The organism is Xanthomonas sp. SS, assembly GCF_014236835.1.
In the GTDB taxonomy this organism is placed as follows: domain Bacteria; phylum Pseudomonadota; class Gammaproteobacteria; order Xanthomonadales; family Xanthomonadaceae; genus Xanthomonas_A.
On the sequence record NZ_CP051190.1, the window covers coordinates 4,724,690 to 4,780,857 of the forward strand.

At 69.7% G+C, this 56,168-nt stretch carries 50 protein-coding genes, 1 tRNA gene and 1 pseudogene (1 of these 52 cut by a window edge); 25 read left to right on the forward strand and 27 right to left on the reverse strand.

Annotated features, from left to right (window positions below; genetic code table 11):
• Positions 1-420: 420 nt before the first annotated feature.
• From HEP74_RS20005 to HEP74_RS20030, 6 genes and pseudogenes are all read left to right on the forward strand, one after another.
• Positions 421-789 (forward strand): hypothetical protein, encoded by a 369-nt coding sequence (locus HEP74_RS20005; protein WP_185814347.1) that lies wholly within the window; start codon positions 421-423, stop codon positions 787-789.
• Positions 790-794: 5 nt separating this feature from the next.
• A complete protein-coding gene (locus tag HEP74_RS20010; protein WP_185814348.1) occupies positions 795-1,286 on the forward strand; it encodes a phage holin family protein in 492 nt (163 codons plus the stop codon).
• Positions 1,283-1,600: pseudogene (locus HEP74_RS20015) on the forward strand (hypothetical protein); the annotation flags it as partial. The gene HEP74_RS20010 and the pseudogene HEP74_RS20015, both read left to right, overlap by 4 nt.
• A gap of 305 nt (positions 1,601-1,905) precedes the next feature.
• Positions 1,906-3,027, forward strand: a complete 1,122-nt coding sequence (locus HEP74_RS20020) for an AI-2E family transporter (RefSeq protein WP_185814350.1) — start codon at positions 1,906-1,908, stop codon at positions 3,025-3,027.
• 109 nt (positions 3,028-3,136) lie between these two features.
• On the forward strand, positions 3,137-3,871 hold the full coding sequence (locus HEP74_RS20025; protein WP_185814351.1) for an HAD family hydrolase: 735 nt from the start codon (positions 3,137-3,139) through the stop codon (positions 3,869-3,871).
• Positions 3,872-3,944: 73 nt separating this feature from the next.
• On the forward strand, positions 3,945-5,315 hold the full coding sequence (locus tag HEP74_RS20030; protein ID WP_185814352.1) for a leucyl aminopeptidase family protein: 1,371 nt from the start codon (positions 3,945-3,947) through the stop codon (positions 5,313-5,315).
• Positions 5,316-5,811: 496 nt separating this feature from the next.
• Here HEP74_RS20030 and HEP74_RS20035 read toward each other — a convergent pair whose 3' ends face one another.
• Positions 5,812-6,558: an anti-sigma factor family protein gene (locus HEP74_RS20035; protein WP_185814353.1), complete on the reverse strand. Its 747-nt coding sequence runs from the start codon at positions 6,556-6,558 to the stop codon at positions 5,812-5,814.
• Complete coding sequence (locus tag HEP74_RS20040) at positions 6,555-7,067, reverse strand: RNA polymerase sigma factor (protein ID WP_185814354.1); 513 nt, start codon at positions 7,065-7,067, stop codon at positions 6,555-6,557. Before HEP74_RS20040 ends, HEP74_RS20035 begins: the two co-directional genes overlap by 4 nt.
• A gap of 252 nt (positions 7,068-7,319) precedes the next feature.
• Between HEP74_RS20040 and HEP74_RS20045 the strand changes: the two genes are divergently transcribed.
• Positions 7,320-8,420 carry a catalase family peroxidase gene (locus HEP74_RS20045; RefSeq protein ID WP_185814355.1) on the forward strand — a complete coding sequence of 367 codons (1,101 nt, stop codon included), beginning with the start codon at positions 7,320-7,322 and terminating at the stop codon, positions 8,418-8,420.
• Positions 8,417-9,001, forward strand: a complete 585-nt coding sequence (locus HEP74_RS20050; RefSeq protein WP_185814356.1) for a cytochrome b — start codon at positions 8,417-8,419, stop codon at positions 8,999-9,001. Before HEP74_RS20045 ends, HEP74_RS20050 begins: the two co-directional genes overlap by 4 nt.
• 235 nt (positions 9,002-9,236) lie before the next feature.
• Here HEP74_RS20050 and HEP74_RS20055 read toward each other — a convergent pair whose 3' ends face one another.
• Together HEP74_RS20055 and HEP74_RS20060 are read right to left on the reverse strand one after the other, a co-directional pair.
• A complete protein-coding gene (locus HEP74_RS20055) occupies positions 9,237-10,259 on the reverse strand; it encodes an IS5 family transposase (protein WP_185814357.1) in 1,023 nt (340 codons plus the stop codon).
• Between the two features lie 268 nt (positions 10,260-10,527).
• Positions 10,528-11,331: a ThuA domain-containing protein gene (locus HEP74_RS20060; RefSeq protein ID WP_185816731.1), complete on the reverse strand. Its 804-nt coding sequence runs from the start codon at positions 11,329-11,331 to the stop codon at positions 10,528-10,530.
• Between the two features lie 630 nt (positions 11,332-11,961).
• On the opposite strand from HEP74_RS20060, the gene fhuE reads away from it, so the two are divergent.
• A complete protein-coding gene (gene fhuE, locus HEP74_RS20065) occupies positions 11,962-14,112 on the forward strand; it encodes a ferric-rhodotorulic acid/ferric-coprogen receptor FhuE (RefSeq protein WP_185814358.1) in 2,151 nt (716 codons plus the stop codon).
• A gap of 94 nt (positions 14,113-14,206) precedes the next feature.
• Here the strand turns inward: fhuE and HEP74_RS20070 are convergent, their stop codons facing one another.
• The 4 genes from HEP74_RS20070 to HEP74_RS20085 form a co-directional block, all read right to left on the reverse strand.
• Positions 14,207-14,809, reverse strand: a complete 603-nt coding sequence (locus HEP74_RS20070; protein WP_185814359.1) for a response regulator transcription factor — start codon at positions 14,807-14,809, stop codon at positions 14,207-14,209.
• Positions 14,810-14,861: 52 nt separating this feature from the next.
• A complete protein-coding gene (locus HEP74_RS20075) occupies positions 14,862-16,055 on the reverse strand; it encodes a sensor histidine kinase (protein WP_255427812.1) in 1,194 nt (397 codons plus the stop codon).
• 124 nt (positions 16,056-16,179) lie between these two features.
• Complete coding sequence (locus tag HEP74_RS20080; protein WP_255427813.1) at positions 16,180-17,007, reverse strand: ABC transporter permease; 828 nt, start codon at positions 17,005-17,007, stop codon at positions 16,180-16,182.
• Positions 17,004-17,912: an ABC transporter ATP-binding protein gene (locus HEP74_RS20085; RefSeq protein WP_185814361.1), complete on the reverse strand. Its 909-nt coding sequence runs from the start codon at positions 17,910-17,912 to the stop codon at positions 17,004-17,006. Before HEP74_RS20085 ends, HEP74_RS20080 begins: the two co-directional genes overlap by 4 nt.
• A 244-nt stretch (positions 17,913-18,156) precedes the next feature.
• On the opposite strand from HEP74_RS20085, the gene HEP74_RS20090 reads away from it, so the two are divergent.
• The 5 genes from HEP74_RS20090 (at position 18,157) to HEP74_RS20110 (ending at position 25,280) form a co-directional block, all read left to right on the forward strand.
• Positions 18,157-19,401 carry an efflux RND transporter periplasmic adaptor subunit gene (locus tag HEP74_RS20090; protein WP_185814362.1) on the forward strand — a complete coding sequence of 415 codons (1,245 nt, stop codon included), beginning with the start codon at positions 18,157-18,159 and terminating at the stop codon, positions 19,399-19,401.
• A 1,075-nt stretch (positions 19,402-20,476) separates the two neighbouring features.
• Positions 20,477-21,169: an ABC transporter ATP-binding protein gene (locus HEP74_RS20095; protein ID WP_179569547.1), complete on the forward strand. Its 693-nt coding sequence runs from the start codon at positions 20,477-20,479 to the stop codon at positions 21,167-21,169.
• A gap of 61 nt (positions 21,170-21,230) precedes the next feature.
• Positions 21,231-22,388 (forward strand): ABC transporter permease, encoded by a 1,158-nt coding sequence (locus HEP74_RS20100; protein WP_185814363.1) that lies wholly within the window; start codon positions 21,231-21,233, stop codon positions 22,386-22,388.
• A gap of 46 nt (positions 22,389-22,434) precedes the next feature.
• Positions 22,435-23,748 (forward strand): ABC transporter permease, encoded by a 1,314-nt coding sequence (locus tag HEP74_RS20105; protein WP_185814364.1) that lies wholly within the window; start codon positions 22,435-22,437, stop codon positions 23,746-23,748.
• 371 nt (positions 23,749-24,119) lie between these two features.
• The gene (locus tag HEP74_RS20110) at positions 24,120-25,280 is read left to right on the forward strand and encodes an alpha/beta hydrolase family protein (protein WP_185814365.1); all 1,161 of its coding nucleotides are present in this window, start codon (positions 24,120-24,122) and stop codon (positions 25,278-25,280) included.
• An 87-nt stretch (positions 25,281-25,367) separates the two neighbouring features.
• Here the strand turns inward: HEP74_RS20110 and rarD are convergent, their stop codons facing one another.
• The 5 genes from rarD to HEP74_RS20135 form a co-directional block, all read right to left on the reverse strand.
• Positions 25,368-26,288 carry an EamA family transporter RarD gene (gene rarD, locus HEP74_RS20115; RefSeq protein WP_185814366.1) on the reverse strand — a complete coding sequence of 307 codons (921 nt, stop codon included), beginning with the start codon at positions 26,286-26,288 and terminating at the stop codon, positions 25,368-25,370.
• Positions 26,285-27,187: a drug/metabolite exporter YedA gene (gene yedA / locus HEP74_RS20120; protein ID WP_185814367.1), complete on the reverse strand. Its 903-nt coding sequence runs from the start codon at positions 27,185-27,187 to the stop codon at positions 26,285-26,287. The genes rarD and yedA overlap by 4 nt, the downstream gene beginning before the upstream one ends.
• A gap of 787 nt (positions 27,188-27,974) precedes the next feature.
• Positions 27,975-29,630, reverse strand: a complete 1,656-nt coding sequence (locus tag HEP74_RS20125; RefSeq protein WP_185816733.1) for a M28 family metallopeptidase — start codon at positions 29,628-29,630, stop codon at positions 27,975-27,977.
• A gap of 147 nt (positions 29,631-29,777) precedes the next feature.
• Positions 29,778-30,701, reverse strand: coding sequence for an MBL fold metallo-hydrolase (locus tag HEP74_RS20130; RefSeq protein ID WP_185814368.1), 924 nt, complete (start codon positions 30,699-30,701; stop codon positions 29,778-29,780).
• Between the two features lie 277 nt (positions 30,702-30,978).
• Positions 30,979-32,271, reverse strand: coding sequence for a tryptophan--tRNA ligase (locus HEP74_RS20135; RefSeq protein ID WP_185814369.1), 1,293 nt, complete (start codon positions 32,269-32,271; stop codon positions 30,979-30,981).
• Positions 32,272-32,381: 110 nt separating this feature from the next.
• Between HEP74_RS20135 and HEP74_RS20140 the strand changes: the two genes are divergently transcribed.
• Complete coding sequence (locus tag HEP74_RS20140; protein ID WP_185814370.1) at positions 32,382-33,221, forward strand: hypothetical protein; 840 nt, start codon at positions 32,382-32,384, stop codon at positions 33,219-33,221.
• A 72-nt stretch (positions 33,222-33,293) separates the two neighbouring features.
• Here HEP74_RS20140 and HEP74_RS20145 read toward each other — a convergent pair whose 3' ends face one another.
• The 8 genes from HEP74_RS20145 to birA form a co-directional block, all read right to left on the reverse strand.
• Complete coding sequence (locus tag HEP74_RS20145) at positions 33,294-33,509, reverse strand: CsbD family protein (protein ID WP_145703764.1); 216 nt, start codon at positions 33,507-33,509, stop codon at positions 33,294-33,296.
• 200 nt (positions 33,510-33,709) lie between these two features.
• Positions 33,710-33,844: an entericidin A/B family lipoprotein gene (locus HEP74_RS20150; protein ID WP_003469322.1), complete on the reverse strand. Its 135-nt coding sequence runs from the start codon at positions 33,842-33,844 to the stop codon at positions 33,710-33,712.
• 98 nt (positions 33,845-33,942) lie between these two features.
• Positions 33,943-34,095 carry an entericidin A/B family lipoprotein gene (locus tag HEP74_RS20155; RefSeq protein ID WP_185814371.1) on the reverse strand — a complete coding sequence of 51 codons (153 nt, stop codon included), beginning with the start codon at positions 34,093-34,095 and terminating at the stop codon, positions 33,943-33,945.
• A 143-nt stretch (positions 34,096-34,238) separates the two neighbouring features.
• Positions 34,239-35,162, reverse strand: coding sequence for an arginase (gene rocF, locus HEP74_RS20160; protein WP_185814372.1), 924 nt, complete (start codon positions 35,160-35,162; stop codon positions 34,239-34,241).
• A 202-nt stretch (positions 35,163-35,364) separates the two neighbouring features.
• Positions 35,365-35,440: transfer RNA gene (locus HEP74_RS20165), tRNA-Thr, on the reverse strand.
• Positions 35,441-35,575: 135 nt separating this feature from the next.
• A complete protein-coding gene (locus HEP74_RS20170) occupies positions 35,576-36,424 on the reverse strand; it encodes an SPOR domain-containing protein (RefSeq protein ID WP_185814373.1) in 849 nt (282 codons plus the stop codon).
• A 9-nt stretch (positions 36,425-36,433) separates the two neighbouring features.
• A complete protein-coding gene (locus tag HEP74_RS20175) occupies positions 36,434-37,174 on the reverse strand; it encodes a type III pantothenate kinase (protein ID WP_185814374.1) in 741 nt (246 codons plus the stop codon).
• Positions 37,171-38,142, reverse strand: coding sequence for a bifunctional biotin--[acetyl-CoA-carboxylase] ligase/biotin operon repressor BirA (birA, locus tag HEP74_RS20180; RefSeq protein ID WP_255423926.1), 972 nt, complete (start codon positions 38,140-38,142; stop codon positions 37,171-37,173). The genes HEP74_RS20175 and birA overlap by 4 nt, the downstream gene beginning before the upstream one ends.
• Positions 38,143-38,303: 161 nt before the next feature.
• On the opposite strand from birA, the gene HEP74_RS20185 reads away from it, so the two are divergent.
• Both HEP74_RS20185 and HEP74_RS20190 read left to right on the forward strand, forming a co-directional pair.
• Positions 38,304-38,576, forward strand: coding sequence for a hypothetical protein (locus tag HEP74_RS20185; RefSeq protein ID WP_185814376.1), 273 nt, complete (start codon positions 38,304-38,306; stop codon positions 38,574-38,576).
• Complete coding sequence (locus HEP74_RS20190) at positions 38,543-39,331, forward strand: M90 family metallopeptidase (RefSeq protein ID WP_185814377.1); 789 nt, start codon at positions 38,543-38,545, stop codon at positions 39,329-39,331. Before HEP74_RS20185 ends, HEP74_RS20190 begins: the two co-directional genes overlap by 34 nt.
• 645 nt (positions 39,332-39,976) lie before the next feature.
• Here the strand turns inward: HEP74_RS20190 and HEP74_RS20195 are convergent.
• The 6 genes from HEP74_RS20195 to dusA all read right to left on the reverse strand — a co-directional run bounded on the left by HEP74_RS20195 (position 39,977) and on the right by dusA (position 46,973).
• Entirely contained in the window at positions 39,977-41,167 is a 1,191-nt protein-coding gene (locus HEP74_RS20195) for a DUF1501 domain-containing protein (RefSeq protein WP_185814378.1), read from the reverse strand.
• A gap of 61 nt (positions 41,168-41,228) precedes the next feature.
• Positions 41,229-42,809, reverse strand: a complete 1,581-nt coding sequence (locus HEP74_RS20200; RefSeq protein ID WP_185814379.1) for a DUF1800 domain-containing protein — start codon at positions 42,807-42,809, stop codon at positions 41,229-41,231.
• A gap of 151 nt (positions 42,810-42,960) precedes the next feature.
• On the reverse strand, positions 42,961-44,331 hold the full coding sequence (locus HEP74_RS20205) for an ATP-binding protein (protein ID WP_185816734.1): 1,371 nt from the start codon (positions 44,329-44,331) through the stop codon (positions 42,961-42,963).
• A gap of 85 nt (positions 44,332-44,416) precedes the next feature.
• Entirely contained in the window at positions 44,417-45,100 is a 684-nt protein-coding gene (locus HEP74_RS20210) for a response regulator transcription factor (RefSeq protein ID WP_003469280.1), read from the reverse strand.
• A 76-nt stretch (positions 45,101-45,176) separates the two neighbouring features.
• On the reverse strand, positions 45,177-45,509 hold the full coding sequence (locus HEP74_RS20215; RefSeq protein WP_524540807.1) for a hypothetical protein: 333 nt from the start codon (positions 45,507-45,509) through the stop codon (positions 45,177-45,179).
• A gap of 435 nt (positions 45,510-45,944) precedes the next feature.
• Complete coding sequence (gene dusA / locus HEP74_RS20220) at positions 45,945-46,973, reverse strand: tRNA dihydrouridine(20/20a) synthase DusA (protein ID WP_185814380.1); 1,029 nt, start codon at positions 46,971-46,973, stop codon at positions 45,945-45,947.
• Positions 46,974-47,276: 303 nt separating this feature from the next.
• Here dusA and HEP74_RS20225 point away from each other — a divergent pair, with 303 nt between their 5' ends.
• From HEP74_RS20225 to HEP74_RS20260, 8 genes are all read left to right on the forward strand, one after another.
• Positions 47,277-48,338: a sigma 54-interacting transcriptional regulator gene (locus tag HEP74_RS20225; RefSeq protein WP_255423927.1), complete on the forward strand. Its 1,062-nt coding sequence runs from the start codon at positions 47,277-47,279 to the stop codon at positions 48,336-48,338.
• Between the two features lie 275 nt (positions 48,339-48,613).
• The gene (locus HEP74_RS20230) at positions 48,614-48,889 is read left to right on the forward strand and encodes a hypothetical protein (protein ID WP_185814381.1); all 276 of its coding nucleotides are present in this window, start codon (positions 48,614-48,616) and stop codon (positions 48,887-48,889) included.
• A gap of 30 nt (positions 48,890-48,919) precedes the next feature.
• Positions 48,920-50,644: a phage tail sheath family protein gene (locus HEP74_RS20235; protein WP_185814382.1), complete on the forward strand. Its 1,725-nt coding sequence runs from the start codon at positions 48,920-48,922 to the stop codon at positions 50,642-50,644.
• Between the two features lie 30 nt (positions 50,645-50,674).
• Positions 50,675-51,199 carry a phage tail protein gene (locus HEP74_RS20240; RefSeq protein WP_185814383.1) on the forward strand — a complete coding sequence of 175 codons (525 nt, stop codon included), beginning with the start codon at positions 50,675-50,677 and terminating at the stop codon, positions 51,197-51,199.
• An 8-nt stretch (positions 51,200-51,207) separates the two neighbouring features.
• A complete protein-coding gene (locus tag HEP74_RS20245) occupies positions 51,208-51,978 on the forward strand; it encodes a T4 family baseplate hub assembly chaperone (protein ID WP_185814384.1) in 771 nt (256 codons plus the stop codon).
• Positions 51,975-52,802: a hypothetical protein gene (locus HEP74_RS20250; protein ID WP_185814385.1), complete on the forward strand. Its 828-nt coding sequence runs from the start codon at positions 51,975-51,977 to the stop codon at positions 52,800-52,802. Before HEP74_RS20245 ends, HEP74_RS20250 begins: the two co-directional genes overlap by 4 nt.
• Entirely contained in the window at positions 52,799-54,082 is a 1,284-nt protein-coding gene (locus HEP74_RS20255) for a Pvc16 family protein (RefSeq protein WP_185814386.1), read from the forward strand. Before HEP74_RS20250 ends, HEP74_RS20255 begins: the two co-directional genes overlap by 4 nt.
• A gap of 15 nt (positions 54,083-54,097) precedes the next feature.
• Positions 54,098-56,168 carry the 5' portion of an ATP-binding protein gene (locus HEP74_RS20260; protein ID WP_185814387.1) on the forward strand. 38 nt of this gene lie beyond the right edge of the window, so 2,071 of the gene's 2,109 nt are visible here — the first part of the coding sequence; the start codon lies at positions 54,098-54,100; its stop codon lies beyond the right edge, outside the window.

Below are 56,168 nucleotides of genomic sequence, written 5' to 3' on the forward strand. Positions count from 1 at the left end.
TGAAGCCGCTCCTACAAAAAGCCGTCGGCCATCCGGCCGGGTGCACTGTAGGAGGGGCTTCAGCCCCGACAGGATCCGAGACGGGCTACGTCTTCCGCTTCCGCTCGTCGCGACTGAAGTCGCTCCCACAAAAAGCGTGCGGCCGTCTGGCTGGGTGCACTGTGGGAGGGGCTTCAGCCCCGACGCGGTCCGGTTGCCGGCGAGGTCTGCCACTCCGTTCGTCGCGGCTGAAGCCGCTCCTACAGAAAGCCTGGGTGCGCGGGGCGCGCTGTACTTGGACATAATGCGAGCCACCAAGATGTACGCGTGCCGCCCGGGCCTAACAAGCTCTACACCGCGTCGATGCTATTTGTCTCGATCGCGATCCGCGAACCGCCTGCCGCGCGCAGGTATGCCCCTACCACCGTCAGGAGACACGCGATGAATGCCAACCCCACCAATACCGAAAACCTCAAGGACAACCTCAGCGAAGCCGGTTCGCACCTGAAGTCGGCCGCCAGCTACGCCGGCGACGCGATCAAGGGCGCCGCCGGTGCCGCGGGCGACGAGCTGAAGCTGGGCAAGGCCAACGTCAAGGCCGAGCTGTCCGACAGCGCGCTGTCCGGGCTGGCCGCTGCCGAGTTCGGCGGTGCCGCGGCGAAGGAGCAGGTCGATGTGCTGCTGGACAAGGGCCGCGATCTGATCGACAGCGCCGCCGAGCTGATCCGCGAGCGCCCGCTGGCTTCGTTCGGCGTGGCCTTCGCCACCGGCTGGATCATCGCCAAGCTGGCGCGCAGCAGCGACAAGTAAGCCACGTGAGCGACGAGCAGGCCCGCGACGGCGCCGCCGCGCCCGATCCAGCGGAGGCCGAACAGCCCTCGCTGGAGCAATCGTTCCGCGAGTTCGGCCAGGCCGGCCGCGAGGGCCTGAACGCCACGCTGGAAGCCAGCCGCGCGCTGCGCAAGCTGGTGGTGGCGGATCTGGCCCTGGCGCGTGCGGCCCTGGCGCGGGCGCTGGTGTGGCTGACCATCGCGGTGTCGTTCGGCGCGTCGGCATGGATGCTGCTGATGGGCGCGTTGATCGCGGTGCTGCAGCGGCTGGGTTGGTCGTGGCTGGCGTCGATCTCGGCGACCGCTGCGTTCAGTCTGGTGGTCACCGCCCTGGGCGCCTGGCAGGCGCTGCGCTATTTCGAGATGAGCAAGCTCGACGCCACCCGCCGCCAGCTGGCGAAGCTGGGGATCGGTGGCGACGACGACGAGGATCATGCCGGCGGCAACGCAGCCGCGGCCAGCGAGACGCGCCGATGAAATTCGATCAACTGCAGCACCGCATCGCCCGCGCCGAGACGGTGCTGGAAGGCCGCCAGCAGCAGATGCAGACGCAGTGGACCACGCTGCAGCGGGTCTGGCGCGAAGGCTGGACGCCGCTGCGCATCGTCGCGGTGGGGTTGGGCGCCGGTTTTCTGGCCGGACGCGCCGAGCCGGCGGCGGCGATCGGCAAGCTTGGCGGCGCGCGCTGGCTGCAGATGCTCAGCGCGGTCTCCAGCCTGCTGACCGCGACCAAGGTCAAGGAAGCCTCCGACCAGGCCGAACGCGCGGCGGACACCGCGCAGGATGCGGCCGAGGCGGTCGAGACGCCCGCGGCCGCAGGCGTGCCGCGGCCGCCGTTTGCGCCCGTTGCGCCCGTCGTGGCCACCGCGCCGGTCGATGCGCCGTTCGCCGCATCGCCGCAGGCGCCGCCGCGCGCGGCCGAAGCGGCCACCGACGTCTCCGAACGCTGAGCGTCGCGTCGCGACCCGCTGCGGTCGCCACGCCGCCTTCATACCGCGCAGGCCAGGATCGGCCTACACTCCGCTTCCCCTTTTTGTGCCGAACGGCGCGTGTCCAGCGGACGCGTGCCGGGGCCACCGTACGCAGCGCAGGTCCGATGAGCACTCTCTCCGAATCCGTGGCCGACGCCGGCGACGTGGCACCGCCCCCCGAGGACGCCTTCCCGCCACCGCCCGCACCGCGCCCGCGCGGACCGATGTCGTTGGTGGTGCTGGCGACGCTGGCGGTGGGCTACACCTTGTGGGCGGCGCAGGAGGTGATCCTGCCGGTGCTGCTGGCCGCGTTCTTCGCCCTGGTCGGCAATCCGATCCTGCGCGGGCTGCGGCGGCTGTACGTGCCGCGCTTCCTTGGCGCGCTGCTGGTGCTGCTGTCGGGCATGGCGGTGGCCACGGCGCTGACCATGCAGTTGGCCGGGCCGGCCGCCGAGTGGGTGCAACAGGCGCCCGGGCAGATGCGCCACATCGCCACCCAGGTGCGCGACCTGACCAAGCCGATGCAGCAGGCCAACCAGGCGGCGGAGAATTTCGCGCGCGCCGCCGGCGGCGACAACGGCCGCCGCGTGCAGGTGATCCGCACCCAGCTGGACGATCCGTACAAGGCGCTGGTGCGCACCCCGCGGCTGGCCGCCTCGGCGCTGGCGGTGGTATTGCTGACGTTCTTCTTCATGGTGTTCGGCGAGAACCTGCAGCGGCATGCGATCGCGCTGCTGCCGAACCGCCAGCAGCAGAAATTCACCACCGACATCCTGCGTTCGATCGAGCGCGAGGTGTCGCGCTACGTGCTGACCATCAGCGTCATCAACACCCTGGTCGGGCTGATCTTCGCCGGCATCCTGGTGCTGCTGAAGATTCCGCTGCAGGAAGCGCTGCTGTGGGGCACGGTGGTGGCGCTGCTGAACTTCGCCCCGTACGTGGGCCCGCTGATCGGCGCGATCCTGATGCTGCTGATGGGCTTCGTGGAGTTCCGCGATCCGCTGAGCGCGGCGCTACCGGCGATCCTGTACCTGGCGCTGCACATGCTCGAAGGCCAGGTGGTGACGCCGATCGTGCTCGGCCGGCGCATGGCGATCTCGCCGCTGATGCTGATCCTGGCGCTGATGCTGTTCGGCTGGCTGTGGGGCATGATCGGGCTGCTGCTGGCGGTGCCGCTGCTGGTGTGCATCAAGATGGTGCTGGCGCGGGTGGAAGGCATGCAGCGCTGGGCCAGGTTGCTGGAATGAGTGGCGGGACTGGGGACTCGGGACTTCGGACTCGGAAAAGCGGTCGGCGCGGCGCTGGCGGCGCGCGTGTCTACCTAGGGCGACGGTCGCTGCGGCGGGTTCGCGTAAAATGTTGCGAGTGACTTCCTTGCCTTCCTTCCCCGTTCGCGCGATCACGCTGGACCTGGACGACACGCTGTGGCCGTTCGCGCCGATCGGCGCGCGCATCGAGCAGGTGTTGCACGACTGGCTGCTGCAGCACAGTCCGCGCACCGCCGAGCGGTTCCCGATCGCGGCGATGCGGCAGCTGCGCGATGAGGTGTTCGCCGCGCATCCGCACCTGGTCCACGACCTGAGCGAGATGCGCCGGCTGACCCTGCGCCGCGCGCTGCGCGACAGCGGCGCCGACGAGGCGCTGGTGGAGCCGGCGTTCGCGGTGTTCTATGCCGCGCGCAACCAGGTGGAGTGCTATCCGGACAGCATCGCCGCGCTGCAGCGGATCGCCGCGCGGATGCCGGTGGTGGCGCTGAGCAACGGCAACGCCGACCTGGCCACGATCGGCCTGGCCTCGCATTTCGCGTTCCAGCTCAGCGCGCGCGAACACGGTGCGGCCAAGCCGGACCCGAGCATCTTCCACGCCGCCTGCGCGCGCCTGGGCGTGCCCTGTGCGGAGGTACTGCACGTCGGCGACCACATCGAGATGGACGTGGTCGGCGCGATGCAGGCCGGGCTGCGCGGTTGCTGGATCAACCGCGACGCGCAGGCCTGGCATCCGCCCACGCCGCCGGACCTGCACTTCGATACCCTCACCGGCCTGGCCGACTGGCTGGACGCCACGCAGCCGGCCCTCGGCGCGCGCGCATGAGCGCCGCCCGCTGCCGCCTCTTCGCCCTGGCCGCGCGCCGCGCCGGCCGCGCCCGCCCCACAAGGACCCGCTGATGTCCCTGCCTTCCGGCTTCACCGATGCCTCCCCCCACGCGCTGCCGCTGCATGTGCTGGACCGCGAACGCCTGGCCGAATGGCGCGCCGCGCAGGCGCCGGCCTGGGTGGCGTGGCTGGACGCGCAGCAGTTCGTGGCCGCCCCCGGCACGGTGCTGTTGCTGCCCGGCGCGGATGGCGTGGCCGCGGCGGTGCTGGGTGTGGGCGACCGCGGCGATGCCTATGCCTACGCGCACGCGCCGCACGCGCTGCCGGCCGGCAGCAGCTGGCGGCTGGCCAGCGCGCTGAGCGAGGAGGAGCAGGCCGCGCTGCACCTGGGCTGGGGCCTGGGCAGCTACCGCTTCGCCCGCTACAAGCAGCCGACGCGGGTGCCGGCGCAGCTGCTGGCCACGCCGAGCGCGGAGGTGTGCGACCAGCTGGAGGCGTGCGTGCGCGTGCGCGACTGGGTCAACACGCCGGCCGAGGACATGGGGCCGGACCAGCTGGAAGCGGCCGCGCGCGCGATCGCCGACGCGCACGGCGCGCAGTGCGAAAGCATCGTTGGCGAAGAGTTGCTGCTGCGCAACTTCCCGGCGATCCACGCGGTCGGCCGCGCCTCGCACCGCGCGCCGCGGCTGATCGTGCTGCGCTGGGGCGAAGACGCGCACCCGCACGTGGCGCTGGTCGGCAAGGGCGTGTGCTTCGACACCGGCGGCCTGGATCTGAAACCGGCCGACGGCATGCGCCACATGAAGAAGGACATGGGCGGCGCGGCGCATGCGCTGGCGCTGGCCGGGCTGGTGATGGCGCAGCGGCTGCCGCTGCGGCTGACCGTGCTGCTCGCGGCGGTGGAGAACGCGGTCGGCCCGGACGCGTTCCGCCCCGGCGACGTGATCGCCACCCGCCAGGGCATCAGTGTGGAGATCGACAACACCGATGCCGAAGGCCGATTGGTGCTGTGCGACGCGCTGACCTACGCCAGCGAACAGGCGCCGGACGCGATCCTGGATTTCGCCACGCTGACCGGCGCGGCGCGGGTCGCGCTGGGGCCGGATCTGCCGGCGCTGTTTTCCAACGACGACGCGCTGGCGCAGGCCTGGATCGCCGCCGGCGAACGCAGCCGCGACCCGGTGTGGCGCATGCCGCTGTGGCGCCCGTACCTGCGCTACCTGACCAGCTCGATCGCCGACCTGGCCAACGCCGGCTCGCGCATGGCCGGCGCGGTGACCGCGGCGCTGTACCTGGAGCGCTTCGTGCCGGCGCGGCAGGCCTGGGCGCACCTGGACGTGTACGCCTGGAACGACAGCGACCGCCCCGGCCGCCCCGCCGGCGGCGAAGCGCTGGCACTGCGCTCGGCCTACGCGATGCTGAAGGCGCGCTACGCCGGGTAGGGTTTGGCGGGGTGTCGGGGTCTACCGACACTGTCCGGCCACGGCACCTCCATCGCTTCGCTCGTCGCGGCTGAAGCCGCTCCCACAAGGGGCTTGCGGCTTGCTCGCAGCGTGCATTGTAGGAGCGGCTTCAGCCGCGACAGACAAGCAAAATAGCCGGGTTACTGACTTCGTTGGTCGCGGCTGAAGCCGCTCCTACAGGAACAGGAACTTGCAGCCTGTTCGCTGGGTGCCCTGTGGGAGGGACTTCAGTCCCGACGCGGTCCGGTCGCGGCATCTTCACCCCTTCGCTCGTCGCGACTGAAGTCGCTCCCACAAGGAATTTGCGGCTCTCTTGCAGGGTGCACTGTAGGAGCGGCTTCAGCCGCGACAGAAAAGCAAAATCGCCGGGTTACTGACTTCGTTGGTCGCGGCTGAAGCCGCTCCTACAGGAGCTCGCGGACGCCCGCTGGGGTGCACTGTGGAAGGGACTTCAGTCCCGACGCCTTCTGCTGGCTCAGCCCTGCCCGCGCAGCAGCGGGGCGATCTGGCGCATGCGGGTCTGCGTGGCCGGGCCGACCAGGGCGAAGGCGGTGTTTCCTTCGGACCAGTACTGCGCCAGCAGGCGGCCGTCGCGGCGCTCGCCGTTGCCGAGGCGGGCGCTGCGCGGACGCAGGTACAGGCCGATGCGCGCGCCGTCGGCGTCCTGGTAGACCAGCATCGCCGCGGCGCCTTCGGGGGTAGACAACAAGCGCCCGCCGCGCAGCGCGAAGCCCTGCGCCTGCAGGTCCGGCACCGCGCCGGCGGCGCCGAAATGGGTGCGCAGCCAGCCCTGCAAGGCCACCCGTCGCGCCGGGTCGAATTCCAGCGGCTGCTCGCCGTCGGCGAACAGGCGGTACGCGGCCACCGCGTCGGCCATCGGCAGGCGCTCGCCGCCGAGGCGACTGTCGCGCAGCTGCCAGCCAAGCGTGATGCCCAGGCCAAGCGTCAGCACGCAGCTGGCCGCCATGGCGGCCAGCGTGCGGCGCCGCTGGCGCACGCGGCGGCGCAGCGCGGGCACGGTCAATACCGGGTTGGCCGGCATCGCCTCCGCACCGGCCCAGGCCGCGCGCAGCGCGTCGGCGTCCTGTTTCCAGCCGGCCACGCGCGCGGCGTGCTCAGGATTGGCCTGCAGCCATGCGGCGACCTGCGCGCGCCGCGCAGGGTCCAGGCGGCCATCGACATAGGCGTGCAGGGTTTCGTCGTCGGGGCGCAGCACGGTCATTTGAGCACTCGCAAGGCAGGGTTGCCGCTGCGGCCTTCGCCGAGCTGGCGCAGTTTCTCGCGGGCGCGCGACAACCGCGACATCACCGTGCCGATCGGCAGGTCCAGCGCGGTGGCCGCGTCGCGGTAGCTGAAGCCTTCGACGCTGACCAGCAACAGCAACGCGCGCTGCTCGGCCGGCAGTTGCGCGAACGCCGCCAGCATCGCGCGGCCGTCGTGCACCTGTTCGGCGGATGGCGCCTGGGTCGGCTGCTGCGGCGCGAACAGGGCCAGCACCCGCTGCCAGCGCTGCGCGCGCCGGCGCGCGTCGACGAACTGCCGGTACACGATCGCGAACAGCCACGGCTGCAGCGCATCGGCGTCGCGGCGCGTGGACCAGCGCCGCAACGCGCGTTCCAGCGCCGCCTGCACCAGGTCGTCGGCACTGGCCGCATCGCCGCTCAGCGACTGGGCGAAGCGCCGCAATCGGGGCATCAGCGCACGCAGGGAATCGTCGTCGAGTTCGTCCATGGGCAGGGTGGCGTGCAGCGCTCGGGAAGGGGCAATCACAGGTAGGACGCACGGCGAGGCGGATTATTCCCTGGCCGGGGCGAGCCGCCCGTCTGGGCGGCGACATCCACGCGATTGTGCAGCCTGGCGGGCCGCAAGGAGCCGCCGGCGGCGAAAAAGCGCAACGCAAACGCCGAACAGGCGTCGCCTCGGGAATAGAACGCGGCGCCGGACGTCTCACTCCCAATCGCCAACGCCAAAGGAGTCGCCCCCATGTCCCATCCCGCTCCCACCCCGCCGCCGCGCCCGCGGCCCTGGCTGCCGCTGGCCGGCATTGCCGCCATCGCCGCCGCGCTCGCCGCCGCCTTCGCCTGGAGCGCGGGCTGGCTGGGCGGGCCGCAGCGGCTGACCGCGCAGCGCATGACCGACGCCATCGAGGCCGGCGGCCCGCCGCATCCGGGGTTTCGCCGCGCGCACAGCAAGGGCATGTGCGTGAGCGGGCATTTCGAGGGCAACGGCCAGGCCAGTGCGCTGTCCTCGGCGCGGGTGTTCGCCCAGGCCTCGGTGCCGGTGCTGGGGCGGCTGTCGATCGGCGGCGGCGATCCGCATGGCGCCGATGCCACGGCGCGGGTGCGCAGCATGGCGCTGCTGCTGCGCAGCGACGACGGCCAGCAGTGGCGCACGGCGATGAACAGCTTCCCGTTCTTCGTGGTGGCCACGCCGGAAGGCTTCATGGCGCAGACCCTGGCCGCGCAGCCGGACCCGGCCACCGGCAAGCCGGACCCGGCGAAGCTGGCCGCGTTCGTGCAACGCTATCCGGAAGCGAAGAAATTCCAGCAGTGGGCCAAGACCGCGCCGTGGTCGGACAGTTGGGCCAACACCCAGTACAACGGGGTCAACAGCTTCCGCTTCATCGCCGCCGACGGCAGCAGCCGCTTCGTGCGCTGGTCGATGCGGCCGCAGACCGCGTTCAAGGAACTGTCCGCGGCGCAGCGCGCGCAGGCCGATGCCGATTTCCTCGGCGAGGACCTGCAGGCGCGGCTGGCGCAAGGACCGCTGCGCTGGGACCTGGTGCTGACCGTGGCCGCGCCCGGCGACCCCGTAAACGATCCATCGCAGCCGTGGCCGCAGGGCCGGCAACAGGTGGTAGCCGGCACCCTGGTGCTCGACCACGCCGAGCCGCAGGCCACCGGCCCGTGCCGCGATCTGAACTATGACCCGTTGATCCTGCCGCGCGGCATCGCCGGTTCCGACGACCCGATCCTGGCCGCGCGCTCGGCGGTGTATTCGCACTCGTTCAACCGCCGCGAACGCGAGATCGGCCGCGGCCAGGCGCCGGATGCGACCGGCCAGGCGCATGGGGGTGCGCAATGAGCCGCGCCAACGCCTCCGGGCATTTCAACCTGACCGCGCGCCTGCTGCACTGGCTGATGGCGGCGATGATCCTGACCATGCTGTTCGTCGGCGTGGGCATGGTCGCCTCGGTGTCGCAGCGGCCGTGGCTGCTCGACCTGCACCGCCCGTTGGGCATCGCGATCTTGCTGCTGGCGATCGTGCGCCTGGGCAACCGCCTGCGCCATCGGCCGCCGCCGCTGCCGGCGGACCTGCCGTGGTGGCAGAAAACGGCGGCGCTGGCCTCGCACTGGTTGTTGTATGCGTTGATGCTGGCGATGCCGTTGTTGGGCTGGTCGATGCTGTCGGCCGGCGGCTATCCGATCGTGCTGTGGCCGGGCGCGCAGTTGCCGCCGATCGCGTCGCACAGCCCGGCGCTGTATGCCTTGCTGCGCAGCGCGCATGGGTGGCTGGCGTATCTGCTGTTCGCCACGGTGCTGGGGCATCTGTGCGCGGCGCTGTTCCATGCCTGGGTGCGCCGCGATGGGGTGTTTTCGAGCATGGCGCGGGGTGGTGCGGCGCCGGCGGTGGTGGACCAGGCAGCGTCGCGAGAACAGGGCTGAGGGTTTGCGATGTGCTGGTTGCGGGCTAGCGGGACGACTTCGGGTGGATCTGGACTATCGGCCGCGATGGGCGTGATCGGTAACGCGCATCGCGACTGAAGGGCACCTCGAACAACCCGTCATTTCACTGAAGTGAGCTGCAAAGGCGCTGCCGTTACGGCTGTTCGAGGAAGCCAACGTGCTTCGCAGGGGTCCTGGATGTAGGAAGAGCGGCCGGATTGGCCGCCTCACCCGCTCACGCGGGCGCCATGGCCCGCTGCTGCAGCCGCGCCAGCCGCATCAGGTTGTGACTGGCGACCTTCAACCCGATCACCACCGTGGCCCGTGCCAACCCGATGGTGCGCAGGTATTTACCGCCCTGCTGCGCCAGCCGCGCGAACGGGTGTTCGCCGAACACCCGGTCCTTGGCAAGCCGCCGGTTGCGGCGCTGTTCGGCCGCGCTTAGCGGCTTGCGCGCCTGGCCCTGGTGCTGAATGGCCGACCGATAGCCGCGTTGCGTCAGATCGGCCTCCCGCGATGCGTCGGCATAGCCACTGTCGGCCCACACCGTGCGTCCGCGATTGCTGGGGTCCAGCACCTCCTCGAAGTGTCGGCTGTCATGCACGTTGGCTGCGCTCACCGCATGGCGGCGGATGAAGCCCCAACGCCGATCGGTGCTGGCGTGCAGCTTGTAGCCGTAATGCGCCTTGCCGTGCTTGCGGGTCCAGCGGGCTTGCACATCCTTCTGCGCCCGCTTGGCGTCGCTCCAGTCTTGGCCTACCTCGCCACCCTGCTTGATCTGTGCGTTCTCCTCGCGCGTGTTGCGTTGGATCGGGGCGCTGACGATGCTCGCATCGATGATCTGGCCGCCACGCGCAATGAATCCCGCCCGCTGCAATTGCACGCCGACCGCTGCGCTGATGTCGCCCATCAGATCCTGCGCCTTGAGCCGCTCGCGCCACACCCAGATCGTCTTGGCGTCAGGCACCTTGCCGCTGTGTTCCAGTCCAAGGAACTGCTGGAAACTGCGCCGATCCAGCACCTGGTACTCCAGCGCATCGTCAGAGAGGTTGTACAGCTGCTGCAGCAGCAACAGTTTGATCATGACCACCGTCGGCCAAGCCGGACGGCCCCCTCGCGTACCGGTGCCCAAGGACAGCTTCGCATCGACGGCTTGGGCAATCGCTGCGAAATCGATATGACGCGAAAGCAGGGTCAGCGGGTCGCCTATCTGCTGGCGCTTGGCTTCGCGTTCGTGTCCGGCAAACAAGCTGATCATCGCGCGACCTCGGCTGTTGGCTAAGACCCTATGATGCCAAAGCAGGCAGGTTTTTAGAGGTGCCCTGAAGTCGCTCCCACAAAAAGGCGTGCGGCTTGCTAGCCCGGTGCACTGTAGGAGGGGCTTCAGCCCCGACAGATTGCCCGGCGGCGTTCGGCTCCTGTCGCAGCTGAAGCCGCTCCTACAAAAAGCGGATGGTTTGCTGGCCGGGTGCTTCTGTAGGAGGGGCTTCGGATTGCCCCGCAGCGATAGTGCGGCGCGGGCGGATTCAGTGCGGGCGCGGCGCGGGCGGGGCCGTCTCGCCGGCGATGCCGTGGCCGGTGGCGGCCCAGTAGATGCCGCCGTACAGGTGTTCGAGGTAGCGCGGATCGTTGTAGGCCTCGGCCTGGTGGCCGAGTGCGGTGACGAACACGCGCGCGCCTTCGAAGCGGTGGTACCAGGCCACTGGATGCGGCTTGCCCATGCCCTTGGCGGCCTGGCCGGGCCAGATCAGGGTGGGGTCGTAGCTGGTTTCGTCCACCGTCAGCAGCGTGACCAGGTCGTCGCTGTACGGCGGATCGTATTCGTACCACTCGTCCGACCACAGCCAGCGCTGCGGCAAGCCGGCAGTGGCCGGGAAGTTGCGATCGACCACATCCACCATCGCGGTCTGCAGATAAGGATGGGTGCGGAACGCGCGGCCGATCAGACGGTCGTACCAGTCCCACTGCCCGCGCGCGATCGCGAACGCCTTGTGCACCGCGACCACGCCGCCACCGCCGCGCACGAATTTCTGGAAATTGGCGCGCTGCGCCGGATTGAGATCGGTAGCCGGCGTATTGAGCAGCACGATGGCCGCGTACTGCGACAGGTCGCCATCGAAGGCCTCGGCGTTCCAGGCCCACACCAGCTCGAAGTAGTGCTGCCGCGCCAGCGCCTCGAACTGCGGTTTGGCCACCGGGATGTAGTCGTGGTGGTACTTGTTGGGAATCGCCGCGACCAGCACCTTGAACTGGCCGTCGGCCGCCATCGCAGCGGCGGCGGGCAGCGACCAGGCCAACAGCAGCGCCCCTGCCAACAGCATTGCGCGCATCCACTTCATCCACGTTCTCCTGTCCGTCGATCCGGGCGCATCAATCGGGATTGGCGATGATGGCGGTAGCGGAATCGAACCGCCGTCCGAAGACGCTTCCTCCCGGGCACTCCCTGCTTGGCGCGTCGCTGGATCCGATCCGGACAGCATAGTCACTGGCGGCAGCGCCACCACGCGGGCACGCACAATTTCATAGGCGCCTGCACTTCCGGCATACCGATCGCCGCCGGCGCGGCGCGGCAGTGGACTTGCGCCGCAGCGCCGGCAGGACGTCCCCACTGGCGGCCACTGCGCCGCGCATCGCCCCCGCCAGAACGACCACAGGACGGCGCGCGATGTGGCAGCGCCGGCATGGCCGCAGTGACCCGACACCGTTACACTTGCCACCGTGGGCGCGCCCCGATCGACAGGTCACCACGCCCGTTTCCCCGAACCATCCGTCATGCGCCGGCCGCCCTTCCGAGGCAACCGGCCGCATCGACAGCGCCAGCCAGGTGTCGACGTCCCGCGCACAGGCCTCGCCTGCGCACGGCGCATGTCCCGCTCCAAGCCAGCCTCCAAATCCGACCATCCCGCGGCGCTGCGTGCAGCGCCGTCGATGGCCATGCCTGCTTGCCACGGAGCCTTGCGATGACCCGTTTCCTCCCTCCCCGCCGTTTCCCGCGCCGCTCGGCCCTGGCCATGGCCTGCCTGCTCGCCAGCGTGCCGGCCTTCGCCGCCGACGCGGCCGCCGACACCGCACCCGATTCCGATGTGACCACGCTCGACAAGGTCAGCGTCAAGGGCGAGCGCGCCGAAGGCTACAGCGTGCGCAAGACCACCGCCGGCACCCGCTTTGAACTGGCGCCGCGCGAGATCCCGCAGTCGGTGAGCATCATCAGCCACCAGCGCATCGAGGATCAGGGCCTGGACGACATCATCGACGTGCTGGAGAACACCACCGGCGTGTCCAACACCCGCTCGGACAGCGAGCGCTTCGAGTTCTACGCGCGCGGCTTCTACATCGACAACTACCAGTTCGACGGCATCCCGACCACGATGGTGCAGAACTGGAGCTACGGCGATTCGGCACTGGACCTGGCGCTGTACGACCGCGTGGAAGTGGTGCGCGGCGCCACCGGGCTGATGACCGGCGCGGGCAACCCGTCCGCCTCGGTCAACCTGATCCGTAAGCACGCCGACAGCGCCGAACTGGCCGGCAGCGTGCAGGTCACCGCCGGCAGTTGGGGCCGGACCCGCACCACGGTGGACGTCAGCACTCCGCTCAACGCCAGCGGCACGGTGCGCGCGCGGGTGATCGGCAGCTACCTGGATACCGATTCGTACGTGGACCGCTACAGCCAGAACAAGACCCTGGGCTATGCGGTGATCGATGCCGACCTGACCCCGGACACCCAGCTGAGCGTGGGCTACGACTACCAGAAGAAGCAGTCCGACGACGTCACCTGGGGCGGGTTCCCGCTGTGGTATTCCGACGGCAGCCGCACCAACTATTCGCGCGTGTTCAACCCGGCTGCCGACTGGACGTTCTGGGACACCACCACCAAGCGCGCCTTCGCCACGCTGCAGCACGATTTCGCCAGCGGCTGGAAGATCAAGGCCAACGCCACCCACGACCAGACCAACGTCACCGACAAGCTGTTCTACCCGTTCTATACGATCTACGGCTTCGACAAGAACACCGGCGCCGGCGTGGTGCCCTACTCCGGCTACTACGTCACCGAGCGCAAGGTCGATGGCCTGGACGGCTATGCCGAAGGCCCGTTCCAGCTGTTCGGGCGCGAACACGAACTGATGGCCGGAGTCAGCTACAACCGCCGCCGCTACGTCAACGACGGCGCGTTCGATTTCCCGGCGCCGATGGCCAGCTATCTGAACTGGACCGGCAACTATCCGGAACCGACCTGGTCGGCGCTGACCGAATTCAGCCGCGGCACCGTCACCCAGAAGGCCGGCTATGCGGCTGCGCGTTTCTCGCTGGCCGATCCGCTGAAGCTGATCGTCGGCGCGCGCTACACCGACTGGAAGGTGGATGGCGCCGAAAGCGGCGTGGCGTACACCAGCCGGCAGAAGGAGACCACGCCGTATGCCGGCCTGGTCTATACGATCGACGATGTGTGGTCGACCTACGTCAGCTACACCGACATCTTCCAGCCGCAGACCTCGCGCACCCGCACCGGCGCGTACCTGGATCCGGTGATCGGCAAGAGCTACGAGGCCGGGGTCAAGGCGGCGTGGTTCGACGATCGCCTCAACGCGTCGCTGTCGGTGTTCCGCATCGAACAGGACAACGTCGCCCAGGCCACCACCGAGTTCGTGCCGGGCACCACCGAAACCGCGTACGTCGCGGCGCAGGGCACGGTCAGCCGCGGCTTCGAGTTCGAGCTGAACGGCGAACTGGCGCCCGGCTGGAACGGCACCTTCGGCGCCTCGCGCTACGTCGCCAAGGATGCGGGCGGCGCGGACATCAACGCGCAGCTGCCGCAGACCACGCTCAAGCTCTACACCAGCTACACCCCGCGCAGCCTCACCGAGCTGACCTTCGGCGGCGGCGTCAACTGGCAGAACCGCATCTACTACGTCGATGCGACCTACGGCCGCTTCGAGCAGGACGCCTATGCGCTGGTCAGCGCGTTTGCGCGCTACCGCCTGTCCGACGAATTCGCGGTGCAGGCCAACCTCAACAACCTGCTGGACAAGAAGTACTACGCGCAGATCTACGGCTACGGCGCCTGGGGCGAACCGCGCAGCGGCTCGCTGAGCTTCACCTGGTCGTTCTGATCCGTCGTCCCGTCCGGCGCGATGCGCTGAACGGGCCTGGATGCACCCGAATGCCGGTGGCCCATGTCCACCGGCATTCGCGTTTCCGGCAGCGCTACAGCCAGCCCTTCTGCCGCGCCAATCGCGCCGCCTCGATGCGGTTGCCGACGCCGAGCTTGCCGATCGCTTCGGACAGATAATTGCGCACGGTGCCGTGCGAGAGCCCCAGTTGCACGGCGATGTCGCCGGCCGAGGCACCCTCGCCGGCCAGGCGCAGCACCTGGCGCTCGCGGTCGTTGAGCGGGTCGGCTTCGGACCAGGCTTCCAGCGCCAGTTCCGGATCGATCGCGCGGCCGCCGCGGTGCACCTGGCGGATCGCATCGACCAGGCGCTCGGGCGGTGCGTCCTTCAACAGATAACCGCCGACGCCAGCGTCCAGCGCGCGGCGCAGGAAGCCGGGACGGGCGAAGGTGGTGACGATGACCACGCGGATCGGCAACTGCTGGCGCTGCACCCGCTGCGCCAGTTCCAGGCCGCTGAGGCCGGGCATCTCGATGTCGGTGACCAGCAGGTCCGGCGTATGTGCCTGCAGCGCGCGCCACGCGGCCTCGCCGTCGGCGGCGCTGGCGACCACGGCGATATCCGCTTCCAGGCCCAGCAGCGCGCTGAGCGCACCGCGCACCATCGCCTGGTCTTCCGCCAGCACTACTCGAATCACGCTTGCCCCCGGTGCTTGTGGGCGCATTGTAGGGCGCCGGCCGCAGTCACGTTCAGCGCAACGCGGGATCCTGGCAGCCGCGCGGTTCCGGCGCGGTCTCCGCTGCGGGCGGTGTCGCAGGCGGGCTCCGCGGCAACGGCGCCGACGCCAGCAGACGGGTGCCCTGGCCGCGTTCGGACTCGATCCGCAACGCGCCGCCCACCGCCTCCAACCGTTCGCGCATGCTGGCCAGGCCGGTGCCCGGCTGCATCGCGCTGCCGCGGCCATCGTCGCGGATCTCCAGCCAGGCCTGGTCACGCTCGCACCACAGCCGCAGCTGCGCATTGCGGGCTTCGGCATGGCGCTGGATGTTGGTTGCGGCCTCGCGCAGCACCATCGCGAACACGGTCTCCAGCTGCGCGCACTGCGGCAATGCATCGACCTGGTAGCGGAAGGTGACCCCGGAGGATTCCAGCAGCAGCTTGGCCGAGGCCATCTCCGCCGCCAGCTGCGCGGCGCGGATGCCGCTGACCGCGCGCCGCACCTGGCCCAGCGCCTCGCGCGCGACCCGGCCGACGTCCTCCATCTCCTGCCGCGCCGCGGCCGGATCGCGCGCGAGCAGGCGCGCCGCCAGGTCCGACTTCAGCGCCACCAGCGACAGCGTGTGGCCGAGCAGATCGTGCAGGTCGCGGCCGATGCGCTCGCGCTCGGCGACCCCGGCCAGGCGCCGCACTTCCTCGTGGCTCAGGCGCAGCTGCGCGTCTGCGCGCGCGCGGCGTTCGAAGCTGATGTTCATCAGCCCCACCGACAGGCCGATCACCACCGCGCTGGTCATGTACAGCGGCGACCAGCCGCGCAGCCACCAGGCCAGCGCGAAGGCGGCCAGCAACAGCAGCATCGCCGCCAGCGCGCGCGCCATCGGGAAGCAGAACGCCAGGAACGCGCAGGCATAGATGATGTAGCACTGGGCGCCGGGGTTGTACGGCAGCAGCACGAAGCCCAGCGCGGCCATGCCGGCCACGCACCAGCGCAGATGGCGGCGATCGCGGTAGTAGGCGCAATAGTAAAGCGCCAGGAACACGGCGTAGCTGGCCATGGTCGGCCAGAACCAACTGGTGAAGTACTGCGGCTCGTACAGCGGCGTCACGAACAGCCAGATCGACCAGACCAGCGACAGCCACACGAACCACTGCGTGCTGCGCCGGGCATTGCTCCAGCCCAGGCGCCGGGCGATCAGCGATTCGGGCGAGGCGTCCAAGGCGATCACGGCAGGCTCCAGGGGCGGACGCGCTGCCGCGGTGCATAGCATAGCGAGCGCATGGGGATGTCGCGCGACGCGGCGGGAAACGGCGATGCCGGCAGCACGGCGCCGGCGCGGCGGAGGCCGGCCATCAGCCGCGGCGCAGGCGACGGTGCGCCAGCGCAAAGAACGCCACGGTCACCGCCAGCAGCGCGGCGACGTGGCCGACGCTGCTACCGCCGCCATCCTGGCCGACCACGCGCAACGCGAGCTGGCCCAGGTGGTAGGACGGCCACAACGGCGCCAGCGTGGTCAGCAGCGACGGCAGCATCTGCAGCGGGATCCACAGGCCGGACAGGAACGCCATCGGCAGGTAGATCAGGTTGACCACCGCCGGCGCGCCGCTGCCGCCGACGCGGGCGCCGATGTACAGGCCGATCGCGCAGAACGGCAGCGTGCCCAGTACATCGACCAGCAGCAGCAAGCCGCGCTGCGGCAACGCCAGGTGTACCCCGCCCAGCACGCTGCCAAGCAGTTGCAACAACACCCCGATCGCCAGCGCGAACAACATCGCCAGCACCGTGCGCGCCAGCAGCATCGCCGCTGGCGGCACCGGCATCGCACGCTTGAGCGTAAGCAGGCCGCGCTCGCGGTCCAGCGCCAGGCCCACGCCGAAGCCGAACAGCGCCGGCGCCATCACCCCGAACACACCGTAGCTGGCCATCAGGTACACCGCGGCCGCAGGGTTGCCGCTGTTGAGCACGATGCCGAACAGCAGGTAGAACATCGGCGGGAACAGCAAGGTCGGCAACGCGAAGGACGGGGTGCGCAGCCAGCGCATGAGTTCGTAGCGGATTTCGCGCAGGAGCAGCGCGATGTACTCGCGCAACGGCAACACTGACGCGTCGTACGGCAGCGCGGCGGCGCCGTGCGTTGGCGCCGCAGCAAGTTCGATACGGCGTGGCTCGGAAGCGTTCATGCGGCCTCCGCACGGGTGATGGCGAGGAACGCGTCGGCCAGGCCGGCGCGCCTGACTTCCAATTCGTCCAGCCCCGGATCGGCGGCGAGCAATTGCGCCACCACCGGCTCGGCCGGTTCGGCGACGATCTCCAGCACGCCGTCACGGCCGTCCACGCGCCGCACCTGCGGCCAGCTCGCCACCTGCGCCGCGTCCAGCACGCTGCGGCAGCGAATCGTGCGCTGCTCGAAGCGCGCGCGCAGCTCTTCCACGCTGCCCTCGGCGATCAACGTGCCGCGTTGCAGCACCGCGACCCGGTCGGCCAGCGCCTCGGCCTCTTCCAGGTAATGCGTGGTCAGCAGCACCGCGCAGCCGTCCGCGACCAGCTCCTGGATCGCCCGCCACAGGCCCTGCCGCGCCTCGATGTCCAGACCGGTGCTGGGTTCGTCCAGGAACAGCACCTGCGGCCGCCCGCAGATCGCCATCGCGAACTGCACGCGCCGCTGCTGGCCGCCGGACAAGCCGCCGTAGCGGCGTGCCATCAACCCGTCCAACCCGGCCAATGCCACGCAATCGGCGACGCTGCGCGGGCGCCGGTAGTAGCCGCGCGTCTGGTCCAGCAGTTCGCCCACCCGCAGCGTGTCCGGCAACCCGGCGGACTGCAGCATCACCCCGGCCTGGCGCCGCGCGCCGAGCGCACGCGGGTCCTGCCCGCACAGCTGCGCGCTGCCGGCGTCGGCCACCTGCAGGCCGAGCAGCAGCGCCACAGCCGTGCTCTTGCCCGCGCCGTTGGCGCCGAGCAGCGCCAGCAATTGGCCGCGCTGCAGCTGCAGGTCCACGCCATCCAGCGCGACCACCGCGCCGTAGCGTTTGTGCACGCCGCGCAGCTGCGCCAGCGGGAGAGTGTCGGGAGCGTGCATCGGCATGGACCGGTCGTGGCAGGAGTGGCCATGCTGCGCTGCGCCGTCGGCGCATCCCAGTGCGGCCCGTCAGCCACGGCAGGTGACAGCTGTCACTGGCGATGGCCGCGCGATTGCCGCATGCTGCGCTCCACGCCATGGGGAATGGCGCCGCACCTGCCGCAGCGCAACGCAGAAAGTGACTTCCGGCAACTTGGAAGCGCGCGCCTCGCCGATCCACACTGCGCCTACCGATTCATCCAGGGACACGATGAGTACCTCCGCCGAACTGCTCAAAGAACTCCGTATCGACCGCAAGGCACCGCCGAGCGAACCGCCGTCGCGGCGCGGGCTGTGGATCGCCGTGGTTTTGGTGCTGCTGCTCGCGCTCGGCGTCGGCGGCTGGCTGCTGTTCGGGCGCGGCAAGGCCATCGAGGTGACCACCGCGCCGGTGGTGGCGATCGCCGCCGGCAGCAGCAGCGCCTCGGTGCTGGACGCAAGCGGCTACGTGGTGGCGCGGCGCATGGCCACGGTGTCGGCAAAGATCACCGGCAAGGTGCGCGAAGTGCTGATCGAGGAAGGCATGCGCGTGGAGCAGGGCCAGGTGATGGCGACGCTGGACCCGATCGACGCCGGCGCGCAGCGGCAGTTATCGGCCTCGCAGCTGGACGCGGCGCGCAGCCAGGTGACCAACATGCAGGCGCAGCTGCGCCAGGCCGAGGCCGATGCGCAGCGGCTGCAGACGCTGTCCACGCAGCAGCTGGTGTCGCGCTCGCAATACGAGCAGGCGCTGTCGCAGCGCGACGCCCTGCGCGCGCAGCTGCAGAGCGCGCAGCGCAACGTGGTGGTGGCCGGCAACCAGCTGTCGATCTCCGACCTCAACGTGGACAACACCATCGTGCGCGCACCGTTCGCCGGCGTGGTCACCGCCAAGGCGGCGCAGCCGGGCGAAATCGTGTCGCCGCTGTCGGCCGGCGGCGGCTTCACCCGCACCGGCATCGGCACGGTGGTGGACATGGACTCGCTGGAGATCGAGGTGGAAGTGGGCGAGGCCTTCATCGGCCGGGTCAAGCCGGGCATGCCGGTGGAAGCCGTGCTCAACGCCTATCCGGAGTGGAAGATCCCGGCCGAAGTGATCGCAATCATCCCCTCGGCCGACCGCGGCAAGGCCACGGTGAAGGTGCGCGTGGCGCTGAAGCAGAAGGACCCGCGGATCGTGCCGGAAATGGGCGTGCGCGTGAGCTTCCTGGAAGCGCCTCAGGCGCAGGCACAGGACAAGCCGCAGGGCGTGCGCGCGCCGGGCGCGGCGATCGTCAAGCGCGGCGGGCAGGACGTGGCGTTCGCACTGAAGGAGGACAACACGGTCGAGCAGCGCGCGCTGAAGACCGGCATCGCGCTGGGCGACGACCGCCAGGTGCTATCGGGCCTGACGGCGGGCGACACGGTGGTGCTGGATCCGCCGGAGACGTTGCGCGACGGGGTCAAGGTGAAGATGGCGGAGGCGACCGAGCAATAACGGCGACCGCATGTGAGGTACCGCGCGTTGGCGCGAACCACTGCATGCTGCCCGTGTCGCTACTGCCTTGCTGGATCGGCATGAAGACGACGGCGCATTTACTTTGTTTACCGTCCAATTTTTGCCGTAGCGAGTGTCGCTCCGACCAATCGTTTCCTCGTATCGCTTGGTTCTTGCTCGTACTGGATCAAGCCTGCAATTGGCTGCACAAGCTCCAACCGCCACACCGCTCTTGATATTGCTGTAGCTGTAGCTGTAGCTGTTATTGCTCTGCTTTCGCTCAGCGCTGTTGTCGCTCTGTTGCCCTGCTGTTGCTGTTGCTGTTGCTGTTGCTGTTGCTCTGCTATGGCTTTTGCTCTGCTATGGCTTTTGACTTTCCGGGTTCCCTTCCGCAGCGGCGGATGGACCGGGGAAAAACCCGTAGGGCGGCGCACAGGGATGTGCGCCGTTCGCGGCAGGGGCAGGATGCCCCTTCCGCGAATCCCCGGTGCATCCGCGGACCCGGAGCGCGCAGCGCGGAGGGCGCAAGGCAGGGCGCGCTTTCTTTTGGTTACTTTTCTTTGCGCGAGCAAAGAAAAGTGACCCGCCAAGGGCGGAAGCCTTTGCTGTTGCTTTTTTGCTTGGGCGTTTGCTTTTGTAGGAGCGGCTTCAGCCGCGACACCTTCCTGACAGAATCAGTCGCGGCTGAAGCCGCTCCTACAGGGGGCTCCAACACTGCAAGAGCAAAAGCTTTCGCCTGTGGCGAGTTACTTTTCTTTGCTTGTGCAAAGAAAAGTAACCAAAAGAAAGCACACCCTACTCCGCGCCCTCCGCGCTGCGCGCTCCGGGTCCGCGAATAGGACGGGATTCGCGGAAGGGGCATCCTGCCCCTGCCGCGAACGGCGCCCATCCCTGTGCGCCGCCCCTTCGGGGTTTTTCCCGCCCTATTCGCCGCTGCGTAAGGGACCCGGCAGAGCAAAAAGCAAAAGCACAGCAACCGCAACCGCAACCGCAACATCATCGCAACTCAGGCATCCGCGAACCGCCTCACCGCAATCGGCACATCCACTACCCGTCCACTGCCAGGAACACCACCATGTCCACCCTCGTCAAACTGCGCAACGTCACCAAGACCTACCAGCGCGGACCCGAGAAAGTACAAGTCCTGCACGGCATCGACCTGGACATCGCACGCGGCGACTTCGTCGCGTTGATGGGTCCCTCCGGCTCCGGCAAGACCACCCTGCTGAACCTGATCGGCGGCCTGGATACCCCCAGCGGCGGCGAGATCGAGATCGAAGGCGAACGCATCGACCGCATGAGCGGCGGCCAGCTCTCCACCTGGCGCAGCCAGCACGTCGGCTTCGTGTTCCAGTTCTACAACCTCATGCCCATGCTCACCGCGCAGAAGAACGTGGAACTGCCGCTGCTGCTGACCAACCTCAACGCCGCCCAGCGCAAGCGCAACGCCGAGATCGCCCTGACCCTGGTCAACCTCGCCGACCGCCGCAGCCACCGCCCCAACGAATTGTCCGGCGGCCAGCAGCAGCGCGTGGCGATCGCCCGCGCCATCGTCTCCGACCCCACCTTCCTGATCTGCGACGAACCCACCGGCGACCTGGACCGCACCGCCGCCGAGGAAATCCTGCACCTGCTGCAGCAACTCAACCGCGAACACGGCAAGACCATCATCATGGTCACCCACGACCCCAAGGCCGCCGAGTACGCCAGCCACACCGTGCACCTGGACAAGGGCGAGCTGGCCGACGCGCCGCTCGTGGCGCATTGAACCGGCCGCTGCCGCCGCGCGCATTCCGCGCCCCGGCATCCCGTCCCCTGGAGGATCGAACATGAAATATTTTTCGTTGGTCTGGGCCCAGCTGTTCCGCAGCAAGACCCGCACCCTGCTGACCCTGCTGTCGGTGGTCGCCGCGTTCCTGCTGTTCGGCATGCTCGACTCGGTGCGCGTGGCATTCAACTCCGGCGGCAGCGTCGAAGGCGCCAACCGGCTGATCGTGTCCTCGCGGCTGTCGATCACCCAGTCGTTGCCGGTCAGCCTGCAGTCGCAGATCGAATCGGTGCCCGGAGTGAAAAAGGTCACCTATGCGATGTGGTTCGGCGGCATCTACCGCGACCCGAAGAACTTCTTCCCCAACTTCTCGGTGGCACCGAACTTCTTCGACGTGTACAGCGAGTACGACGTGCCGCCGGCACAGCTCAAGGCGTTCCGCGAAACCCGCACCGCGGCGGCCGTAGGCGCGTCGTTGGCCAAGAAGAACGGCTGGAAGATCGGCGACACCATTCCGCTGCAGGCCACTATCTTCCCGCGCGGCGGCAGCAACGACTGGCCGTTGACCCTGACCACCATCTTCAAGGTCAAGGACGCCAAGAACGCGCAGGCCGAGAACCAGTTGATGATGAACTGGAAGTACTTCGACGAATCCAACGACTACATCAAGAACAAGGTCAGCTGGTACACCGTGCAGCTGGGCAGCGCCGACCAGGCCTCCCGGGTGGCGCAGGCGATCGACGCACTGTCGCTGAACTCCGACCACGAGACCAAGAGCCAGACCGAGGCCGCGTTCTCGCAGGCCTTCGCCAAGCAGTTCGCCGATGTCGGCCTGATCGTCACCGCGATCATGGCTGCGGTGTTCTTCACCCTGCTGCTGCTCACCGGCAACACCATGGCGCAGGCGGTGCGCGAGCGCATCCCGGAACTGGCGGTGCTGAAGACGCTCGGCTTCCGCGACGGCACCGTGCTGACCCTGGTGATGGTGGAGTCGGTGCTGCTGATCGTGCTCGGCGGCCTGATCGGCATGGGCCTGGCGGCGCTGGTCATCCCCGGCGTGGCCGCGGCCAGCGGCGGCATGATGCCGATGCGCGGCGTGCCGGCGCAGACCTGGTTGGTGGCGTTGGGGCTGATGGTCGCCATCGGCATCGTGGTCGGGCTGCTGCCGGCGTTGCGCGCGCAGCGCCTGAAGATCGTGGACGCGCTGGCCGGGCGCTGAGCCCGCCGCCGCACCGTTCCCTGTCGCATTCTCGGAAGACGCACTGATGAAACTCAAACTCTGGTTGGGAAACCTGCTCTCGCTGCTGCTGCTCGGCATCGGGCTGGCGCTGTGGATCGCCTTGCCCTGGTACGGCGTGCTGGCGCTGGCGGTCGGCGTGGCGCTGTGGCTGCTGCTGACCCGCGGCGGCCGCCTGGCGCTGGCCGCCACCCGCATCGGCGTGGCCAGCCTGCCGCAGCGCTGGGGCGCCTCGTCGGTGATCGTGGTCGGCATCGCCGGCGTGGTCGGCGTGCTGGTGGCGATGCTGGCGATGGGCGAAGGCTTCCAGGCCACGCTCAACAGCACCGGCGACGACAGCACCGCGATCGTGCTGCGCGGCGGCTCCGGCGCCGAGACCAACTCGGTGATCACCCGCGACCAGGTGCCGCTGATCGCCAGCCTGGCCGGCGTGGCCAAGGGCGCCGACGGCAAGCCGCTGGTGTCCCCGGAGCTGTCGCAGGTGATCAACCTGCCGAGCAAGGCCGACGGCACCGACACCAACGTGCAGTTCCGCGGCGTCGGCGACGCCGGCTGGGCGGTGCACGACAAGCTCAGGATCGTCGAAGGCCGCCGCTTCGGCGCCGGCCTGCGCGAGATCGTGGTCGGCCAGGGCGCCAAGGCGCAGTTCCGCGGCCTGGACGTGGGCAAGACCCTGAGCCTGGGCCGCGAGCAGTGGACCGTGGTCGGCGTGTTCGCCTCCGGCGACGCGCACGACTCGGAGCTGTGGGCCGACGCGCAGACCCTGGCGTCCACCTACAACCGCAGCGCCTACCAGTCGATCAACGTGCGCACCGCCGGCAAGGACGGCTACGCCCAGTTCAAGGCGGCGATGGCCGCCGACCCGCGGCTCAAGCTCGACGTGGAGACCACCCGCGCCTACTACGCCAAGCAGGGCGGCAACCTCAGCAAGCTGATCAGCATCCTCGGCACCGTGATCGGCGCGATCATGGCGGTCGGCGCGGTGTTCGGCGCGCTCAACACCATGTACGCGGCGGTGGCCACCCGCGCGCGCGAGATCGCCACGATGCGCGCGATCGGCTTTCGCGGCACGCCGGTGGTGACCGCGGTGATGCTGGAGACGATGCTGCTGGCGCTGCTCGGCGGGCTGCTCGGCGGGCTGATCGCCTGGGCCGTGTTCAACGGCTACAGCGTGTCCACCCTGGGCAGCAACTTCAGCCAGGTGGTGTTCCAGTTCAAGGTCTCGCCGGCGCTGCTGTGGAGCGGGCTGAAGTGGGCGCTGGGCATCGGCTTGGTGGGCGGGCTGTTCCCGGCGTTGCGCGCGGCGCGGCTGCCGATCACCACCGCCCTGCGCGCGCTGTAGCGACTGGCCTGCGTGCCCGGGCAGGCGCCATGCCTGCCCGGCTCGGCGCCACGCGGTCGGGCAGAGCCGCTGACTTGCGCAAGCACCGCCCTGCGGGTCCAGTCCGGCGTGCCGCAAGCCGCCAGCGTCGCGCCGACCTGAACGCCAGGCTGCGCCACGCAGCATCGACCGAGCGCCGAACAGGCCCGGCATGGCGCACACGGGCGCGGCGCATGCGCCCGCAGCGCAAGGCGCCGCCGGGAAAACCGGGACGGCGACCGCGCCTCGGCGCCCCTTACCCGCGCCGCGTCATCGTTTCGTCATCCAATTGCGGTAGAGCCGCGCCGGCGAAGGCGCTAGCCTGCGCGGCCGTTCACCCACCGCCTATCGCCATGCCGTCGCGCCTCCGCCTGCTGCTCGTCCTCTGCACCAGCCTGTGCCTGGCCGCCGGCTGCCTGGCTGCGCGCACCTCCACCTCGCTCAGCGACCGCTTGGTCGCGCCGGGCGGCGTGTCGCCACTGATGGACGAGGAACGTATCCAGGGCCTGCTGGCGACGCTGCCCAACCGCAGCGGGCACGTGCTCACCCCGGCCGGCATCCCGATCTTCTGGCGTGCGATCGATCCGGGCGACTACCGCATGCGCTACCGCTACGAGCATGCCGGCCGCGACGCCAACGGTCACGAGCGCGCCGATTTCGCGATGGACGTGGCCGCGCCGCAGCCCGGCACCCACGCCGCCCCGCGCGGCACCGTGGTGCTGCTGCATGGCTGGATGATGGACGGCGATTCGCTGCTGCCGTGGTCGCTGGATCTGGCCCAGGCCGGCTACCGCAGCATCAGCATCGACCTGCGCAACCACGGCCGCTCCGGCGGCGGCCCGGCCGGCTACGGCACCCGCGAGTCCGACGACGTGGTCGCGGTGATCCGCGCGCTGCGCGCCCGCGGCGAGATCCAGGGCCCGCTGTACCTGTTCGGCGTGTCCTACGGCGCCGCCACCGCGCTGTTCACCGCGCAGAAGCTGGGCGGCGACGTCGACGGCGTGGTCGCGATGGAATCCTTCGCCAACGCCGGCCGCGGCATCCGCGACATGATCCCGCACATGCTCGCCAGCCGCCCGCAGGGCCTGATGGCCAGCGCGGCGATGGACCTGGCGCGCTGGCGCTACGGCGGGCAGAACCTGGACGCGGTCATCGCCAACGCCAACCAGCGCCTGGCGCTGAACCTGGACCAGGTCGACGTCACCGCCGCCGCGCGCACCGCGCCGGCCTGCCTGCTGTTGCTGCATGGCAGCGCCGACCAGCACATCCCGGTCGCGCACGGCCGCCTGCTGGCGCTGGACGCGCCGCGCGCGCACTACCTGGAGATGCCCGGCGAGAACCACATCAGCCTGCCGATGCGGCTGGACCTGCTGGCGCCGACCGTGGAGGACTGGTTCGCCGAACTGCCGGCACAGCGCCACGACGGCCACTGCCCGTCGCCGCTGGCACCACGCGTGGATGCCGAGCAGCAGCAGCTGACCGGCACCCCGGTTGCGAGCGTCAGCCGCGGTTGAGCGGGGATTGGGGATTCGGGAGTGGGGATTCGTAACAGCGGACTGCGCAGGCGACCGGTGCGACTTCTGGGAGCAGGCTCTTGCGAATCACGAATCACGAATCCCGGCCCCTCGCCGCCCCCAACCCGAGCGCCACAGGCTCTCGCCCGCGAACAGCAGCAGCCCGACCCAGATCGCGGCGAAGCCGATCGCCTTGCCGCTGTCGAACGGCTCGCGGAAGAACCACACCCCAAGCAGCAGCTGCAGGCTCGGCGCGATGTACTGCAGCAAGCCGACCAGCGACAGCGGGATGCGCCGCACGCCGTAGGCGAACCCGATCAGCGGCACCGCGGTGACCACGCCGCCGAACACCAGCAGCAGATCGTTGCGCCAGCCCCAGCCGCCGGCGAAGCCGCCGCCGTGCCCGCTCTCGCTCCACAGCACGAAGCCCAGCGCCGGCAGGAACAGGTACAGGCTCTCCACGCCCAGCCCGGCCACCGCATCCACCTGCACCAGCTTGCGCAGCAGGCCGTATAGCCCGAACGAGGCGGCCAGGCTCAGCGCGATCCACGGCAGCGCACCGGCATCGACGGTGAGCCACGCCACGCCGAGCGCCGCGCAGGCCACCGCCAGCCACTGCAACGCGCGCAGCCGCTCCTTCAGCACCAGTACGCCGAGCAGCACGTTGACCAACGGATTGATGAAGTAGCCCAGGCTGGCCTCGATCACATGGCCGGCGTTGATCGCCCAGATGTACAGGCCCCAGTTGAACGCGATCGCCAGGCTGCTCAGCGCCAGGATCGCCAGCGCGCGCGGCTGCGCGGCAATGCTGTGCCACCACTGCAGGCGCGCGCTGTACAGCAGCCAGCCCACCACCAGCACCGCGCTCCAGACGATGCGGTGGGCGATGATCTGAAACGACGGCACCGCCTTGAGCAGATGCCAGTACACCGGCACCACACCCCACAGCGCGAAGGTCAGCGCGGTGATCAGCAGGCCGCGGCGCGTCTCCTGCTCGGTGACGCTCATCGCCGCGTCCGCGCCACGGTGATGACCACCACGCCGGCCAGGATCACCGCCATCGCACCCAGGTCGCTGGCGCTGAAGCGTTCGCCGCCGAGCCAGCTGCCCAGCGCCACCGCGATCACCGGGTTGACGTAGGCATAGCTGCCGGCCAGCACCGGCCGCACGTTCTGCAGCAACCACACGTAGGCGGTGAATGCCACGATCGAACCGAACACGCACAGGTAGGCGACTGCCATCAACGCATGCGGCGTCGGCCACGCGTGCGGGCGTTCGCCGCTCAGCACACCCGCGGTGACCAGCAGCACGCCGCCGCACAGCATCTGCCCAGCCGCGGCCATGAACGGCATCGGCAGATCGCGACCGCGCGACCACACCGAGCCGAACGCCCAGCCGATCGGCGCGATCAGCAGCAGCACCAGGCCCTTGGGACTGGCGCTGAGGCTGCTGCCGGCATTGAGCCACAGCACGCCGGCAAACCCGACCACGATGCCCAGCCATTCGCCGCGGCTGGCGTGCTGCCCGCGCAGCGCACCGAACAGCGCCATCCACAGCGGCACCGAGGCCACTGCGACCGCGGCCAGACCCGAGGACACCTGGCGCTCGGCCAGCACCACCATGCCGTTGCCGCACAACAGCAGCAACGCGCCGAGCACGGTCAGCGACCCCCATTGCGCGCGCGTCGGCGCGGCCACGCCGCGCCAGCGCAGCACCGCATACAGCAGCGAACCGGCGACCACGAAGCGCAGCCCCGAGACCATGCTCAGCGGCGGCGTGCCGCCCTCCAGCGCGAAGCGGATCGCCAGATAGGTCGAGCCCCAGACCACGTAGACCAGCAGCAGCGCAAGGACGACGAAACCGCCACGCGCGGGAACGGCGGTGACAGGAGAAGGCGGGGACGACATGCGCAGAAGGACCGGGCGGTGTGGAAATGGATTCTAGGCCAGCGGCGGCGGCCAGCGACAGCAGCGCGGCGCGACGCGCGTGGCACGCTGTTTTGCACGTGTCGTACGCGGTGCGGCGCACGCGCCCTATTCGCGAAGCATCGACGCTGCATGCCCTATCTCCGATCGTGATAGCGCACGCGCTTTCCGCGCAGGAGCAGCGCTGTCGAAGTTGGCGCATCGATGCGCCGCGCCGGCAGGCTCGCCTGCGTCGGGACTGAAGTCCCTCCCACAGTGCACCCAGCACGCTCGCCGCAAACCCCTGTAGGAGCGGCTTCAGCCGCGACGAACGAAGCCGGGAACTGCACCGGCTGCGGACCCTGTCTGCCGGGGCTGAAGCCCCTCCTACAGTGCACCCAGCCGGCGTGCCGCAAGCTCCTTGTAGGAGCGGCTTCAGCCGCGACAAACGAAGCCGGGAACTGCACCGGCTGCGGACACTATCTGTCGGGGCTGAAGCCCCTCCTACAGTGCACCCACCCAACGCGCCGCAAGCCCCTGTAGGAGCGACGTCAGTCGCGACGAAGCCGGGAACCGCACCGGCTACGGACACTGCCTGTCGGGGCTGAAGCCCCTCCTACAGTGCACCCAGCCAGCATGCCGCAAGCTCCATTGTGGGAGCGACTTCAGTCGCGACGCGCGGTGTCGGAACCACACGGGCTAAGAGGCACTGCCGGGGCCGAAGCCCCTCCTGAAAGTGCCCAACCGGCAACCCCACTCCTGCACCACAACCGCCCTACCTCACCACCACTCAGCGCCGCGCGGCCTCGCTCGCATCGCGCGCCGGCTTGAACTCCGAGCCATCGTCCCAGCGCGGCCACTCGCGGCTGTCGGCCAGGCGCTGGCCCAGGTCGTACAGCAGCAGCGTGTCGGCGGCATGCCCGGCCGGATCCCAGGACGCGCTCCAGCGATCGCAAGGCTGGTGGTAGCAGTCGGCGAAATAGCGGTCGCGGATCGCCTTGCCTGCCGCCACGCCGCCCTCGCGCTTGTCCAGCCCCGGCCCCACGGTGATCGCCGGCACCCCGGCGCGGGCGAAGGCGAAGTGGTCGGCGCGGTAGAAAAAGCCCGCCTCCAGGTTCGGATCCGGCGAATAGGCGCGGCCGCGCGCCTGCGCCGCGGCGGCCAGGTCGCGCTCCAGCGACACCCGCCCGCGGCCCCACGAGGCGATGTCGCGGGTGGCGCCGTCGGGGCTGAACATCTCGCTGTTGATCACCGCCACGGTGGTCGCCAGCGGCGCCAGCGGATGCGCAGCGTAGTAGGTCGCGCCGAGCAGGCCCTTCTCCTCGGCGGTGAGCGCGATGAAATACAGCGTGCGCTGCGGCCGCGGCCCCGCGGCGAACACCCGCGCCAACTCCAGCACGCTGGCCACGCCGGTGGCGTTGTCGATCGCGCCGCGGCGGATGCGATCGCCGCTGGCGTCGGCCGCACCGATGCCGAACGCATCCCAATGCGCCGAGTAGATGATGGTCTCCTCCGGGTGCGTGGCGCCTTCCAGCTTGGCCACCACGTTGTGGGTGACCACCCGCTCGCGCTTGAGCGCGAAGCGCACCGACAGCGCCGCATCGCCCAGCGCCTGCGGGCGGAAGTCGGCGCGCTGCGCACGTTGCTTCTCCGCCTCGAAATCCAGCCCGGCGCGCTGGAACAGCGACACCGCCAGCGCGCGCTGCATCCAGCCGCGCACCGGCACGTGCTGCGCCCGCGCCTGCGCGTCGCTGCGCTCGATGTCGAACAGCGGCGATAGCCCGGAACTCTTCACCGTGGCCCAACCGTATGCGGCCGGCGCGGTCTCGTGCACGATCAGCACGCCGGCCGCGCCCTGCCGCGCGGCTTCCTCGTACTTGTAGGTCCAGCGCCCGTAGTAGGTGACCGCACGGCCGTCGAAGGCGCCCGGCTGCGGCGTCTCGAAGTCGGCGTCGTTGATCAGCATCACCGCGATCTTGCCCTTCAGGTCCACGCCCTTGTAGTCGTCCCAGCCGCGCTCGGGCGCATGGATGCCGTAGCCGACGAACACCAGCGGCGCGTCCTTCAACGTCACCTTGCTGCCGGGGCGCAGGCTCTGCAGCACCACGTCCTCGCCGTTGACCAGCGCCTGCGCCGCGCCGGCCACGCGCAACGTCGCCGTCACCGGCCCGTCCACCTGCGCACGCACCAGCGGCACCGCCTGGGTCCAACCGCCGTCGTCGCCCGCCGGTTGCACGCCGGCCAGACGGAATTGCTCGCTGAGATAGGCGATGGTCTTGTCCTCGCCCGGCGTGGCCGGCGCGCGGCCTTCGAATTCATCGGATGCCAGCGTGCGCACATGCCGCTCCAGCGCCTCGGCATCGATGCCGCCACCGGGCAGCACCTCGTTGGCCGCCTGCGCGGCGCCTCCCATGAACAGGCAGGCGGACAGCAGCAACATGCGCATCGGATTCACGGCAACGACCTGAAAAAACCTGGCTGCACAGTGTAAGCGTGGCGCCGCCACGAAACAGCAATGAGATGGATCGAGACACGAGAAGCGCAGACACACGCTTTTCCCAATCCCGAATCCCGAATCACGAATCCCGGCCTTTCAGCGATCCAACCAGCAGGCCAAGCCCTGCGCATTGAGCTCGATATCCATCTGCAGCACCCGCTCCACGCCGGCATCGTCGAGCGGGCAACCATGCAGCCGCGCGCGCTCCAGATACAGCGCGCTCAGCGCGGCGACCAGGCAGCGATGCCGATCGGAACGCCCGTCGCAGCCGCGCGCGATCGCCACCATCGCGTCGAGTTGCTCGAACAGATCCGCCGCCAGCGTGTCCGCCGCGCCGACCGGGCCGTAGTGGGTCAGATACAGCGTCTCCGGCGCATGGCCGAGCATGCGCTGGATCGAGGCGCGCATCGCCTCCGGATCGAACTGCACCGGCGAGGACGTCGGGATCACGAACGCGCCTTGCGCGCTGTCCAGTTCGCGATAGGACAGGCCGAAAGTGTCGCCGCTGAACCAGCTGCGGCTGCGCGCGTCCCACACGCACAGATGATGGCGCGCGTGGCCGGGCGTATCGATGCACAACAGTTCGCGCTCGCCCAGCCACAGCCGATGGCCGTCCTCGGCGGCGACGACGCGCTCGGCCGGCACCGGCACGATCGTGCCGTAGCTGCGCGCGATCTCGGCTTCGCCGTACACCGCGGTGGCGCCGGCGATCAGCCGCGCCGGATCGATCATGTGCGGCGCGCCGCGCGGATGCACCAGCAGGCGCGCGTTCGGCAGGTGCTGCAGCAGCGCGCCGGCGCCGCCGGCGTGGTCCAGGTGCACGTGGGTCAGGATCAGCCAGTCCACGTCGCCCGGCGCCAGGCCGGCGCCGTCGAGCGCGGCGAGCATGGCCGGCAGCGAGTGGCTGGTGCCGCAATCGACGAACGCGCCGCGCCCGTTCTCCACGATCAGGTAGGCCGCATCGAACTGCGCGCGCTGGAAGCCGGTGTCGATGAGATGGATGCTGGGGTCGCGTGGCATGGCGCAGGGCGGTGGCTGGGCGAAGCTCCATTCTAGGCCGTATGGAGGTTGTTGCCAGCCCCGCTTGGCTACGCCTCGGCCTCCAGGCAATCCATGCCCAGGCCTTGTCATCGCGACATGCATTCCTGGGGAGCGCGGCGCGGGTAACTCGCCGTTACAGCCAGCTGCGATCCTGGTTTTTTTGTGGAAGGGACTTCAGTCCCGACGCATTACCGCCAAAGCCTCGTCGGGACTGAAGTCCCTTCCACACCATTCATGGCCGGGCCCGCTTGCTGCCTCAGCCCGCGTCGCGCAGCCGCTGCAGCGCGGCCAGCACGACCTCGGCCGGCACCGCCAGGGTGAGGTCTGACGTCTGCAGCGCATCGGCCTGCACGGCCTGCTTGAGCGCGCCGATCACGCGCCCGGCGTCGCGCGGCGACTCGAAGCCGCCGCTCTGCAGCAGCAGCGCGCCCTCGCCGTCGAGCAGCTTGAAGTAGAAGCGGCCGTCGCCTTCGCGGTACTGCTTGAAGCTCGGCAATGCCTTCCTGGCCTCTGCCGCATCGGCCTGCCCGGCGTCGCGCAGCGACAGGTCGCGCAGGCCCACCGCGTGCCGCAGTTCGGTCAGGAACGGCGTGGCGTAGCGCGCGCGCAGGCGCTGCGCGTTGTCGCGCAGGATCGCCTCGATGTCGCCCGGGCGCGCCATCAGCGCCTTGTAGCGCTCGCGCATCGGCGCGATCTCCGCATCGATGCGCGCGAACAACTGCTGCTTGGCCTCGCCCCAGCCGATGCCGCCGGCGAAGGCCTGCGCGAACGCGGCGGCTTCCTCGGCGCTGGCGAAGGCCTGGTACAGCTGGAACAACGCCGAGCCCTCGGTGTCCTTCGGCTCGCCCGGCGCGCGCGAATCGGTGACGATGGAGAACACGCGCTTCTTCAGGTCCTCGCGCGGAGCGAACAACGGAATCGTGTTGTCGTAGCTCTTGCTCATCTTGCGCCCGTCCAGCCCGGGCAAGGTGGCCACGTTCTCGTCGATCAGCGCTTCGGGCAGGGTGAAATAGTCGCGGCCGTAAACGTGGTTGAAACGCTGGCCGAAATCGCGCGCCATCTCGATGTGCTGGATCTGGTCGCGGCCCACCGGCACCTGCTGCGCGTTGAACAGCAGGATGTCGGCGGCCATCAGCACCGGGTACATGAACAACCCGGCGCTGACCCCGGCATCGTCGTCCTCGCCGTCGGCGCGGTTCTTGTCCACCGCCGCCTTGTAGGCGTGGGCGCGGTTGAGGATGCCCTTGCCGGCGACGCAGGTCAGGAACCAGGTCAGCTCGTTGGTTTCCGGCACGTCCGACTGGCGGTAGAACCACACCTTCGACGGATCCAGCCCGGCCGCCAGCCACGAGGCGGCGATCTCCAGGGTCGAGCGCTGGGTGCGCGCCGGGTCCTGCGCCTTGATCAGGCTGTGCAGGTCGGCCAGGAAATAGAAGCTCTCGATGCCGGGGCGCAGGCTGGCCTGCAACGCCGGACGGATCGCGCCGACGTAGTTGCCCAGGTGCGGGGTGCCGGAGGTGGTGATGCCGGTAAGGACGCGGGTGGTCATGCGGAGAATCGACGGCCAATGGATAACCCAGCGAGTTTAACCGCTGCACGGCAACCCCGTTCCGGCGCATGGCGCGTTCAACAGCAGGTCCCTTCCGTGGAATCGCCGTGATGCGCAAGCCCGCCCGCCTGTTTTTTTCGCCCCGCCCGATCGGCCCGATCTCGATCGCCTTGCTGTGCATCGGCCTGTTGTGCGGTTTCCGCCCATACCCTGCGCCGCCCGCGCCCGCGCCGCTGGTGACGCTGAACGTGATCGACCGCGACGCCGACGGCACCGACCTGCCGCAATACAAGCAGCGCGGCGAGCGCTGGATCGCCGCCGAGCCGGGCCACCGCTATGCGCTGCGCCTGACCAACCGCAGCGACCGCCGCGTGCTGGTGGTGCTGTCGGTGGACGGGGTCAACGCGGTCAGCGGGCAGACCGCGTCCAGCGACCAGCGCGGCTACGTGCTGGACCCATGGCAGAGCAGCGAGATCGCCGGTTGGCGCAAGTCGCAGCGCGAGATCGCGCAGTTCGTGTTCACCGACCTCGCCGACAGCTACGCCGCGCGCACCGGCCGCCCCGACAACGTCGGCGTGATCGGCATGGCGGTGTTCGACGAGGCGCCGGCGATCGTGCCGCAGGCGAGCGTGGAGGAAGACCGCGAGCGCGCTGCAGCGCCGATCGCGGCAGCGCCCCCTGCCGCAGCCGCACGCGCAGAAAGCGATGCGGTGCAGGGCAAGATGCAGCGCCTGGGCACCGGCCATGGCGAACGCGAATGGTCGCCCTCCAGCGTCACCGAATTCGAACGCGCCAGCGACGTGCCGCGCCAGCGCCTGCAACTGCGCTACGACAGTCGTGCGCGGCTGGTCGCACGCGGGGTGATCCCGCGGCCGCGCACCTATCGGCGCGTGGCCGACGTACCGCAGGCCTTCCCCGGCGACTTCGTACCGGATCCGCCGGCATACTGAGCCTGCACGAACGCGCAAAACGAAACGGGCCGCATCGCGGCCCGTTTCTACGTCAGAGGCGCAACGCGCGCCTCAGTCGCGGTATTCCTTGCCCAGGCCGTCCTGGAACGTGCGCACTTCTTTTTCGGCGCGGTCGCGATCCCAGCCGTAGCGTTCCTGCAGCTTGCCCGACAGGTACTGCGCGTTGCCGCTGGCCACGTCGAAATCGTCGTCGGTCAGGTCGCCCCACTGGGCCTTGATCTTGCCCTTGAGCTGGGTCCACTTGCCGGAAATGATGTCTTTGTTCATAGCCTCGCTCTCGTTGGATGTTCGCGGCGATTGAACCGCGTGCGCAGCATTGCGCCGCGACCGTTGCCGATCGATCAATGCACCGTCAACGACACATGAGGGCGCTGAAGCATTTACCGCAACGCAGCCGTCGATGGCGAAAAGCGCGCAAAAAAAACGGGCCGGCAAGCCGACCCGTCTTTCGTCACCGAGCGCTGGGCTCAGTTCTTGGCGGCGTCTTCGACCTTCTCGCCGGCGCTCTTCACGTCCTTGCCGGCACCGGCAACCGTGTTGCAGCCCGACAGCAGGCCCACCGAAAACATCGCCAGCAGCATCCACGCAAAAGTACGCTTCATAGGTCTTACTCCTTCTTGGTCATGGGAACGCGACATATGTGCCGCGCTGGGTTACGCATTGGCTAATCGGTCAACGCCAAGTCACTGCGGACGATCGATCAGCACTTGCCGTCGCTGCAATCGTCGGCCTTGGTTTCCACCTTATCGCCGGCCTTCTGCATATCCTTGCCAGCACCGGCCATGGTGTTGCAGCCAGTCAGCATGCCTGCACAGAACAGGGTCAGCATCATCAAGGTGAGCAGTCGCTTCATTGTGGATTCCTCGCAGTGGATCGGGTCTGGGACGGCGGCGATAGCCGTTGCCGAGCTACCGTCTGGCGGTGAATCTGACTTCACGACTGTGGATTTCACGTGAATGAAGCGTGGCAATATTCAGTTTCGTATCGAAAACCGCCTCAATCGCGCATCAGCGTGGACTTGCCGAACAGGCTCTCGACCAGGTCCACCGCCAGCTCGGCGGTCAGATTGCGATGGTCCAGCACCGGATTGAGTTCGACGATGTCCAGCGAGCCCATGCGCCCGCTGTCGGCGATCATCTCCATCACCAGCTGCGCTTCGCGGTAGTTCGGCCCGCCCGGCACGGTGGTGCCGACGCCGGGAGCGATGCTGGGATCGAGAAAATCCACGTCGAAGCTGACGTGCAGGTGGGTATCGGCGTCCAGCCCGTCCAGCGCCGCCTCCATGGTCCGCTTCATGCCCATCTCGTCGATGTAGCGCATGTCGTACACGTCGATACGGTGCTGCTTGATCAGCCGCTTCTCGTCCGGATCCACCGAGCGGATGCCGATCTGGCGGACCTGCTCCGGGCGCAGCGCCGGCGCGTTGCCGCCCAGTTCGGTCAGCGCCTGCGGCCCTAGCCCGCACAGACAGGCCACCGGCATGCCGTGCACGTTGCCCGACGGCGTCACCTCGCTGGTGTTGAAGTCCGAATGCGCATCCAGCCACAGCACCCGCAGCTTGCGCCCCTGCTCGCGGCAATACCGCGCCACCGCGGTGATCGAGCCGATGCCCAGGCAATGATCGCCGCCGAGCATGATCGGCATGCGCCCGGCGCGCAGCTCGGCGTAGCTGGCCTCCATCAGCGCGCGGTTCCAGGCCACCACTTCGTCCAGGTGGCGATAGCCGGCGACTGGGGATTGCCACGGATTGCGCGGACCGTCGAGGTTGCCCAGGTCGCGCACCTCGATGCCGCGATTGGCCAGCGCCTCGTGCAGGCCGGCGATGCGCAGCGCCTCTGGCCCCATGCGCGCACCGCGGTGCCCGGCACCGATATCGGTGGGAACGCCGATCAGGGACACCGGCAGAAAAGAGGAATTCATGCGGACACGCTCCAGCGAAAAATGTGCGCCAGTCTAGCGAGCCGCTTGCAGCGCGACCCGCCGCGGCGCAGCAGGCGAGCGCCTGCGCTGTGCGCTGGTTGCCGGAAACATACGGGAAGTGCCACGCGCCGCGCTTGCAAGCGCATACAGGCACTTGGCAGACGCAGCATGGCGCTGGCCTGTGCGATGCAATACGAAAAAGTGGTGCCGCTTGTCCGAATCGAACGGACGACCTACTGATTACAAATCAGTTGCTCTACCGACTGAGCTAAAGCGGCACAAGGACTGCACTACCCGCGCTGCGGGCCGTCGCAGTCTACCTGCTGGCAGGCCGCTGTGGCATATCGCGGCGGCGGCGCTGGACCGCGATCCGCGCCGGCCGCACGCGACCGACGCCGACGCAGCGCGGCATTCTAGCGCAGCGTGGCGCAGTCCAGCGCGCGTTGCCGCTGCGCGCCGAGTTGCCGGCGCAGCGCCGTGGCCTGCGCTGCGGAGTCGGTGCGCAGGTCCAGCCACCAGCGCGACTGGCCGCTGCCGCCGCTGGGAATCAGATCGACGTTGAAGCCGGCCTTGGCCAGTTCGGCCTTGCGGCGTTCGGCGCCTTCGCGGCTGCGGTACTGGCCCAGGGCGATGGCATTGCCGGCGTCGCCCTCGCGGATCGGGTAATAGTCGCGGATGCCCGCGGCGACGATGCGATCGACCGCAGCCTTGACCCCATCCTCGCCGCCGATGGTCGGCAGCAGCACGCGGAAGCTGGTGGCGTCGCCGTCGCCGACCTCGCGCAGGCGCGGGCGCGGCGCAGCGGTGCCGAGCGCGGCGACGGCGGTCTCGGCCGCGGCGCGGTCCGGATACGGACCCAGGCTCAGACACACCGGGGCGGCGGCGGCAGGCTCGGCAGCAGCGGCCGCTGCAACGCTGGGTGTCTTGGGCGGCGGTGACGCGGCGGCCGTTACTGGCGCTGCGGTCGCCGTCACTGCGCTGGACGCAGCTGCGTCCGTTGCAGGAGCGCTGGCGGCCGGAACGTCGGCGGCCGGCGCGGGCGCGGCGTGGACGGCAGGGGGCGGCGCCGCAGTGGAAGCCGCCGGTGCCGCAGACGCGGCCTGTGGCGCGGCCGCGGACGCCTGCACCAGTTGCAGCGTCGCCACCCCGGCCGGCAGCGCCGGCATCGGTGCCGGCGCCGGGGTCTGCGGCTGCGTCGCCCACCACAGCGCGACGCCGAGATTGAGAATGGTCAGGACGACGAGCAGGGCGCGGACGAGCATGCGCGGATTCTACCCGGCGGACCCGGCCGCGGCGTGCGCCTGCGCCCACAGCGCCAGCCCGTCCAGCACCAGCGATGGCCGCTGCTCGGCCGCCGGCAACGCGTGCAGCAACGGCGGGGCGCCGCCGCCGTGCAGCAGCAGCCGCGGCCGCCGCGCCAGCAGTGCCTCGCCCCGCTGCAGGCTGCGTTCGATCAGCGCCAGCGCCGCGCCGTCGCAGCCGGAGGCCAGCGCATCGGCGGTATCGGCGGCGAACTCGTGATAGTCGCCGCCCTCGGCCGGCAGTTGCGCCGCGCGCTGCTGCAGCGCCTGGCGCATCGTGGTCGGCGACGGTGCGATGCGCCCGCCGTGGTGCAGGCCGTCGCGGTCGAGCAGGTCCAGGGTCAGCGCGGTGCCGACCCCGACCACCAGCACATCGCCGTCGCCGTGCGCGGCGAGCAGCGCCAGGAAGCGGTCCACGCCGAACTTGTGCGGCTGCGCGTAGGCGATGCGCACGCCGGCGCAGGCGGCCTCGGTGCGCGCCACCCGCACCTGCGCGAAGCGGGTGCGCAAGGCATCCAGCACGGTGGCGGTCAGTCCCGGCGCGGCGACGCTGGCGACATAGGCGGTGTCGCCGCGCGGCAGCGCCGCCACCGCGGCCGCGTCCATCGCTTCGGCACCGTGCGGCCAGGCCTGCACCGCAGCGGCGCGGCCGCGTTCCAGCGCGGCGAACTTGAAGCGCGAATTGCCCAGGTCGAACAACCAGTCGCTCATGCCGGCCTCACGCTGACTTCGCCGGCATGCAGCGGGCGCTCGCCATCGGCGAAGGCGACCCGCAGCGCGCCGTCCTCGGCCAGGCCCAACGCCACGCCCTCGCGCGCGACGCCGCCCTCGTCGATGCGGATCGCGCGCCCGGCGAGCAGGTCCAACGCGGCGTAGCGCGGCAGGAACGGCGCCAGGCCCTGCGCGTCGAACAGCGCCAACGCCGGCAGCAGATGCGACAGCACCGTGGCGGCGATCGCGTTGCGCGAGACCTCGGCGTCGGCGCCGGACAGCGTGGCCAGGTCGGTCCATGGCTGGCCGATGCTCGCGGCGCTGGCCGCGGGCATGCGAACGTTGAGCCCCAGGCCGATCACCGCACGCGCCGGCCCGGCGAACTCGCCGCCGCCTTCGACCAGCAGGCCGCCGAGCTTGTGCCCGTCGGCGAGCAGGTCGTTCGGCCATTTCAGCCCGACCGTGGCGAAGCCGGCCGCGCGCAGCGCCTCGGCCACGGCGACGCCGGCGGCCAGGCTCAGGCCGCCCAGCCGCCCCAGCCCGCCGTCGAAGCCGCGCGCCACCGACAGGTACAGATGCGCCGCCAGCGGCGAGGTCCAGACCCGGCCGCGGCGGCCGCGGCCGCCGGTCTGGCGCTCGGCCAGCAGCACTTCGCTGCCGCGCGCCGGCGCCGGCCGCGCCAGCAGCGTGCTGTTGCTGGAAGCCAGGCTCCAGGCGATCTCCAGCCCGGCCAGCTCGTCGCGCGCGGCCGGCGCCAGCGCGGCGCGGATACGCTCGGCCTCGAGCAATTCCAGCGGCCGTGCCAGCCCGTAGCCCTCGCCGGCGCGGCCGTCGATCTCCACCCCGGCCGCGCGCAGGCCCTGGATGCGCTTCCACACCGCAGCCCGGGTCAGCCCGAACGACCGCGCCAGGGCGTCGCCGGAAAGGCGGCCCTGGCTGAGCCGGGCCAGTAGTTCGCGCTCGTCCACGCCGATTCCATCGCCTCGTTTCAATCCACACGCCCCTGAAGACGTGACTCGGAACGGAAAAGTATGCGGGAAGCGCCGGCCCCGCGCCCAGCGCCGGCCGTGCGCCGGGTGAAAACCGCGTTAGAATCGGGATTCACCGCCGTTCGCCCTGGATGCCGACGATGCGCCGCTCCCTGCCGTGCCTGATCCTGCTGTTGCTCCCGCTGGCCGCCGTCCACGCGTCCGAAGCGCTGGTGAGCAAGCAGCGCAACGACTGCGTCTACGCCGACAGCACCGACGCGGACGCCGCCCAGGCACGCCCGGCCTCGACGGCGCGCCCGCCTGCCACTGCGGCCAAGCCGGCGGTGCCGAGTGGCGGCGGCAGCGACAGCGACCTGGTGCCGCGCCTGCGCATGCCCAAGTGGCACAGCTTCCTGCCGGGGATGTTCCGCTGATCCCACGCTGGTTGCGCTGGCTGCTGCCGGCGCCTGTTGCGATCGACGATGCGACCTGGCACCTGGTCCGGCAGCGCTGCGCGTGGGCGGCGGCACTGGACGCGCAGCGCGAGCACACGCTGCGCACGCTGGCCACGCACTTCCTGCAACGCAAGACCATTTCGCCGCTGGACGGACTGACCCTGGATGCGGCGCAGCGCACCGTGCTGGCCGCGTTGTGCTGCCTGCCGTTGCTGAAGTTCGGTGCCGAGGGCCTGCGCGGCTGGTCGCAAGTGCTGGTGTATCCGGACGCGTTCCGCGTGCAGCGCAGCCACGTCGATGCGGCCGGCGTGCTGCACGAGTGGGAAGACGAGCTGATCGGCGAATCCTGGGACAGCGGCCCGCTGATCCTGTCCTGGGCCGATGTGCAGGCGGACCTGGACGACCCGCGTGCCGGCTACTGCGTGGCGGTGCACGAAATGGCGCACAAGCTCGACGTGCTCGACGGCGCACTGGACGGCACGCCGCCGCTGCCGCGCGACTGGCAGCGGCGCTGGGCCGCGGATTTCCAGCGCAGCTACGACGCGTTCTGCAAGCGCGTGGACCGCGGCCGCAGCAGCGAGATCGACGCCTACGCCGCCGAGGCGCCGGAAGAATTCTTCGCGGTGGTCAGCGAATACCACTTCTCCGCGCCTGAGCGGCTGCAGCGCGAGATGCCGGACGTGGCTGCGCATCTGACACGGTTCTATGGTCGCTCCCCTTTCGCTGCCGCGTAAGCGCTCGATGTGAGAGGCGAGTTGGCGGCGATCGCGGCATGACGGAGGTCCTGCTGCAGGAGCGATTCCAACCGCGGCAAGCGCAGCGGCGAACCTTCCGGCTGCGGATGCCGTCGGGACTGAAGTCCCTCCCACAGTGCACCCAGCCGACTGGCCGCAAGTCCCTTGTAGGAGCGGCTTCAGCCGCGACAAACGAAGTCGGGAACTGCACCGGCTTCGGACACTGTCTGTCGGGGCTGAAGCCCCTCCTACAGTGCACCCGGCCAGCTCGCCGTGAGCCCCTTGTAGGAGCGGCTTCAGCCGCGACGAACGAAGTCAGGAACTGCACCGGCTCCGGACACTGTCTGTCGGGGCTGAAGCCCCTCCTACAGTGCACCCAGCCAGCCCGCCGTGAGCCCCTTGTAGGAGCGGCTTCAGCCGCGACGAACGAAGTCGGGAACTGCACCGGCTTCGGACACTGTCTGTCGGGGCTGAAGCCCCTCCTACAGGGCACCAGCCCTCTCGTCGCAAGTCACTGTGGGAGCGACTTCAGTCGCGACGGGCGGAGTGACAGACCTGCGACAATCGGTCGGTGCCGAAGCGCTTCCCACATTGCACCCAGCCGGTTCGCCGCCGCTGGTGTGGCGACGCGGCGCAGCGCCCACCTCACACCAACTGCAGATCTCGCGCATGCGCCTGCGGGAACACTTTCTGCAATTGCGCAGGCGACAGGCCCCACATGCGGCTCAGCAGGCCGGCGAACAGGTCGCGGTAGTTGGTCAGCACCGGGTAGTCGCGATCCTGGAACAGCTTGTCCTTGCTCACCGCGACCTGCTCGCCGGCGATGCGGCCGCCGTTGACCGCGCCGCCCATCACCCAGTAAGTGGTGCCATGGCCGTGATCGGTACCCTTGTCGCCGTTCTCGCGGAAGGTACGGCCGAACTCGGACAGCACCACCACCACGGTGTTGCGCCATTCCGGGCCCAGCGCCTCGGCGTAAGCGGCCAGGCCTTCGGACAGGTTGCCGAGGTTGGTCGCCAGCGGGCCGTCGGTGCTGCCCTGGTTGACGTGGGTGTCCCAGCCGCCGACATCGACGAAGCCGAGCCGGTAGCGCTCGCGCATCAGCGTGGCGATGCGCCGGGTCTCGTCGGCGAAGGTGCGGGCGCTGGCGGCGCCGCGGTTGGCCTGCTGCATTTCGTCCCGCAATGCCTGCGACACCTGCTGGCGCAGCGCCAGGCCCTCGTGCGCGGCGCTGGCCAGCGGCGTGCCCTGGTACATCTGCGCCAGGATATCGGCCTGGCGCTGGTCGAAGGCCGGGGTGGGATTGCGCTTGAGCGACAGGTTGGGAATGTCGCCGCCGCCCTGGAAGCTCAACGGCAGCGAATCGGTGAAGGCGATCGCCGGGGTGCCGGTGGCCACCTGCGACAGCCGCGCCAGGAAACCGGAGCGGTAGTCGCTGCGTTGCCCGGCCGGTTGCCCGGCCTCGATGCTGTCCTGGGTTTCGAAATGGCTGCGCGACAGGTCGTCGGTGCCGGCGAACGGCACGAACGCCAGCTGCTTGTCGTTCCACAACGGCTGCAAGGTGTCGCGCAGCCGCGGGTTCAATCCCCACTGCGCGTCCAGCGCGATGGCGCTGTTGGGGTTGGCCGGGTCCGGCCGCGCGATCGCCAGGGTCGGCCGCGACGCGTAGTAGAAGTCGCTGGCGTAGGGAATCAGCAGGTTGTTGCTGTCGTAGCCGCCGCGCAGGAACACCACCAGCAGGCGCGGCGATGGCGCCGGCGCGGCGAACAGGCGCCCGGCGAACGGCAGGCTGGCCGCCGCGGCGGCGGAGGCGAACAGGAAATGGCGACGGTGCATGCAGGACCTCCGTGATCGCCGGACGCAGCGACAGTCGCCGCGCCCAGCGCTATGGACCGGATCAGCGATAGTTGAAGTCGGGCGATGCCAGCAGGAACGCATTCCACTCCTGCTGCGAGCGCGCCTGCGCCAGCGCCTGGCGGGTGGTCTCACCGAGTTGCGGCTCGATCGCCTGGTAGTACAGCGGCGTGGTGAGCTGCGGAAAACCGCCGCGCTGCTGTCCGTCGCTGGTGAACAACTGGGTGTTGCCGCCGCCGATCGCGCGTGCGATCTCGAAGCGCTGCGCCATCTGCCCGGAACTGTTCCAAGCGCTGGACTGCAGCGGCCAGCCGTCGGGGGTGATGCGCCCATAGCTCGGCTCGCCCATCTGACTCAGCCAGCCCAACAGCGGCTGCGGATTGGCGATGGTCTGCCCGTCGTAGGCCAGGCGCAGCGACGACACCAGGAAGCGGTACGGATCCTTGAACTTGTGCGGCGCGCCGGCAGCCATTTCCGGCGCGGTGAACAGCACCTGCAGCACGGCGGCGATATCGCCATCGCTGCGCTGGAAGGTCCGCGCCATCTTCTCCACCAGCGCCGGCGGCGGATCGTCGGCGACGAAATACTCGGCCAGGCGCCGAGACACGAACTGCGCGCACGCCGGCTGGCGCACGATCAGTTGCACCGCACGCTCGACCTCGTCGAAACCGCCGCCGGCGATGCGCTGGCCGAGCAGGGTCTTGTCGCCGGGCTGGTGCCGCGCCGGATTGAATTCGAACGCGCCGCGGCGCAGGTATTGCGCCTGCTGCGGCGGCGGCAGTTTCGGCGGCGCGTCGCGGTTGGGCGGGGCGATGCCGACGCCGGTGAGGATCAGCGCCAGTTGCTGCACGTCGTGCTGGCTGTAGCCGCCGTCCACGCCCAGCGTGTGCAGCTCCATCAGTTCGCGCGCGTAGTTCTCGTTGACCTTGCCCTTGGCGTTCTGCGCGTTGTCCAGATATTCGAGCATGGCCGGGCTCTGCAGCGTCGCCATCACCAGATCGGAGAACTTGCCCAGCGCGTGCGGGCGGATCGCATTGTCGGTGTAGTCGGCGACGGTCCAGTGCAGGCGGCCCTTGTCGGCGAACACGCTGAAGTGATTGAGCCAGAACCACACCATCTGCTCGCGCAGTTGGTCGCGCGAATACACCGCACGCAGCAGCTGCGCCTGCCGCGCCTGCGCCAGCAGCGCATCGGCGCGCTGCTGCAAGGCCTTCTTCGCCGCGACCTTGGCCTCGCCGTCGGGCATCGCCTTGATGTACTGCTGGCGCGCATCCAGTTGCTTGAGCAGTTCCTGCACCGGCGTATGCAGCGCCTCGTAGCCGTCCAGTTGCGTGCGCACCGCCGCAGGCAGGGCGGCGTCGCCGCTGGAGGCCTGCAACTGGTCGCGCAGGAAACGCTTGCGCCCGTCGTGCTGCAGCTGCGCCACGCTGGCGCTGTCCAGGCCGGTGGTCATCGATTGCAGCCAGCGCGCATCGTCGCGCTCCAGCACCTTCTGGCTGCCGGCGATGGCGCCAACGGTGAACAGCACCAGCAGCAGCGACAGCAGCAGCCGCTGCGTGTTGCGCAACGCGCGGCGCCCGTGCACGCGCAGGCGCGATACGGGACGATGCCGGGGTTCGGGCATGCGGCGCTCCTTGGACGGAAAAACCGGCTGTGACGACTCGCGCAGTATCCGCGCCTGCCTGGCGCAGGCGTTAAGCCAATGTCGGAAACCGCCGCGGCGTTTGCGCGGGATTCACCTGCAGCGCACGGCCCGGCTGCTACGGGCTCGGCTGCTACAGGCCCGGCGGCATGGTCACCAGGAAGCGCGCGCCGCCCAGTTCCTCGGAACGGCTGACCTGCAGTTCGCCGCGGTAGCCCTTGACCAGGTCCTGCACGATCGCCAGGCCGATGCCGTGGCCATGCACGCGCTCGTCGCCGCGCACGCCGCGCTGCAGGATGTGCGCCACTTCCTCCGGCGCGATGCCCGGGCCGTCGTCCTCCACCGAGATCACCAGGCCGGCGCGCCGGCTGCCGGCCGCCGGCGCCGGACGCACGCTCAGCAGCACCCGCCGCCGCGCCCATTTGAAGGCGTTTTCGAGCAGGTTGCCGAGCAGTTCCTGCAGGTCGCCGGGTTCGCCGTGGAAGCGCGCGCTCGGCTCGATGTCGAACTCGCACAGCACGCCCTTGGCCGCGTACACCTTCTCCAGCCCGCGCACGATCTCTTCGGCGTTGGGTTCGATCGGCAGCGGCGCGGAGAACAGCTTGTGGCCGCTGGAAGCGGCGCGGCTGAGCTGGTAGGTCACCAGGTTGTTCATGCGCCGCAACTGCGCGTCCAGCTCCTCGCGCAGCTCCGGGCCGTCGTTGCCGCTGTCGAGCTGGGTGCGCAACACCGCCAACGGCGTCTTCAGGCTATGCGCCAGGTCGGCCAGGGTGTTGCGCTGGCGGTCCAGGTTCTCGCGCTCGCTCTCGATGAAGGCGTTGATGCTGTCGGTCAGCGGTTCCAGCTCGCGCGGATGGCGGTCGCCCATGCGCACCGCTTCGCCGCGCTGCACCTTGGTCAGTTCGTTGATCACCCGCCGCAGCGGACGCAGGCTCCACTGCAGGATGAAGGCCTGCAGCAGCAGCAGGATCAAGCCGGCGCCGCCGAGGTTGAACCACACCCGGTGGCGGAACACCAACAACTGCGCGCCCAGCGCGCGGGTATCCTCCATGATGTAGATGGTGACCGGGGTTTCCTTGTCGCGGCGCACGTAGGCCAGGCCGATGCCGTAGCGGTACACCTCGCCTTCGCTGCCGTCGATCTGGGTCATCGGCCAGGGGCCGTCGAAGGTTTCCTGGCGCGGCTCGAGCATGCCGCCCTTGGGCGGCAATGGGCCTTCGCTGGACATCGAGATCCAGCGTTCGTTGGGCATCACGATCTGCGCGTACAGGCCGCTGCCCGGCCTGTCGAAATGCGGGTCCGGCGGCGGCTTGTCGTTGTTGATGTACAGCGAGCCGTCGCGCGCCACGTCGACGTTGTTGGCGTAGGCCGTGGCGTAGCTCTTCAGGCGCTCGCGCAGGTTGCTCAGCGCGGTATCGGCGAAGGCCTGGTCCAGCGCATAGCCGGCCGCGGCCAGGAACGCCACCAGGCTCAGGCTGGCGGCCAACAACTGGCGCGCCTGCAACGAACGCGGGCGCCAGCGCTTGTACCACTTGGGCCGTACCGCCACGCTGTCGCGTCCTTCGGTTGCTCGTCGCAGGCGCGTGGGATCAGCCTTCGGTGCGCGGGATCGCGAACCGGTAACCGCGGCCGCGCACAGTCTCGATCGGCTTCAGCTCGCCGTCCGGATCCAGCTTCTTGCGCAGGCGGCCGATGAACACTTCCAGCACGTTGGAGTCGCGATCGAAGTCCTGCTGGTAGATGTGCTCGGTGAGGTCGGCCTTGGAGACCAGTTCGCCGGCATGCATCATCAGGTACTCGAGCACCTTGTATTCGTAGCTGGTCAGGTCGACGTTGCTGCCGCTGACGCTGACCGTCTGCGCGGCGAGATCCAATGCCACCGGCCCGCATTCCAGGGTCGGCTTGCTCCAACCCGCGGCGCGGCGCAGCAGCGCGTTGACCCGCGCCAGCAACTCCTCGACGTGAAACGGCTTGACCAGATAGTCGTCGGCGCCCTGCTTCAGGCCCTCGACCTTGTCCTGCCAGCTGGAACGCGCGGTGAGGATCAGCACCGGGAACTTCTTGCCTTCGTCGCGCAGCGCCTTGATCAGCTCCATGCCCGACATCTTCGGCAAGCCGAGATCGATGATGCCCACGTCGAACGGCACTTCGCGGCCCATGTACAGGCCTTCCTCGCCGTCCTGCGCCGCATCCACCGCGAAGCCTTCGCGCTTCAGGCGAGCAGCCAGGGTCTCTCGCAGCGGAGCTTCGTCTTCGACCAGAAGGATACGCATGAACTCTCCCTAGTTACTTACAGATGGCCGGCGGCCGGGGCAGTGTGTATGACAAGCTGAACCAGACTATCCGGGCTCAGGGGTTATCGCCGCGTGGTGGTTCCTGCGCATCGCTGGGACGCGGCACGCGCGGCGGCGCAGAGCGGCCAGGCTGCGGATCGTCCATGTAGCGCACGCGCCCGCGGCCATCCATGTACTTCACCCGGTTGATGTCGCGCCCGTCGAACGGCACGCGCTCGGCGCCCAGAATCTGTCCACCGGTGGACCGCTGCACCCGGCGCACCGCATCGGACAGCGAGCTGCCGTTGTAGTCGCGCGCCCTGGGCGCCTCGCGGGCCGGCGCCATCGGCGGCGCGCCTGGCGGACCAAGCGGACCCGGCTGCTGCGCCCAGCCATGGCCAGTCGCCATGAGCGCGAGTGCGATCACGGCAACGGTGCGGCAGCGGCGGAGAGTGGGCGAGATCACGAGGTGGCATCCTAACGGACTGATCGGAAACGTTCAAAAGTTGTGAAACCGGATGCCTGGCAGCAGCGCCGCGATTCCACAAAATCGAGCCAAATTCTTGATTTTTCGGGGTGAATCCGATCTGAACTTTTCCGGCCGCGACCGTCTTCGTTCAGTGAAATGAACTTACTACACCGCGCCGGCGGGCGCTTGCTGACGACCCTTAGCCCCGCCTCAGCAAGGGTCTGCCGCCCCCACTGCGACGGGACTGGCTGCCACAGGAAGCTGAACAAAGTAACTGAACGCGCATCCAAAAGGGAGCCGCAGCGTCTGTTGGGACAGCTTGCGTTGGGGCCCCAGGAGCGAAGCGCGGACGAATGGCGCCCCGTCCGGGAGTCGCTACGCTGCGACCTGCGGTGCCCCCGCGGTCATAAGCAAAGCCTGTTCCACTAGCGCCCAGTCCGCACCCGGCCGGTGCGCGCCCTCGCTGAGCACCTGGCGGAACGCGCGGCCACCGGGCTGGCCGTGGAACAGCCCGAGCAGGTGGCGGGCGATGTGCTTGAGCGCCACGCCGTCGGCCAGGCGCGCCTCGACATACGGCCGCAGCGCACGCAGCAACTCGGCGCGCGGCCGCGGCGCGGCGCCGGTCAGGGCCGCGTCCAGCCGGTGCAGCACGTAGGGATCGTGATAGGCCGCGCGGCCCAGCATCACCCCATCGACCGCGTCCAGCTGCGCCCGCGCCGTATCCATGTCGGCCAGCCCGCCGTTGAGCACGATCTGCAGCTGCGGGCGCTCGCGCTTGAGCCGATGGGCCCAGTCGTAGCGCAGCGGCGGCACCTCGCGGTTCTCCTTCGGCGACAGGCCCTGCAGCCATGCGTTGCGCGCATGCACCACGAACAGCCCGCAGCCGGCCGCGGCGACCTGGTCGACGAAGGCGAGGAAGACCGCATAGTCGTCGTCCTGGTCCACGCCCAGCCGGCACTTCACCGTGACCGGGATGTCCACCGCCTGCGCCATCGCCGCCACGCAGTCGGCGACCAGCGCCGGCTCGCGCATCAGGCAGGCGCCGAAGCGCCCGGCCTGGACCCGGTCGGACGGGCAGCCGCAATTGAGATTGATCTCGTCGTAGCCCCACTCCTGGCCGATCCGCGCCGCCTGCGCCAGCAGTGACGGCTCGCTGCCGCCGAGCTGCAGCGCCAACGGATGCTCGACCGCATCGAAGCCCAACAAACGCGCGCGGTCGCCCAGCACCACCGCGTTGGCGTGCACCATCTCGGTATACAGCCGCGCCGACGGCGCCAGCAGCCGGTGGAACACGCGGCAATGGCGATCGGTCCAGTCCATCATCGGTGCGACGGACAGGCGCAGGGAGGCGGCGTAGCGCGCGGCGGCGTGCTGGGTCGGGGCGAAGAGCGGATTCAGCGACATCGAGGCGGGCATCGGTTCACAGGGCGACACGGGCCGGCGCAAGCGCGGCATCCGTCGTCGATCAAAGAGTCTGCCTAGGTTACACGCTGGCGGCGCGCGGCCGAGAAGCGGCGGATGAACGCATGCGCGCCCGCCCGCAGCCGGCCGAGCCGGGAAGTGGTGCCGTCCACGCCGAGCGCCGGGGCGTGGCCGCTTTGCGCCGCGGACCGCGTCTAGCGTCATGACAGGGGATACATCCGCAAGCGCGGCGCCCAGGCGGCACCGCCGAGTGCCGTCGTGCGGGCAAGACAAGGAAGCTTCTCGATGAACTGGATGTCCGCTGCTGCGCCGCCGGGTCCGTCCCGCTGTGCGAATCCGATGATCGGCGAATCGGCGGCCTTGTGCGCTGCGCGCCGGCTGCTGCAGCGCTATGCGCAGTGCAATGCGCCGGTGCTGATCGAAGGCGAAACCGGCACCGGCAAGGAACTGGCCGCGCGCGAGATCCACTATGCAAGCGCTCGCCATCTCGGACCGTTCGTGCCGATCAACTGCGGCGGGCTGACCGACAGCCTGCTCGAATCCGAATTGTTCGGGCATCGCCGCGGCGCCTTCACCGATGCGCACAGCAGCGAACCCGGGCTGGTCGACTGCGCGCGCGGCGGCACCCTGTTCCTGGACGAGATCGACTCGCTGTCGGCGAAGGCGCAGACCACGCTGCTGCGCTTCCTGCAGAACGGCGAATTCCGTGCGGTGGGCGAGCGCACGCTGCGCGCCGCGGATGTGCGCATCGTCGCTGCGACCAATGCATCGCTGGCCACGGCGGTGGAGACGCGGCTGTTCCGCCGCGACCTGCTCTATCGGCTCAATCCGCTGTACGTCCTGTTGCCGCCGCTGCGCGATCGCGAAGGCGATGTGATGCTGCTCGCACGCTACCTCCTGGCACAGGCGCCGGCACGCTTCGGCACTCCACCACGGCAGTGGGCGCAGGATGTGCTGCTCGCGCTGTGCGACCACGACTGGCCCGGCAACGTCCGCGAGCTGGACAACATCGTGCTGCGCCTGAGCATGCGCGTGGAGCGCGAGCGCATCGGCATGGACGATCTGGCGCTGGCGGAGCCGGCGATCTGGGGCGAGACGATGCCGCCGCGCACCACCTTCCACGGCAAGGGCGACGACGACGAAGGGCATGCGCGGCCACCGCTGTGCTTCGCGCGGGCCAAGCAACACGCCATCGCCAGATTCGAACGCTGCTACCTGACCGCCTTGATGCGCGATGCCGAAGGCAACGTTAGCCGCGCGGCGCTGCTGTCGGGTACCGAACGGCGGCAGCTGGGCAAGCTGCTCAAGCGGCATGGCGTGGAACGCGGCCATGCGGTCCCGGAATGAACCGCCGACGCCGGGTGCGCATCGACCCGGCACCGTGCTGGTCCGGGTCTGCATCGACCCGGCGATGCGGCTACCGCACATCGTGCCGATCGCTGCGGCACGCCTGCACGGCGCGGGCGAAACGGGGGTTTTTCCAAACGGAATCAATCGGGTATCACCATGACGCAGCGCCTCGTAGCGAACGCCGGAGACCGCGCCCGCCACATCCGTATCGCTGGCACGGCTCTTGCGATTCGTGTTCCCCACATCGCCCGATCCGCGGTGGGAGTATCGAGATGAGCGAGCCCGACTCTGATCCGGCGTATGCCGATGGCGAGATCACGGCAACCCTGCTGTCGTACCTGCAGAACCATCCGCAGGCGGCGGACACGCTGCAAGGCATCGTCGCCTGGTGGCTGCCGCAACAGCGCTACATCGCCGCGTCGGCACGGATCGAAGCGGTCCTGCACCGGCTGGTCGATACCGGCGCGCTGCACCGGCACGCATTGCCGGACGGGGCCGTGCTGTATTCCCTGCATGCCGCGCAGCGTCCGCCGACGTTGCGTCACTGACCGAATCCCGACGATCCAAGGAGAACCGTTATGCCAGCTGCGCTCACCTATCCGGGCGTTTACGTCGAAGAGATCGCCAGCGGGGTCCGCACCATTTCCGGTGTGGCCACCTCGGTCACCGCTTTCATCGGCCGCGCGCTGCGCGGCCCGCTCAACACCGCTACCGTGATCAACGGCTTCGGCGATTTCGAAACCCGTTTCGGCGGGCTGTGGGTCGAGTCCGCGCTGGGGTATGCGGTACGCGATTTCTTCGCCAACGGCGGCGGACAAGCGGTGATCGTGCGCCTTTACCATGCCGACCCCGCGCCGCTCGCGAACAGCAACCCGCCTGCCGCAGCGGCGGCGCAACGGCCGATCGATATCGGCGAACTGCATTTCCTCGCCGCCGACGCTGGCCGCTGGGGCAATGCGCTGCGCGTGCGCGTGGATCGCGACAACGTGTCCGCCGAGGCGGCCGCGTCGCTCGGGGTGGCGGCCACCGCGCTGTTCAACCTGACAGTGCGCGACAGTGCCAGCGGCCGCAGCGAGCGCTACCTCAACCTGACCGTGGTCGACAGCCCGCGCCGCGTGGACCGCGTGCTGAGCGGCGCCTCGTCGCTGCTGCGCTATGCCGGCGCTCCCGACGGCAGCGAGGCGGTCGAGGCCGGCGGCGATGCGATCAGCGTCAAGGAAGAGGGATTGCTGACGGCGCAGAAGGCGCTCGACGGCAAGCGCAACAGCGATCCGTCCGCAGACGCCGCCGCGGAGATCGCCGCCGTGGCGAGCGCGCGCACCGCGCTGGACGGGGTGCTCAACGCCGCCAGCCAGGCGGTGTCCGACGGCCTGCCGTTGACCGTGGCCGACTTCCTGCCCGCCGGCGGCGAAGCCGCCAAGCAAGGCCTGTACGCGCTGGAGCAGGTGGACCTGTTCAACCTGCTGTGCCTGCCGCCCTACCGCGCCGCCACCGACACCATCGATGTGGATACCGGCCTGGTGTCCGCGGCCGCCGCCTACTGTGAGAAGCGCCGCGCGATGCTGTTGCTCGACGCGCCCAAGCCGTGGATCGACAAGGACAGCGCACGCAGCGGCATCAGCGACGTGGACACCGATCAGGTCGGCACCCGCAGCCGCAACGCCGCGCTGTTCTTCCCGCGGTTGCGCCAGCCCAATCCGCTGCGCGACGGCCAGATCGAGACCTTCGCCGCCTGCGGCGCGGTGGCCGGCGTGTTCGCGCGCACCGACGCCAACCGCGGCGTGTGGAAGGCGCCGGCCGGCTTCGACGCCACGCTGGTCGGTGCGCCGCAGCTGGCGGTGGCGTTGAACGATGCCGAGAACGGCGAACTCAATCCGCTGGGGGTCAACTGCCTGCGCGCGCTGCCGGGCGCCGGCCGCGTGGTGTGGGGCGCGCGCACGCTGCGCGGCGCCGACCAGCTGGCCGACGAATACAAGTACATCCCGGTGCGCCGCACTGCGCTGTACATCGAGGAAAGCCTGTACCGCGGGCTGAAATGGGCGGTGTTCGAACCCAACGACGAACCGCTGTGGGCGCAGATCCGGCTCAACGTCGGCGCCTTCATGCACACCCTGTTCCGCCAGGGCGCGTTCCAGGGCAGTTCGCCGCGCGATGCCTACTTCGTGCGCTGCGACAAGGAGACCACGCCGCAGAACGACATCAACCTGGGCATCGTCAACGTCGTGGTCGGGTTCGCGCCGCTGAAGCCTGCGGAGTTCGTGGTGCTGCGGCTGCAGCAGATCGCCGGCCAGATCGACGTCTGAGCCGATCCAAACGTCATCCGGAGAATCTTCATGGCCCAGTTCACCGTCAATGCCTACCGCTTCGATCCGTACAAGAACTACAAGTTCCGGGTCCGCTGGGACAACAAGTACGTCGCCGGCGTCAGCAAGGTCAGCGCGCTCAAGCGCACCACCGAGGTGGTCAAGCACCGCGAAGGCGGCGACCCCAGCAGCAGCCGCAAATCGCCCGGGCGCACCGAGTTCGAGGCGATCACCCTGGAGCGCGGAGTGACCCACGACAAGGAATTCGAGCAGTGGGCGAACAAGGTATGGAACTACGGCGCCGGGCTGGGCGCGGAAGCCTCGCTGAAGGATTTCCGCAAGGACCTGATCATCGAGGTCTACAACGAGGCCGGACAGCTGGCGATCGCCTACCGCGTGTACCGCTGCTGGGTGTCCGAATTCCAGTCGCTGCCGGACCTGGACGCCAACGCCAACGCGGTGGCGATCCAGCACATCAAGCTGGAAAACGAGGGCTGGGAGCGCGACCTGGACGTGGTCGAGCCGGCCGAACCCAGCTACACCGAGCCGGCCTGAGCATCGCGATGAACGCCGTGGCCTGCGCCGCCCGCACCCCGACCGACACCTTGCTGCAGGCATGGGAAAGCCTGCATGGCGCGTGCGCCAGCGAGCGCGCGTACGGCCTGCTGGCGGCGCTGTGGCCGCAGCTGGCGCTGGAACAGTGGCGCCAGGTCGGCCTCGGCGAGCGCGATGCCTGGCTGTTGCAGCTGCAGGCCATGCTGTTCGGCGACACGCTGCAGACGCTGAGCGACTGCCCGGCCTGCGGCGAGACGCTGGAAACCAGCCTTCCCGTGCAGCAACTGTGCGCGGCGCCGAGCCAACTGCCGCAGCCGCGCGCCGTGCACGAACTGCGCCACGACGGCTACCGTTTGCAGTTCCGCCTGCCCTGCGGCGACGACCTCACCGCGATCGTCCGCACCGCGCACGCAGACACCGATACCGACGCCGCGATCGGCGCGCTGATCGCGCGCTGCCTGCTCGACGTACGCCACGGCGACGCCACCGTCGCTACCGATACCTTGCCGCCGGCGCTACGCGAGCGCCTGGGTGCGGCGATGGCCGCAGCCGACCCGCAGGCGGACCTGCGCATCGGCGTGCGCTGCCCGGCCTGCAGCCATGCCTGGTCGGCGCGGCTGGATATCGCGGCCTATCTATGGGACGAACTCGACGACTGGGCGCAGGAATTGCTGGCCGACGTCCATCTGCTGGCCCGCCACTACGCCTGGAGCGAGCGCGACATCCTGGCGCTGGCGCCGGTACGGCGCCGCTTCTACCTCGATCTGGTGCAAGCATGAGCGGGCCCGGCCTGACCCACCTGGCGTATCTGGTCGAGCAGGCGCGCGGCCAGGTACCGGTGCTGAGCCGACGCCGACCGGGATTGTTCGAACCGCGCACCGCAACGACCGACGACATGCCGCCTGCACCCGCAGCGCAGGCCATGCAGCGACCGGCGGTATTGCCTGTTGCGGCGCCCGCTGCCACCGAGCGTTCGCCGTCGGCGCCGTGGTCGCAACCACCATTGCCCACATTGCCGCACCCGACCGCGCACGCCGCCGCCGATCGCGTGTCAGCCGCCGCTGCGGCACCGGCTGACGTCGCGCCGCCCGAGCCGGCGCCGCTGCGCCGCGACCGCGTGCACGAGACGGTGGTCGTCGCGGCGACGCAGCGTTTGCCAGCGTCGCTGCTGCCTCAAGCAAGCGCCGCGGCGTCGCATGCACGGCTGCACACCCCACCGGGCAATGCGCCACCACCGCGCGCTGCGACGACAGCGCCCCTCGCCGCACCACAGCAGGCACAGGCAACGCCGTCGGCACCGGCAGCCGAACGCACTGTCGCCACGGCGGCGACTGCCGCATCGTTGCCGCTGCCGCCCCAACTGCGCGCGCCACTGCGCGACGCACGCATGCCGGTGGCGACGCCACGCGCTACCGATGCCGCGCGCCAGTCGCCACTGGCCGCGCTCGCGGCAGCACCGCCGCCCGCGGTACAAGTGACGATCGGCCGCGTCGAGATCCGCGCCAACGCCGCCGCGCCCACCGCGGCGCCATCGAAGCCTGCGCGCAAGCCGGCGCTGGACCTGGACACGTATCTGCAACAGCGCCATGGCGGTGGCCGATGAGCAACGCGCTGGCCATCGCCGCGGTCACCGCCGCACTCAAGGATCTACTCAATGCCGGTCTGCTCGGCCTAGATCTGTCGGCGATCGGCAGCGTCGGCGTCAGCGCCTTGCCGCCGGACCGCATCGCCACCGGCCAGACCGAGCCCAACCAGCTCAATCTGTTCCTGTACCAGGTGACGCCGAACAGCGGCTGGCGCAACCATGCGCTGCCGGCGCGCGACAGCGCCGGCGCGCGGGTCGGCAAGCCGCCGCTGGCGCTGGACCTGCACTACATGCTCACCGCCTACGGCGCGCAGGACCTGGCCGCCGAAGCGCTGCTCGGTTTCGCCATGCAGTTCCTGCACGAGACGCCGATGCTCAGCCGCGCGCAGTTGCGCAGCGTGCTCGGGCCGCCGACGCCACCGTTCGGCAACCTGTCCGCACTGAGCCTGGCCGACCAGGTGGAATGGCTGAAGATCGCTCCGTCGTTCCTCGGTGCCGAGGAGCTATCCAAGCTGTGGACGGCGATGCAGGCGCGCTACCGGCCATCGATGGCCTACCAGGTCTCGGTGGTGTTGATCGAATCCGATGCCGCGGCCAGCAGCGCCCTGCCGGTACTCAAGCGCGGCGCCGGCGACCGCGGGCCGATCGCGCTGGCGGGTGCGGCGCCGAGTCTGAGCAGCGTGCAACCGGCAGGGTCGACGCTGCTGCCGGCGGCGCGGCTCGGCGACACGCTGCTGCTGCGCGGCCGGCAACTGGCACTCGCCGACAGCATCGTGGTGTTCGAGCACGCGCGCAGCGGCGAACGGGTGGAACTGGCGCCGAACGCTGCAGAGGGTGACAGCGCCTTGCGTGTAACGCTGCCCGCCGACAGCGACAGCGGCGCGATCGATGCGTGGCGCTGCGGCTTCTACACAGTGCGGGTACGCCATGCGCCGACCGGACTGACGCCGCTCAGCAGCGGCGCGCTGGCACTGCCGCTGGCGCCGCGTATCGTCGCCACCCCGCTGGCCGCGGCGCCCGGCGCGCTGGCAGTGAGCATCGAATGCCGGCCACGGCTGACGCCGCTGCAGCATGCCGCCGCGCGCCTGCTGTTCGGCAGCGCCGAGTTGAGTCCACAGGCCATCGACACGCCGGCCGATCCCAGCCTGCCGACCACCCTGTATTTCACCGTTGCCGATGCCGCCGCCGGTCGCTATCCGCTGCGGTTGCGCATCGACGGCGTCGACAGCCTGCCGATCCAGCCGGGCGCCGATGGCAGCTTCGATTTCGATCCCCAGCAGACCGTCGTGGTCGGCTGACGCACGGGACAGCGCATGCGCGAAAGTGTCGCCTCCGAGTTGGACCGCTGGACCGAGGACAACAACCGCTACCTGGCGGCGTCCTTGCACTGGCTGCGGTTGCTGTTGCAGACGATGCTGCCGGCGGCCGCCGCGGCGCCCGGCACGACGCAGGCGGTCGCGCCGGTGTCGCGCGGCTGGTTCGCGCGCGCCGCGCAGGGCGATGCGCCGCGCGTGGAGGCGGCGCCGATCGCGTTGCCGGCGCCGCAGGCCTCGCTCGGCAGCGCCACCGACGCACGCGCGCAGGCGGCGCAGACCGAGCCGCCGCCGGCCTTGCTACTGCTGGCCGAGCGGCTGGGCCTGAATCCGTTCGAACGCGACGTGTTGCTGCTGTGCGCGGCGATGGAGCTGGACCCGGCGCTGCCCGGTTTGCTGCAGGCCGTGCATGGCGTGGCGTATCCCAGCTTCGGCCTGGCCTTGCAGCTGTTCGAGCAACCGAGCTGGGATGCGCTTTCTGCGCAGCGTCCGCTGCGCCACTTGCGCTTGCTCGAGATCAACCAACCCGGCGCCACCGCGCTGACCGCGTCGGCGCTGCGCGCCGACGAACGCATCGTCAACGCGATCAAGGGTCTGAACCAGCTGGACGAGCGCCTGGCCGCGCTGGCGACGCCACTGCCGCAGTTGCCGCCGCTGGCGCCAAGCCAGCATCGACAGGTGCAGGAGCTGCTCGGCAGGGTGCAGGCCGCGCCGGCAGGCAGCACGCCCGCAGTGCAACTGCTCGGCGCCGATCGCGGCAGCCGCGTCGCGGTGGCGGCACAGGCCGCCGCCGCGTTGGGCCGGCATCTGTATACCGTCCCGGCCGAATCGCTGCCGACCACGCGCGCCGAACTGGAGATATTCGCCCGCCTGTGGCTGCGCGAGAGCCTGCTGCTGCCGATCGCGCTGTACGTGGAAGCCGACCAGACCGATGCCGCAAGCGGCGACGCTGTCGCCGCCGTGCAGCACCTCGCGCTGCGGCCGCCAGGCCTGCTCTTCGTCGGCCTGCGCGATACGCCGCTGCGCGGCGATGGCAGCGCATGTTCGATCGAGATCGCCACGCCGACCGCCGCCGAGCAACATGCGGCGTGGCGCGATGCGCTGATGGCCGAGCCGGATGCCACCGCCGCCGAAAGCACCCCCGATGCGACCGCCGGAGACGATGCGCAGGCCGCGCGAGCGCGCGCTGCGGCAACCATGTCCGGTCACTTCAAGCTCAATCTCGAACAGATCGCCGCCGCCGCCGCGCAAGCGCGCACGCGCAACGCGGATCCCTGGGACATCTGCCGCGACCTGTCGCTGGCGCAACTGGACACCCTGGCGCAACGCCTGCAACCGAAGGCGCGCTGGGAGGACCTGGTGCTCGGCGAGGAGGCCACCGCGTTGCTGCGCCAGATCGCCGCGCAGGTACACGGCCGCCATCGCGTCTACCAGCAATGGGGCTACGCCGAACGGATGAACCGCGGCATGGGCATCAGCGCGCTGTTCGCCGGCGAGAGCGGCACCGGCAAGACCATGGCCGCCGAGGTGATCGCCAACGAACTGCGCCTGCACCTGTTCCGCATCGACCTGTCGTCGGTGGTCAGCAAATACATCGGCGAGACCGAGAAGAACCTGCGCCGCCTGTTCGACGCCGCCGAGCAGGGCGGCGCGATCCTGTTCTTCGACGAGGCCGACGCGTTGTTCGGCAAGCGCAGCGAGGTCAAGGACAGCCACGACCGCTACGCCAACATCGAGATCAACTACCTGCTGCAACGGATGGAGGCGTTCTCCGGGCTGGCGATCCTAGCCACCAACATGAAGGCCGCGCTGGACACCGCGTTCATGCGCCGGCTGCGCTTCGTGGTCAATTTCCCGTTCCCCGGCCCGGCCGAACGCGCGCGCATGTGGCGCGGCGCGTTCGCCCCGGGCGTGCCGCGCGAGGCGCTGGACTACGACCGCCTGGCCCGCTTCGGCCTGTCCGGCGGCAACATCCACAGCGTCGCGTTGAATGCCGCGTTCGCCGCCGCCAGTGACGACGCGACGGTGGACATGCCGCGATTGCTGCAGTCGGTACGCGCCGAGCTGCGCA

What these genes read in the sequence shown, in the direction of transcription:
- HEP74_RS20005 (WP_185814347.1), top strand. Translation starts at nt 421, where the DNA reads ATGAATGCCAACCCCACCAATACCGAAAACCTCAAGGACAACCTCAGC.
- HEP74_RS20020 (WP_185814350.1), top strand. Translation starts at nt 1,906, where the DNA reads ATGAGCACTCTCTCCGAATCCGTGGCCGACGCCGGCGACGTGGCACCG.
- HEP74_RS20025 (WP_185814351.1), top strand. Translation starts at nt 3,137, where the DNA reads ATGTTGCGAGTGACTTCCTTGCCTTCCTTCCCCGTTCGCGCGATCACG.
- HEP74_RS20030 (WP_185814352.1), top strand. Translation starts at nt 3,945, where the DNA reads ATGTCCCTGCCTTCCGGCTTCACCGATGCCTCCCCCCACGCGCTGCCG.
- HEP74_RS20035 (WP_185814353.1), bottom strand. Translation starts at nt 6,558, where the DNA reads ATGACCGTGCTGCGCCCCGACGACGAAACCCTGCACGCCTATGTCGAT.
- HEP74_RS20040 (WP_185814354.1), bottom strand. Translation starts at nt 7,067, where the DNA reads ATGGACGAACTCGACGACGATTCCCTGCGTGCGCTGATGCCCCGATTG.
- HEP74_RS20045 (WP_185814355.1), top strand. Translation starts at nt 7,320, where the DNA reads ATGTCCCATCCCGCTCCCACCCCGCCGCCGCGCCCGCGGCCCTGGCTG.
- HEP74_RS20050 (WP_185814356.1), top strand. Translation starts at nt 8,417, where the DNA reads ATGAGCCGCGCCAACGCCTCCGGGCATTTCAACCTGACCGCGCGCCTG.
- HEP74_RS20055 (WP_185814357.1), bottom strand. Translation starts at nt 10,259, where the DNA reads ATGATCAGCTTGTTTGCCGGACACGAACGCGAAGCCAAGCGCCAGCAG.
- HEP74_RS20060 (WP_185816731.1), bottom strand. Translation starts at nt 11,331, where the DNA reads ATGCGCGCAATGCTGTTGGCAGGGGCGCTGCTGTTGGCCTGGTCGCTG.
- fhuE (WP_185814358.1), top strand. Translation starts at nt 11,962, where the DNA reads ATGACCCGTTTCCTCCCTCCCCGCCGTTTCCCGCGCCGCTCGGCCCTG.
- HEP74_RS20080 (WP_255427813.1), bottom strand. Translation starts at nt 17,007, where the DNA reads ATGAACGCTTCCGAGCCACGCCGTATCGAACTTGCTGCGGCGCCAACG.
- HEP74_RS20085 (WP_185814361.1), bottom strand. Translation starts at nt 17,912, where the DNA reads ATGCCGATGCACGCTCCCGACACTCTCCCGCTGGCGCAGCTGCGCGGC.
- HEP74_RS20090 (WP_185814362.1), top strand. Translation starts at nt 18,157, where the DNA reads ATGAGTACCTCCGCCGAACTGCTCAAAGAACTCCGTATCGACCGCAAG.
- HEP74_RS20095 (WP_179569547.1), top strand. Translation starts at nt 20,477, where the DNA reads ATGTCCACCCTCGTCAAACTGCGCAACGTCACCAAGACCTACCAGCGC.
- HEP74_RS20100 (WP_185814363.1), top strand. Translation starts at nt 21,231, where the DNA reads ATGAAATATTTTTCGTTGGTCTGGGCCCAGCTGTTCCGCAGCAAGACC.
- HEP74_RS20105 (WP_185814364.1), top strand. Translation starts at nt 22,435, where the DNA reads ATGAAACTCAAACTCTGGTTGGGAAACCTGCTCTCGCTGCTGCTGCTC.
- HEP74_RS20110 (WP_185814365.1), top strand. Translation starts at nt 24,120, where the DNA reads ATGCCGTCGCGCCTCCGCCTGCTGCTCGTCCTCTGCACCAGCCTGTGC.
- rarD (WP_185814366.1), bottom strand. Translation starts at nt 26,288, where the DNA reads ATGAGCGTCACCGAGCAGGAGACGCGCCGCGGCCTGCTGATCACCGCG.
- yedA (WP_185814367.1), bottom strand. Translation starts at nt 27,187, where the DNA reads ATGTCGTCCCCGCCTTCTCCTGTCACCGCCGTTCCCGCGCGTGGCGGT.
- HEP74_RS20125 (WP_185816733.1), bottom strand. Translation starts at nt 29,630, where the DNA reads ATGCGCATGTTGCTGCTGTCCGCCTGCCTGTTCATGGGAGGCGCCGCG.
- HEP74_RS20130 (WP_185814368.1), bottom strand. Translation starts at nt 30,701, where the DNA reads ATGCCACGCGACCCCAGCATCCATCTCATCGACACCGGCTTCCAGCGC.
- HEP74_RS20135 (WP_185814369.1), bottom strand. Translation starts at nt 32,271, where the DNA reads ATGACCACCCGCGTCCTTACCGGCATCACCACCTCCGGCACCCCGCAC.
- HEP74_RS20140 (WP_185814370.1), top strand. Translation starts at nt 32,382, where the DNA reads ATGCGCAAGCCCGCCCGCCTGTTTTTTTCGCCCCGCCCGATCGGCCCG.
- HEP74_RS20145 (WP_145703764.1), bottom strand. Translation starts at nt 33,509, where the DNA reads ATGAACAAAGACATCATTTCCGGCAAGTGGACCCAGCTCAAGGGCAAG.
- HEP74_RS20150 (WP_003469322.1), bottom strand. Translation starts at nt 33,844, where the DNA reads ATGAAGCGTACTTTTGCGTGGATGCTGCTGGCGATGTTTTCGGTGGGC.
- HEP74_RS20155 (WP_185814371.1), bottom strand. Translation starts at nt 34,095, where the DNA reads ATGAAGCGACTGCTCACCTTGATGATGCTGACCCTGTTCTGTGCAGGC.
- rocF (WP_185814372.1), bottom strand. Translation starts at nt 35,162, where the DNA reads ATGAATTCCTCTTTTCTGCCGGTGTCCCTGATCGGCGTTCCCACCGAT.
- HEP74_RS20170 (WP_185814373.1), bottom strand. Translation starts at nt 36,424, where the DNA reads ATGCTCGTCCGCGCCCTGCTCGTCGTCCTGACCATTCTCAATCTCGGC.
- HEP74_RS20175 (WP_185814374.1), bottom strand. Translation starts at nt 37,174, where the DNA reads ATGAGCGACTGGTTGTTCGACCTGGGCAATTCGCGCTTCAAGTTCGCC.
- HEP74_RS20185 (WP_185814376.1), top strand. Translation starts at nt 38,304, where the DNA reads ATGCGCCGCTCCCTGCCGTGCCTGATCCTGCTGTTGCTCCCGCTGGCC.
- HEP74_RS20195 (WP_185814378.1), bottom strand. Translation starts at nt 41,167, where the DNA reads ATGCACCGTCGCCATTTCCTGTTCGCCTCCGCCGCCGCGGCGGCCAGC.
- HEP74_RS20200 (WP_185814379.1), bottom strand. Translation starts at nt 42,809, where the DNA reads ATGCCCGAACCCCGGCATCGTCCCGTATCGCGCCTGCGCGTGCACGGG.
- HEP74_RS20210 (WP_003469280.1), bottom strand. Translation starts at nt 45,100, where the DNA reads ATGCGTATCCTTCTGGTCGAAGACGAAGCTCCGCTGCGAGAGACCCTG.
- HEP74_RS20215 (WP_524540807.1), bottom strand. Translation starts at nt 45,509, where the DNA reads ATGGCGACTGGCCATGGCTGGGCGCAGCAGCCGGGTCCGCTTGGTCCG.
- dusA (WP_185814380.1), bottom strand. Translation starts at nt 46,973, where the DNA reads ATGTCGCTGAATCCGCTCTTCGCCCCGACCCAGCACGCCGCCGCGCGC.
- HEP74_RS20225 (WP_255423927.1), top strand. Translation starts at nt 47,277, where the DNA reads ATGAACTGGATGTCCGCTGCTGCGCCGCCGGGTCCGTCCCGCTGTGCG.
- HEP74_RS20230 (WP_185814381.1), top strand. Translation starts at nt 48,614, where the DNA reads ATGAGCGAGCCCGACTCTGATCCGGCGTATGCCGATGGCGAGATCACG.
- HEP74_RS20235 (WP_185814382.1), top strand. Translation starts at nt 48,920, where the DNA reads ATGCCAGCTGCGCTCACCTATCCGGGCGTTTACGTCGAAGAGATCGCC.
- HEP74_RS20240 (WP_185814383.1), top strand. Translation starts at nt 50,675, where the DNA reads ATGGCCCAGTTCACCGTCAATGCCTACCGCTTCGATCCGTACAAGAAC.
- HEP74_RS20245 (WP_185814384.1), top strand. Translation starts at nt 51,208, where the DNA reads ATGAACGCCGTGGCCTGCGCCGCCCGCACCCCGACCGACACCTTGCTG.
- HEP74_RS20250 (WP_185814385.1), top strand. Translation starts at nt 51,975, where the DNA reads ATGAGCGGGCCCGGCCTGACCCACCTGGCGTATCTGGTCGAGCAGGCG.
- HEP74_RS20255 (WP_185814386.1), top strand. Translation starts at nt 52,799, where the DNA reads ATGAGCAACGCGCTGGCCATCGCCGCGGTCACCGCCGCACTCAAGGAT.